This window comes from Paenibacillus sp. Y5S-9 (genome assembly GCF_036894235.1).
In the GTDB taxonomy this organism is placed as follows: Bacteria; Bacillota; Bacilli; order Paenibacillales; family Paenibacillaceae; genus Paenibacillus.
The window spans coordinates 5,997,831-6,055,501 of sequence record NZ_CP145887.1; the positions used below are offsets into that span (position 1 = coordinate 5,997,831).

Consider the following 57,671-nt stretch of genomic DNA (forward strand, 5'->3'; position numbering starts at 1 on the left):
AAACCGCGCACCAGTTCACGGATTTCCTGCTCCGTTAGCATATCCAGTGAAGCAATATCCCCTTCCGGCGCTGTTGCGATAGTTTCGAGTAGCTTGTCATAATGTCTGGCGAACCGCTCCGCGGTCTCCTGTTTATACAAAGCCGTAGCGTACTCTAAACGGCATTCGAGCTGACCATCCAGCTCCGAAATGTCCAGAAGCAGCTCGAACTTGGACGTTCGGTTTTCCAACGGATAAAACGATTGCTCCAGCCCCTCGATGACAATTTGCTCATTCTCCGTATTTTGCAGGGAGAAGAACGTATCAAAGAGCGGATTCCGGCCGGTCGCGCGCGGAATGTGAAGACTTTCCACCAAATCTTCGAACAAATAATTTTGGTGTTCAAAAGCCCCGAGTGTGATTTCCTTCATTTCTTCCAAATACTTAAGGTACGGCTTGGAACGCTCCGGCTGGCTGCGAATGGCAAGCGTGTTGATAAACATACCTACGATTGGCTGCACTTCTTCCTGCGTTCTTCCGGCAATCGGCGTTCCCACGATCAGATCTTCCTGACCCGAATATTTATGCATAAGGATGGAGTAAGCAGACAACAGCACCATGTACAGGGTCGTGCCCGTCCGTGCGGCCAGTTCTTTCAGCTTCTCCGTCCGTTCTTTCCCAATATCAAACTTCACGGTCCGGCCGTCAAAACTTTGCACCGCAGGCCGCGGGAAGTCCGTCGGAAGTTCCAATACAGGCAGCTCGCCCGACAGCTGTTCCAGCCAGTACTCCTTCTGCGGCTCGATCAACTGCCTGTAGGCTTCGGAATGCTGCCAAAAAGCATAATCTTTGTATTGAATACGCAACGGGGCCAGCTCCTCATTCCGATACAGGCGGCTGAACTCGTCGAAAAGCAGCGCTGTCGAGATGCCATCCGAGACGATATGGTGCATATCAAACAGCAGAATGTGGCGATCCTCGGCTACTTCGATCAGGCCGATGCGAAGAAGTGGCGGCTTGGTCAGATCAAACGGGTGATAGTATGCTTCCACCACATGGTCCACTTCTCCCTCGCTCGCCTGGAAATAGTCTACAGCAAACTCCACCTCGTCATAGATGCGCTGCACAAGCTCACCTTGAACCTGCTCGATCCCGGTACGCAGCGTCTCATGGCGCTGAATCAACGCCCGGAACGCGTACTCTACGCGCGTGCGGTCCAGCTTGCCTTCGAGAAGAAGCGCCGCCGACATATTGTAGCTACGCTCGGCCGCGTCAAGCTGGCGCAGGACGTACAGACGCTTTTGCTCGGATGAAACCGGATAATACTGGTCCTCTGCCGCCTTTGTAATCTCATACGTTTCTTGCTGCTTTAAACCGCTAATTCTTTGGGCAAGCTGTTCGATCGTGGTGTAGCGGAAAACGTCCCGCAGCGGAACCTCGACTTGCAGCTCTTTTCGAATCTTGGAAACAAGCGCGGAGGCCCGCAAGGAGTGACCACCCAGGTCAAAGAAATCGTCTTGGACTCCAACTCGCACAATACCCAGTACCTGCTGCCAAATAAAAGCAAGTCTTGTTTCCAGCGTTGTGCGAGGAGCCACATACTCACGGCCGGCTTCTATCTCTCCGGTCGGTTCAGGCAGCGCTTTACGGTCAATCTTGCCATTTGGTGTGAGCGGAAGCTGATCAAGAGACACCAGTCGGGCCGGGACCATATGGGCCGGCAGCTCTTGCTTCAATTGGGACAGCAGATCGCTCAGCTGCAAGGAAACATCCCCCGCCACGTAACCGCACAAATACTTTTGCCCCTGCTCATCCGTACGGTCAGTCACCACAGCCTGCTTGACCCCCGGGAAACTGAGCAGGGCCGTTTCAATTTCGCCGAGTTCGATCCGGAACCCGCGAATTTTCACCTGATAGTCGATTCGACCGATGAAGTCAACGTTGCCGTCTTCCAGCCAGCGGGCCAAATCTCCTGTCCGATATAGACGTTCGCCAGGCACAAACGGGCTGTCTGCAAACTTCTCGGTGGTTAGGTCCGGACGGTTCCAATACCCGCGCGCTACCCCGGCGCCGCCGATGACAAGCTCACCCGGAACCCCTACAGGAACCGGCATTAACCCTGCATCGACAATGTAAAACCGGGCATTCAGCCAGGCTTTGCCGATCGGCACATGACCCAACGATGGCAGCTTGTCCAGCGGCTCATCGTAAAAGCTGCTGTCAATGGCCGCTTCGGTTACGCCGTAACTGTTGATGATGCGGAATTGTCCGCCGAATCTTTCCTGCAGCAATCGGTAATCGGTGACACTGCAAGCATCCGAGCTGGTAATCAGCAACTGCATGGAGCTGACGTCCAGCCCTTCTTCATAAATATGCTGCATGAACGGCAGGATAAGCGCAGGTGTCGATTCAAATACCGTAATGTTTTGCTCCCGAATCCAGCCGTATAAGCGGTTCGGATCAATCCGGTCATCCTTTGGCACAATTACCATCGTGCCTCCGTTATACAGCGTCCGCGCGATGTCTCCAACGAACACGTCAAACGAGAAGCTCGCCAGTTGCAGCAACCGCACCGGGAACTGATCCAACCGGTACTCACGGCGGTACGCATCCGCCGTATTCATGAGACTACCATGCTCAATCATGACGCCTTTTGGGCGTCCCGTCGTACCCGAGGTGTAAATCACATAAGCCAAGTCTTGCGGGGCACTATCAGCAGATTCAAATTCCACGGCTGAGGTATCCCCGTTATACATCTGTTCATCGTCCATCGCATAGACAGCTTGAAGCTTCAGTCGGTCATCGGCCAACCAACCTCCGGCCCCCTCCAACAGATGACGCTGCGTAAGCAGCACCGATGCTTCGCTATCGCTGAGCATGTACTCAATCCGCTCCGCCGGATAATCGGGGTCCAGCGGTACATAAGCTCCGCCGGCTTTCCATACGGCGAGCACACCAACCAGCAGTTCCACCGAGCGCTCCGCCCAGATCCCCGTAATCGTCTCCCTTCCCACTCCCTGTTCACGAAGGAGCGCAGCCAGCCGCTCAGCGCGTTCGTTCAATTCGCCGTAAGTCAGCTTTTTGTCCATGTAAACAACTGCCGGATGATCCGGAATGTCTCGGGCAAACTTTTCGACATACCGATGAAACGCTATTCCCTCGCTCAGTGCTGCAACCGGCGGGTTAAACACGTCCAGAATACGGTGTCTCTCCTCATCGCTCAACAGAGAAATCTCGCGTACCCGCAGTTCGGGAGTCTCAAGAAACTGGTCCAGCACAGTTACATACTGCTCCATAATCCGATCAATCTCGGTCGTCTCGAACAGGCCGGTACGATAGGAAGCATGGAGAATGACATGGCCTTCATTCAGCATATGGTCGAAGCGCAGCAGTAGATCGTCCATCTCGTGTCTAGCAAAGTGAGCCTCCAGACGTACCTTGATTTCTTCGTACTCCACGATTTTCAAAGGCAGATATTCCAGAGACGTGCGGAACAGCTCCGAAAGATCGTTGCGGCCGTGTTGTTCACGTAAATCCTGGATCAATTGGTTATAAGGATATTTCTGATGTCGCAGATCCGCCGTATTTTCCTTGGAAACCGTTTGGATCAAGGAAAGCACGGACCAATCTGGATTCAGACTAATCCGCGTAGCCACGGTGCTGACGAACATACCGATCGTTTCTTTTTCCTTCTTGCTGGTACGATTGGCAAAAACCGTGCCGACCGGCACATCGGTGCTGTCGGTCAGCTTATACAATAAGACGTACATGGCGGACAAAAATAACGTATATAAACTGACCTGATATTGTTCGCTAAAAGCCAGAATGCGGTCATACCGGGAACCATCCAAAGTGATGGAACGTTTATTCGATTCGCTGCCAATCGAGAATGGCGGAACCGATTTAATGCCGCTCGTTTCAGGCAAAGTGTTGTACTTGGTCAGCCAGTATTCCTTGCCTTTTTGATAACGCTGCGATTGCTCATATTCATGTTCAGTTGAAATATAATCCAGATAGGAAGGGGCCTGGTAACTGCTGGAGATGCCTTTGCGCAGTTCCAGGTATTTTTCCATCACCGCATGCAGCAAAGCAGTGACGGACAAGCCATCAGCAATGATATGATTTACAGTCAAATTAAGCCATACTTGGCCGTTCGCAAAATGGATCATCGTAAATTGATAGAGGTGTTCGTCGAACACACTGGCCGGTTTTTCGGTTACTTCTTTCACCCAAGCATAGAATTGTTCGGTTGTGCCTATTTTGAGGTGGCTTATCCTGGCTTGGACATTCTCCAGCTCTTCGAACCACTGCGTTGGATTTTGCATATCCCCGCTAATGCGGATTCGGAAAGCGTCATAGGTTTTGACAATCTCTGCCGCCGCTTGCTCAAGCAGCTTGGTGTCGATCTCACCCGTAATCTGGTAGGTCGCGGAAAGCATCGTGATGGATGTGCCCGGATTCATAATTTCCATGAACCATATCCGGCGCTGGGCTTGCGTTAATCCATATTGCTTGTTCGTATTCTCTCTCACATCGACACACTCCCGTATTAGAGATTGTTTGTAGATAGGCTTTGTAACTATAAATTGAACTAAAGATGATTTACACGGAACACTCCGATGACAGAATAACCTTCCAATCGCTGTTATCCCCAGATTTTTTCGCATCCCTTTTTAAAAGGGAAAATCCGGTGATAAAGGCGAGCGCTACGCTTTTTCAGGTTTTTTCTGTCCTCTCCGTTTTTATGTAAATGAATAGTTCAATTTATACAGATAGCAACAGGAAGCCGCCCGTCGTAAAGCGGGTCTATCCGTACAGCCGAGCGTAATAACCTCCGAGCGCCAGCAGGTCCTGATGGCGGCCCCGTTCGACGACCGTTCCTTGATTCATGACCGTAATCAAATCTGCATGTTCCACCGTGCTGAGACGATGCGCAATCAGAATGGTGGTGCGCCCCTTCATCAATACGTTCAGAGCTTGCTGTACCCAATGCTGGGATTCGTTATCCAATGCAGAAGTTGCTTCGTCCAGCAGGAGAATCGGGGCGTTTTTAAGAATCGCCCGGGCGATCGCAATTCGCTGCCTTTGTCCGCCTGACAACGACGCTCCCCTCTCTCCCACCGGCGTTTTATACTGTTCAGGAAGTTCCTGAATGAAATGGTGAGCGTACGCCGCTTTGGCCGCTTCAACCACTTCTTCATCCGTTGCATCCGGGTTGCCATAACGGATGTTTTCCTCAATCGTGCCGGTAAACAAAAACGGCTCCTGCGGAACGTATGCAATCTGCCTGCGGATTTCGTCCAGCGTGTAATGGCCGAACGGTTTGCCCTGGAGCAGGATATCACCGCTATCCACAGGATAAAAGCCGAGCAGCAACTTGATCAGTGTACTTTTGCCGCTGCCGCTGGCTCCCACGATCGCAGCGACCTGACCAGGAAACACCTGCATGGACATGTTGACAAGTACCTTTTTATCCGCCTGATAGGAAAATTCCACATCGCGAAACTCCACCGCAGCCTCCGATACAAGCTCGCTACGGGAAGATCCCAGACGCTCCGGTTCCTCTTCTTCGCTTAGTACCTCTTGAATCCGGTGAGCGCCCGCGAGCGAATTTTGGGTCATCGACAGAACCGTCCCCAAGTTCAACAAGGCGTGCGTCAGATTCACTTGTAAAACTGCCAGAGCGGCGACGCTTCCCATCCCCATCAATCCGTAGGCATAAAGAAGACTGCCGATGACGATGATGCCGCAGAACGTGACGTAGCTGATAAAATGGTTCACCGCAGCCTGCATACCGTTCTTCTTCGCCGTTTGCCGAAGCGTTTGCGTCATTTGTTCGTTCAACGCCTCGTACTGGCCGTAAATCGTGCGGATGCGGAACAGCTTCACAATTTGAATGCCGCCCATAAAATCTTTGAATTTTTCAGTCATTTTACCGAGCGTTTGCAAGCCTTGTTCAGACAAAGCGCGGATATCCCGTGCAAATTTCAGGCTGACCAGAGAGGACAGCAGCAGAACGACGAAGGATACGCCGGCAAACCGCCAATCGATCACCACCATGGAGACAATGGAGCCGATGCAAAAGACAACTTGAAGCAACAAAACGAAGTAAACCTGCGAGAATGTAAACTCAACGGTCGTTACGTCGTTGTTCACCCGCGACAGCAAGTCACCATGGTGCGTCTGCTCCAGGAATCTCGGCCGCACCCGGCACAGCTTGTCATAAAGACGTTTGCGGATATTCAGCACAGTCAGCTCGACACTTCGCTGGTATAAGTAAATGAACCAGGGAGAAATTATATTTTCCAGAAACAGAGCCGCGCCCAAAATAATAAAAGCTTCCACCATCAGGGACGTATCTCGGGACACGGCGAAATCAACCAAGTTATGTACGACCAAGCTGAAGGCGATCAGAAACAATGTCTGGGTGAGCGCCGTTACAGCAAGGCCAATCGCGTACTGGGTTTTACGCTTGCGGTTCATAAACGTCAGCAAGTAGCCGAGTTCTTTCACTTGCGATAGCCTTCCGCCTTTTTTCATGTGTACGACACCTCCCTGCATTCGGCAGACTCGGTAAATTCCTGGTAGTACGACTGGGCGTACATTCCCTTCCTCTCGAGCAATTGTTCATGAGTGCCCTTTTCGATAATATTTCCTTGTTCCATAACCCAGATTTCATCGGCATTTTGTACCGTAGAAAGCCGGTGGGCAATAACCATGGTCGTTCTCTGCTTCATCAATACGCCCAGCGCTTCCTGAACCGCGCTTTCCGACTCCGGATCAAGAGCCGATGTAGGCTCGTCCAGCAGCAGTACGGGAGCATCCTTCAGAAAAGCCCGGGCCATTGCAATGCGCTGTCGTTGCCCACCGGACAAAAAGCCTCCGCGCTCTCCGACATACGTCTGGTAGCCACCCTCAAGCTGCATAATGAAAGAATGAGCCTGAGCGGCTTTGGCGGCTTCGATAATCTCGTCCATCGACGCTTCTTCCCGCCCGTAGCCGATATTTTCGGCGATCGTACCGCTAAACAAATATGAATCTTGGGTTACCACGGAAAAATGCGACCGAAGCTGCTCTGGATTAGCGCCGTGGATCAGGCTTCCGAACACGCGGATCTCGCCCTGATCCTCCGGAAGTGGATAAAAGCCGCATACCAGCTTAAACACCGTGCTCTTCCCTCCGCCGCTCGCTCCGACAAGTGCAATCGTCTTGCCTTCCGGCACCGAGAAACTAACATTCCGCAGAATCGGAGAACTCTCTTCATACCCGAAGGTTACGTTCTGAAAATGGATGGGAGCGGCGCTCGCTTTTGGAAGCAAACGGCCATTCTCCGTTTCGGTCGGCTGCTCGACGATTTCGGAGACCCTTCTCAGGGCACCGGTCATTTCGAACGTGCGCGTGATGAGCTCGGGAATATGCTCCAGCGGCTCCAGACACAGATTAAGCAAGTACAGGAAGGCGATTAGTTCTCCCGCGCCTAGCTGCCCGTTATAGATCAAATAGCTACCGTAACTGACGGCGAAAATGATCGGGCTGATCATCAGCGTAGAAAGCAGCGGGTTAACCCAGGCTTCCCGCTTTTTCACGGCCAGCTTTTTTTGAGCCGTCAGTTGCAGCAACACTTGGTAGGAGCGAGATAACATACCAGATAGTAGATAGCTTTTTACAATAGGCATCCCCCCAAGCGTATCCTGGAGGTTGATGTTCATTCGGCCCATGTTTGCCTGGGCTTCCTCCGTCAACTGTTCCAACTGCTTGCCGATCCATTGGGAAACCAGCAGTGCCACGGGAAATAACAACAGGCTGTACAGCATCAGCTCCCATTGGAGATACATCAAATAAGCGAAACAGCCGATAAACAATAGCGGATGATAGAACCACTGGGCGAGGTCCCGAATCATAAATTGCTGGATGAGCTGCAGATCGTTGTTGATCCGCGACAATACGTCGCCGGAGTGCTGCTTTTCCAAATAGGGGACCGGGAGTTTGCCGATATGACGCATGACATGGTTGCGGATATCCTGCACCGCAGAGGCACTGCTTCGCTCCACACCAAAGCTCATGAAAAACTTCGCCGGCACACCGATCAAGATGACCACAAAGACCGTGTATACGATCTGCAGAACGATTGGCCCCGCCCCATTCTCGGCCTGTGTGGTCAGCTGCTCGACCAAACGTCCCGTCCATATCTCAATAACCGCGGCGGCAATTGCGGACAGGATACCGACGATCATCCAGCCTTTGTGACGGCTTACATAGGACATCAGCCAGCGGAACGCTTTCCAGGTGGCATAAGCGGTTCGGCGCTTGGAAGGCGCCGCTGTGCCTTGTTCTTGAACAGACGTCTGCCGATCAGCTCCCATGCAGGACCCCGGCCTCCGCTTTGATCTGCCGCTTGATTTGCACTAAGATGTCACGGATGACAACGGCCGTTTCGTCCACACGCGCGAGTTCCAGTAATTCCTCGTGTGCGCCCTCCAGCCGGTAATCGGCGTAAGCTTGCGTCGTTGCCCTCTGCCAAGACGGCAACTGGTGCTCCAGGCGGAATGCTTCGCTGTCCTTCGCAATCAGTTCGTAAACCCGGGCAGTTATCGTGCCTGAATTAATAAGCTGCGCTTCGTACGTCAAGGTGGCTTTGATCTTCCGATGAACACGCTCCCGCACGAGCGGATTGCTCATTAATTCCTTCTCTTCTTCGTCGAAATCCGCAAGCATTTCTTCAAGCTCTTTCTCAGACGTTTCATAAGGTGTGAGTGTGTCCTTAATCCACGAGTCCACCATGAGCACGTCCGTTACGGAATACCCTCTTCTTTCCATCGTTTTGGCTACCTCGAACGTCAGGTTGCCTCCGAAGCAGTAACCGAGCAGCACGTAAGGTCCTTCCGGCTGGATGCGAACAATCTCATCCACATAACGGTTCAGCATGGCCTCGTAATCGATGACATCGTCAATAAAATCAATGCCGTAAAGCACGAACCGGCCGTCTAGCCTGCTTGCAAGCTCTCGGTAACCGATGCCGAAGCCGCTGCCTGGAGGGAAGCAGAACACGTTCAGATCCCCTGTTTTATTCAGCTTAATGAAGGAGTCTCCCCCTTTATCCAGACCCAGATCCTCCTCTCCAAAAGCCATAGCTTCAACGGTTACACTATGGAATTGGCGATTCAGAGGTATCTCAATGCCCGTTTCATCGTAAACGGCTTGAACGAGCCTCATCAGACTTAAGGAATTGCCGCCCAGCTCAAAAAAGTTATCCTTTACGCCAACCTGTGGAATGCCAAGTGTATCCTGCCAGACACGGGAGATCTTCATCTCTAGTAGTGTTCTAGGCGCAACATATTCCACTCCTCCAGCCGCAGCTTCCTCCGGTAGCGGCAGCGCTTTGCGGTCGATTTTTCCGTTCGCGGTCAGCGGCATCTGCGAAAGCTGCACAAGATGCGCAGGAATCATATACCCCGGAAGCTGCTGGGCGAGCTGCTCCTTGAGTTCATTCGCCGCCAGCTTTGTTTCCGCAACGTAATAAGCAACAAGTTGCTTATGGCCGTTTGCGTCGTCCCGGGCGAGTACCACCGCTTCTTCCACGCCCTGTGCGTTCAGAAGCTGCGTCTCGATTTCGTCCAGCTCGATCCGGTACCCGCGAACTTTGACCTGGTGGTCGATCCGGCCCAGGTATTCGATGTTGCCGTCCGGTAGCCAGGTCGCCAAGTCGCCTGAGCGATACAGTTTTTCCCCCTCCGCAAACGGGGAATCAACGAACTTCTCCGCTGTCAGATCCGGACGGTTCAGGTATCCTCTCGCGAGCCCTTCCCCGGCCACGTACATTTCGCCCGCTACGCCAATCGGCACAGGGCGGCGGTTTTCATCCAGGACGTATACCCTCAGCGTTGGGATCGGCTTGCCGATATTACTCTTCGCCGCCTCCATCTCGATCCATGTGATTTCCTTATACGTCACGTGAACCGTCGTTTCGGTAATACCGTACATATTGATCAGCTTTGTCTGCGGGTACTTCGTCTTGAAGCCCTTGAGCAAAAGCGGACTGAGCGCTTCGCCGCCGAAAATGACGTTGCGAATCCGCAGATCGTATGGATGATCCGCCAAGACCTTACGCAGCAGCTGGTAGAAGTACGTTGGCGTTTGGTTCAAAATCGTGACCTGTTCGCGGCCCAGCAGCGCCAGAAACTCGGTCGGATTTTTCGCCGTAAGCGGCGGTACAATGACCAGCTTTCCTCCATTCAGAAGCGCTCCGTACATCTCCCAGACGGAAAAATCGAAGCAGAACGAATGGAATAACGTCCACGTGTCGGACGGCCCAAAGTCGAACAGGTTCTTGTCGTTGAACAAAAGGCGCACGACGTTTTTATGCTCGATCAACGTGCCTTTGGGTTTGCCAGTCGTTCCCGATGTGTAGATGACATATGCCAGGTTGCCCGACCCGGAAATTGGCTCCAGATTGGAAGCGTCCAGCGCACCTTCCGAGTCCGCCCCGCTGTGGCCCCAAACGAAATCATTTATTTCAAGGCGCGTTCCTGCGAAGTCGATCTTCTCATGCAAATGCTTTTGAATCAGTAATAACGGTGCACCCGAATCCTCGATCATGAAACGGATGCGCTCCTCCGGGTAGTCGGGATCAACAGGCACATAGGCTCCGCCCGCTTTGAGAATCCCCAGTATGCCGACAACCATATCGAGTGAGCGTTCAGCCAGAATCGCTACCAGCTGGTCCGCTTCAACTCCCGTCTCCCTCAGCCTGCGCGCGAGACGGTTGGATCGCTCGTTCAGCTCGCGGTAGGTCAACTGCCGTTCGTACATGACAACGGCCACGTTGTCCGGGTAAAGCTCCGCCTGTTCTTCAAACAAACCGTGAATCGTTTTCCCCCGCTCGAACCCGGTATCGTTATCATTAAATCGATTCAGCAACGTCTCCCTCTCGTCCGGGGAAAGCACATCGGCTTGTCCAAGCTCCAGATCCGGCTGAAATACAAGCACGGACAGAAGCCGAACAAGGTGGTCGGCCGCCTGTTCCATAAATGCCTGCTCGTATCGATTCCCGTCAAAGCTTATTTCTAGCTCGATAGAATCATTTTGGCGGTTGAATCGAAAATCCGTATCGGCCGCCACCCGGTTACCCAACGGTTCAGGATGAATCGGGGCGAAGGATGCGACGGTGTTGACCACTGGAAGACCTTCCCCTGTATAGTCCAGATGGAGCGGCTCCACCATTTTCCGAAAAGGCAGATGCTGATGCTCCAGCGCCTCGCCGATGGAAGCTTTGATGCCCCCGAGCAGCGTTTTCAGCGTAGTCTGGCTGCTTACGGACGTTTTGATAACCAGGATGTCATGCGGAGGCTGAGTCACGTCCTGGTCCGCGCTATAAGAAGGCATGCCGACCAGTACTTGATCCTGCCCAGTATATTTGAACAGCAGGCTCTTTACTCCTGCCAAAACAATCATGTACAAAGCCAGATCCGAACCATTGGCGAGGCGAATAATTCTCTCCGAGAGCTCACTCGGCAGGGTACGGTGAAGCAAAGCCGGCTCTGCCGCAGCTTCGCCGCCCGCAGATAATTTGGAGGATTGACTATAGGGAAGGAAGCTCAGGCTGTCTTCGTCGTCAAACTTGCTGCTCCAGTACCGTTCTTCCTTTTCAAATAAAGATTTCATTCGTACCTCCCCTAAAAATGAAGTGACCGCATGCCCCGGCGCAGGTCCGATAAAACTTGCTTTCGGCCTGCGCGTTTACGGGCTTGATTTACGGACTTGCAAGTTGTTCGACGTCTTCCTGGGATGCGCACCACTTTCGCTTGACGGCGGAGCGCGCTTGTAATATTAAAACGCGAATTCGATCGTATCGACGGCACTCTTTGCGCCTGCCGCCGGTTTATGACATTCAATCCGGCTTAGCTCAAGTTGTGGATTTTCCGCAATTTGAGAAAGTACCCGCAGGTAATCTTCGGTTAAGGTGCGGATCATCGTTTCTTTGAACAGTTTGGTGGCGTAGAAAAAGCCCCCGCTCAGCGCCCCTTCGTTTTCATACATAAACAACGTCAGATCAAACTTCGCTTCTTCCAGTTGGTCAAGCTCGTAATTCTTCAGGCTGACCCCTTCCAGTTCGGCGTCTCGTTCTTCGATATTTTGCAAGTCGAAAACGGCATCAAACAGTGGAAAGCGGCCAGGCTCCCGCTTCACATTCAAACGCTCCACGAGCTCCTCGAATGGATAATCCTGATTCTCAAAAGCTCCCAAAGCCGTTTCCTTGACTTCATCAAGGTAGGACAAGAACGTTTTTTCGACTGACGGACGATTGCGGAGCGCCAGTGTATTAACAAACATGCCGATGACCGGCTCCAAATCGGCGTTAGTTCTTCCCGCCACCGGGGTGCCCACGATTAAGTCTTCCTGCCCGCTGTACTTGGACAGCATCACGGTATATGCCGCAAGCAACACCATGTACAGCGTGCTTCCACGCTCGGCCGCCAACTCACGCAGCCGCGCAGAGAGAGAAGCTTCGACATCGAACTCCAGATGCGCGCCTTCATAGTTGCGAACTGTAGAACGTTCGTAGTCCATCGGCAGATCCCCCGTCGGCAGCTCGCCTTCAAAGGTTTGCAGCCAGTACGCTTCCTGCCTTCCGATCCGCTCTCGGTGGGCCTCCGACTGCTGCCAAACGGCATAATCCTTATATTGAATGCGTAGTGGCGGCAGTTCTTCCCCGGCGTATAAACTCGAGAACTCATCCATCACAATCGCCATCGATACGCCGTCCGACACAATATGGTGCATATCGAAAAGGAGAATATACCGGTTCGGCTCCAGTTCGACGACTCCGGCGCGCAGCAGCGGCGGATTGCCGAGATCAAACGGACGAACGAAGTTGCGGACGATCTGCTCAACTTGAGCTGCATCCTCTGTATCCGCTTGATGATGCTCAATAGCAAAATCGACCTGCGGGTAAATCCGCTGAACCGCTTCGCCCTTCACCATTTCAAAACCGGTGCGCAGCGATTCATGCCGTGTTATCAGTTTCCGCAATGCGGCTTCCAACCGGTCTAAATCAAACCTGCCTTCCACCTGCACCAGTTCCGGCATGTTGTAAAGTTGATCCGCTCCATCCAGCGTGTGCTGAATAAACAGCCGTTTCTGCGCGGAGGACAGAGGGTAGTACTCTCTCTCTTCCGCTTGAGGAATGGCCTCATGCTCCCGCCGTTCCATCCGGGCAATCGCATCGGCCATCGCCGCAATCGTGGAGTGACGGAATACGTCGCGCAGCGGGAGGTTGACGTTTAGTTCCTTAAATACCTTGCCCGCTAGTGTCGTCGCTCGCAGGGAGTGGCCGCCGATGTCGAAGAAGTTGTCGTAAACGCCAATCTCCTTCACAAGTCCCAGCACCTCCTGCCAAATCACCGCCAGCTTCATTTCCAGCTCATTGCGCGGTGCGACATACTTCGTTCCACTTCCCGCTTCCCCTTCCGGCGCTGGCAGCGCCTTCCGGTCCATCTTTCCGTTCGGCGTCAGAGGCAAGCGCTCCAGCTCCACGAAGTACGACGGGATCATGTAACCCGGCAGATCCTGTGCCAGCGCACTGCGCAGATCGTTCACCAACAGCTCCGCACTGGTATCCGGTGTGTAATACGCACACAGCGCCTTCTGACCGTTCGTATCACTTCGAACCAGCACTACCGCTTCACGCACGCCTTCCACCCGCAGCAGCTGCGACTCGATCTCACCCGTCTCAATCCGGTAACCCCGGATTTTTGCCTGGTTATCGATCCGCCCGATGAAGTCCACGTTGCCGTCTTCCATCCACCGCGCCAAGTCTCCCGTGCGATACAACCGCTCACCCGTGGTGAAAGGGCTGTCTACAAACTTCTCTTCCGTCAGCTCTGGACGGTTCAAGTACCCGCGCGCCACGCCGACTCCGCCGATAACCAGTTCACCCAGCACGCCGACTGGCACCGGGTTCAGATGTGCATCCACGATGTAGAACTTCGCATTCAACCACGCTTTGCCAATCGGCACATGGCCTGTCTGCGGCAGCTTCGCCAACTCCTCGTCATAGAAACTGGAGTCAATTGACGCCTCCGTCACGCCGTAGGCGTTAATGATGCGGAACAACGAGCCGAAACGTTCCTGCAAGGTCCGGTAATCCGCCACGCTGCAACTATCCGAGCTTGTGATCAACAGCTCCATCCCGCTTATATCCAGCCCCTGTTCGTGCACATATTCCATAAACGGTACGATCAGTGCCGGCGTCGATTCAAAGATGGTGATCCGCTCCCGCTCCATCCAGTGGTGCAGACGAGACGGATCAATCCGGTCCTCCTTAGGCACAATCACCATCGTGCCTCCGTTATACAGCGTCCGCGCGATATCACCCACGAACACGTCAAACGAGAAGCTAGCGAGTTGCAACAGCCTTACCGGGAACTGATCCAATCGATATTCCCGTCGGTAACCCGCCGCCGTGTTCACCAGGCTGCGGTGCTCAATCATTACACCCTTCGGCTTGCCTGTCGTTCCCGACGTATAGATCACGTACGCCAAGTCCTCCGGACGGGCTTCATGGAAGCTAGCCAAGCCAGCAACCTTCAGATGACTCGGATCATCGCTGTTCACAGCACCCGTCAGCTCGCCGGAGACTCGATCGGAAGCACTGTTGGAGCCTTGTCCGAAGTCCATTGGTGCATTCGCTCGGTCTTCGCTGTATGACGTTTCGTCATCGAGATACAATACCGCCGCCAGTGCCAGTTCCTCTTCGCCGAGCCAGGCTTCGGCACGCTCTCTCAGCGGCGTTTGTGTCAGCAGTACCTTCGCTCCGCTGTCTTCGAGCATAAACCGCACCCGGTCTACTGGATATTCCGGGTCGAGCGGTACATAGGCCCCGCCCGCTTTCCATACGGCCAGTACAGCCACCAGCAAGTCCACCGAACGCTCGGCGAGAATGCCAACGATTGACTCCCGGCCGATGCCGCTTGTGCGCAGCGTAGCCGCCAAGCGGTTCGCTCGCTCGTTCAGCTCCACATACGTTAGGCGGTTATTCTCGTACACGACAGCTTCCGCTTCCGGTGTGCGTTCCGCCTGTTCCTCGAACAGCTGGTGGAACGCCGCCACAGGAGCCGGTTCTAGCTGCGCTAGATTAAACGCACCGAGAACTTGTTCTTTTTCCTCTGCCGTCAGCAAGTTCAGCTCGGCAATCTTCGCATCTGGACGGTTTACAATTGTCACGAGCAGCTGCTCATAATGTTTTGCCAGCCGTTCAATCGTCTCCCTTTTGTAAAGAGCCGTCGCATATTCGAAGCTGTAATCCAACCCACCGTTCTCCTCGCCCACATCCAAGCTGATATCAAACTTCGCAGTATCCAGTACGCTCGGGTAAGGAATCAGGCGAAGCCCTTCCAGCTCAAATTGCTCGTTCTCCGTATTTTGCATCGTAAACATCGTATCGAAGAGCGGATTACGGCTTAAATCACGGGTGACTTGCACCTTGTCCACCAATTGTTCAAACGGATAGTTCTGATGCTCAAAGGCATGCAGAGTTGTTTCTTTGACTTCGTTCAGATATGACAGGAATGTTTTTTCCGAAGACGGATAACTGCGAATCGCCAGCGTGTTTAGGAAAATCCCGATCAACGGCTGCACATCTCCATGATTCCTTCCGGCAATTGGCGTACCAACGATCACGTCTTCCTGACCTGAATATTTGTGCAAAAGCACGTTATACGCCGCAAGCAGCACCATAAACAGCGTCGTGCCCGTTTCCGAAGCCAACCGTTTCAGGCCGTCGGTTTTTGAAGCGTCGAAGAAAAACTCCATCGTTTGGCCCTCATAGCTCTGTACAGCCGGACGTGGATAGTCGGTCGGCATTTCCAGCACTGGAAGCTCGCCCTGGAACATGTCCAGCCAATACGCCCCCTGATGCTGAAGCCGTTCCTGCTGCTCCTGCGAATGCTGCCAAACGGTGTAGTCTTTGTACTGAATGCGCAGCGGCTCCAATTGCTCTCCACCATACAAGCGCACGAATTCTTCAACAAAGATTTCCATCGAAACGCCGTCAGAAATAATATGATGCATGTCGTACATCAGAATATGGCGTTCCGGAGCCAGCTCAACAAGGCCTACCCTCAACAGCGGTGGCTTAGCCAAGTCAAACGGACGGACGAAACCGTGAACCACCGCTTCGACCTCTTGCTCATCCGCTTGATAGAACTCCACCGCAAAATTCACATCCTGGTAAACCCGCTGTGATGCTTCGCCATCCACCATTTCAAACCCGGTGCGCAACATTTCATGCCGCTCCACGAGCTTACGGAACGTTTCTTCAAACCTTGCCCGGTCCAAAGCACCCTTCAGCAGCATCGCTTCCGGCATGTTGTAGCCAAGCTCCGCACCTTCCAGCTGGTTCAGGATAAAAAGACGTTTTTGAGCAAAAGATTGCGGGTACACCTCTCGGTCATCCGCCACCGGAATGGCAACGAATGTCTGCTCATCCAGCCGGTAAATGACGGCCGCCATGCTCTCGATCGTGGAATGGCGGAACACGTCGCGCAGCGGCAGATCCACGTTCAACTCTTTATGAATCTTGCTGACCAACGTTGTCGCGCGCAGGGAGTGGCCACCGATGTCGAAGAAGTTGTCGTGAACACCAATCTCCTTCGTAAGCCCCAGCACTTCCTGCCAAATCACCGCCAGCTTCATTTCCAGCTCATTGCGTGGTGCGACGTACTGCGTTCCGCTTCCCGCTTCTCCTTCCGGCGCTGGCAGCGCCTTCCGGTCTATTTTGCCGTTCGGTGTCAGCGGCAGACGCTCCAGTTCCACGAAGTACGACGGGATCATGTAACCCGGTAACTCCTGTGCCAGCGCATTGCGCAGATCGTTCACCAACAGCTCCGCACCGGTCTCCGGCGTGTAATATGCACACAGCGCCTTCTGTCCGTTCGCATCACTTCGAACCAGCACCACCGCTTCGCGCACACCTTCCACCCGCAGCAGCTGCGACTCGATCTCACCCGTCTCAATCCGGTAACCCCGGATTTTTGCCTGGTTATCGATCCGCCCGATGAAGTCCACGTTGCCGTCTTCCATCCATCGCGCCAAGTCTCCCGTGCGGTACAGCCGTTCGCCCGCGACAAACGGGCTGTCTACAAACTTCTCTTCCGTCAGCTCTGGACGGTTCAAGTACCCGCGCGCCACGCCGACTCCGCCGATAACCAGTTCACCCAGCACGCCGACTGGCACAGGGTTCAGATGTGCATCCACGATGTAGAACTTCGCATTCAACCACGCTTTGCCAATCGGCACATGGCCTGTCTGCGGCAGCTTCGCCAACTCCTCGTCATAGAAACTGGAGTCAATTGACGCCTCCGTCACGCCGTAGGCGTTAATGATGCGGAACAACGGGCCAAACCGTTCCTGCAAGGTCCGGTAATCTGCCACGCCGCAGCTGTCCGAGCTTGTGATCAACAGCTCCATACCGCTTAACTCCAACCCCTGCTCATGCACATACTCCATAAACGGCACGATCAACGCTGGTGTTGATTCAAAAATTGTCACTTGCTCCCGCTCTATCCAGTGGTGCAGGCGAGACGGATCAATCCGATCGTCCTTCGGTACAATGACCATCGTGCCACCGTTGTACAACGTCCGTGCGATATCACCCACGAACACGTCAAACGAGAAGCTGGCGAGCTGCAACAGCCTTACCGGGAACTGATCCAACCGGTATTCCCGCCGGTAGCCCGCCGCCGTGTTCACCAAGCTGCGGTGCTCAATCATCACACCCTTGGGCTTGCCCGTCGTTCCCGACGTGTAGATGACATACGCTAGGTCCTCAGGACGGGCTTCATGGAAGCTGTCCATGCCCACAACCTTCGAATGGCTCTCATCTCTACCGTTCACAGCCCCCGTTAGCTTGCCGGCGACTGGATCGGAAACCATGCTGGAGCTAAGCGTTGCATTCTCCCGGTCTTCGCTGTACGACGTTTCCTCGTCGAGATACAGCACCGTCGCCAGTGCCAGTTCCTCTTCGCTGAGCCAGGCTTCAGCACGCTCTCGCAGCGGTGTTTGCGTCAGTAGCACCTTCGCTCCGCTGTCTTCAAGCATGAACCGCACACGGTCCACTGGATAATCCGGGTCAAGCGGCACATATGCCCCGCCTGCTTTCCAGACGGCCATCACGGCCACCAGCAGGTCCACCGAACGCTCGGCGAGAATGCCAACAATCTCCTCCCGGCCAATGCCGCTTCCGCGCAGCGTAGCCGCCAAGCGATTCGCCCGCTCGTTCAGCTCCGCGTACGTTAGGCGGTTATTTTCATACACTACGGCCTCCGCTTCCGGCGTGCGTTCTGCCTGTTTCTCAAACAGCCGGTGGAACGCGGCCACAGGAGCCACTTCCGATTGCGCCGGGTGGAACTCGCCGAGAATTTTCTCTTTTTCATCTGCCGTCAACAAGTTCAGCTCAGCGATCTTTGCATTCGGACAGCTTACGATCGCCGCAAGCAAATGTCCAAAATGAATCGACAGCTGCCGGATCGTGCTTTCTTTATAAAGAGCCGTTGCGAATTCAAAGTTGCACTCCAGCCCGCCATTTTCTTCCGTAACATCCACACTCAGATCGAACTTGGCCATACCATATTCGCTAGGGTACGGGGACAATTTCAGCCCTTCCAGCTCAAATTCTGACTCCTCCAGGTTTTGCAGGGAGAACATCGTGTCAAACAGCGGGTTGCGGCTCAAATCCCGGCTAACCTGCACTTTATCGACGAGTTCTTCGAACGGATAATTCTGATGCTCATAAGCGCCTAAGGTCGTTTCTTTCACTTCTTCCAAATACGACAGGAAGGTCTTCTCCGAAGCTGGATAATTGCGGATCGCCAGCGTGTTGACGAACATTCCAATCAAAGGCTGCATGTCGCCGTGCGTTCTGCCCGCAATTGACGTGCCAACGATCAAATCATCCTGACCTGTGTATTTATGCAAAAGCACGGTATATGCGGCAAGCAACACCATATATAGCGTCGTTCCTCTTTGAGCGGCCAGCTGCTTCAAGCCTTCGTTCGTTGCCTCATCCACGAAGGACGTCAGCGTATGTCCCTCATAGCTCTGTACAGCAGGACGCGGATAGTCCGTTGGCATTTCCAGAACCGGCAGCTCGCCCCGGTAACGGTCCAGCCAGTAAGCTTCCTCGCGTTTCAATTGCACTTTTTGCTCGTCCGATTGCTGCCATACCGCATAGTCCTTGTACTGAATGTGCAAAGGCTCTAATGACTCACCCCCATACAGACGAACGAGTTCCTCAACAAACACGTCCATCGAAACCCCGTCGGAGATGATATGGTGCATGTCAAACATCAGTAAATAACGATCGGCTGCCAGCTCTACGAGCTCGGCACGCAGCAACGGTGGCTTCGCCAAGTCGAAAGGTCGGATAAAAGCCTGCACGACTGCAGACGCTTCTTCCTCGTTCGCATGACGGCACTCGACGGCAAAATTAACGCTCTCGTAAATACGCTGTACCGCTTCGCCTTGTACGATCTCAAATCCGGTTCGCAGCGTTTCATGACGTTTGATCAGTCCGCGGAAAGCTTTCTCCAGCAGGCTATGGTCAATCGATCCTTCGAGCAGCAGCACACCCGGCATGTTGTAGCTCTGATCGGCTCCTTCCAGCTGATTCAGGATAAACAGCCGTTTCTGAGCTGAGGAAAGTGGATAATACGCTCTTTCATCTGCCAGCGGAATTGACGAGAACAACTGCTCTTCAATCCGGGAGAGGGCGAGAGCCATCTCTTCGATCGTTGAGTAGCGGAATACGTCGCGCAGAGGCAACTCGACGTTCAACTCCTGATGCACCTTGCTCACCAGTGTCGTTGCCCGCAGGGAATGGCCGCCCAAGTCAAAGAAGTTGTCATGAACCCCGATGTGCTCCAATCCAAGCACGCTTTTCCATATTTCAGCCAAGCTGGCTTCCAACGGAGTCCGAGGCGGAGTACGTCCTTCGCCCGGCTGCAGGCTCTCCTCAGGTGCCGGGAGGGAGCGGCGGTCGACCTTGCCGTTCGTCGTCAGCGGGAGCCGCTCCAACTGGATCAGGTAAGCCGGGATCATATAGGCCGGCAGTTCCTGGGAAAGCACGCTCTTCAGCTCAGCCGCCGGAAGATCACGGTCCGCTTCATAATAGGCGCAAAGCTGCTTCTCGCCGGACGTGTTTTCCCGCGCGAATACCGTCGTTTTCCGAATTCCCTCCACTTTCTGAAGCTGAGCTTCGATCTCGCCCAGCTCAATACGGAAGCCGCGGACTTTCACCTGGTCATCCGTCCGCCCCACGTATTCAATCGTGCCGTCCGGTAGCCATTTCGCCAAATCCCCTGTCCGGTACATGCGCTCTCCCTGCACAAACGGATGGTCCACAAATTTCTCCGCCGTTAGCTCCGGCCGGTTATTGTAGCCCCGTACCAAGCCTTCTCCGCCGACGCAAAGCTCCCCGGCCACGCCGATCGGCAGAAGTTTATTCTGGCTGTCGACGATATACACCGTCGTATTGCTGATCGGCCGTCCGATGGGTACGGTAACCGCGGACTCATCGACAAAGTCGACTGGAAGATACGTGGTATAAACCGTGCTTTCCGATGGGCCGTACAGGTGGTTGAGCCTGCCCGGTCCGATATGAGCGAGTGCTTTACGCACATGGCCGACCGATACGCGCTCTCCTCCGAACAAAATCGCCCGGACATCCCGCAGGCAGTCGACGTTCACATCTACAAGGACGTTGAAGAAAGCCGTCGTAATCAGCATGACCGAGATTCGCTCACGCTGGATGAGATCCGCCAGCTGGCCGATTTCCAGCAAAGTCTCGTGGGGAACCAGCACCAGCCGTGCCCCGTTGGTCAAAGCGCCGAAAATATCAAAAATCGCTCCGTCGAACGAATAGCTCGAAAGCTGGAGGACATGGTCCCGCTCAGTGATGTCGATATAATTCGTATTGCGCACGATCCGCACGATATTGCGGTGTGAAACAAGGTTGCCTTTTGGCTTGCCCGTCGTGCCTGACGTATAGATGATGCAAGCCAGATCTGTCGCTTCGTTACCCGGATTTAGATTTGTGCGGTCCTCGTGATAGAAGGACTCGTCATCCAGTAAAATCACGGAGTCCGAACCCGCCAGGCGCTCGCGCAATCGGCTTTGCGTCAGCATGACCTGCGCACCCGAATCCTCGACCAAGAAACGGATACGCTCCTCGGGATATTCCGGGTCAATCGGTACGTAAGCCGAACCGGCTTTGTGTGCCGCCAGCATACCCACCACCATTTCGATGGAACGCTCAGCCATAATGGCGACCAAACGACCTTTGGATATCCCGTGGCTACGCAAGGTACGAGCAAGGCGGTTAACGCGTTCGTTCAGCTCGCGGTAGGTCAGCTCTTGCCCATTCAAGGAGATGGCAGCTGCATCCGGGATGCGCTCCGCCTGCTCTTCGAACAATTGAATGAGCGTTTTCCCGCGCGGAAATTCCGTGGTGGTGTCATTAAAACGTCCGAGAAGGTCAGCCTTTTCCGCCTCCGTCACAAGCTCCAGCTCGCCCACGGTAATTTCCGGGTTATCCGCCACCTGTTCCAGCAAATGAACGAGATGCCCCTTGAGCCGCTCAATACTATCTTTATCAAACACTTCGGCGTTAAAGTCGAACCGAATTTCAATCTCGTCTCCCGGCACCACGGTGACGTTGAAGTTATAGTTTGTCTGCTCCTCCATCTGAACATCAGCGATCGTCAGGTCGCCGTGCTGCTGGTCCCCCGCCTGCTCCATCTGCTCGTCCACCGGATAGTTCTCGAAAGCGATGATATGGTTGATCAGGTTCTGCTTTTGCACGCTGCGGGCCTGAATTTCATACAGCGGATAGTAATCATAACGCCCGGACTCCAGCGCCCGCTCTTGAAGCTTCGCCATCAGGTCGGCGAACACGGTGTCCGCTTCGCTCGTGACCCGAACTGGCACCGTATTGATGAACAGCCCGATCATGGACTCAATGCCCGGGATTTCCGCCGGTCTTCCGGCCACGACGCTGCCAAATACGGCATCGTTTGTTCCATTATATTTTTGCAGCATCACGCCCCAGATAGCTTGCAACAGTGTATTGACCGTAATCAGGCGCTGTTTCGCCACCCGGTCCATCCGCTCGCTCAAGTCCTTGCCCAGCTCGGCGGTGACGTGATCAGCCGTAAATCTGCCGTTGGGCGCCAGTTCCTTTTGTCCCGGGAGTACGGTTTGCCCTTCATAACCTGCCAGGAATCCCATCCAATAGGCTGATGCCGCCTGATCGTCCTGTTTCTCCAACCATTCGATATAGGCGCCATAATCCGATCCCTTATCTCCCGCTGACTGCTCGCCGGATGCCAAGGCCGAGTATGCCTCAAACAGCTCCTGCGTCAGCTGAGCCAGGCACCAGCCGTCCATCAAAATATGTTGGAAACTCCACAGTACATGATAGCTTTGCTCTTCGGTGCGCAGGATCGTGAACCGAACGAGCGCGTCATGTTCCATGTCGAAGCCGCGAAGCTTGTCCTCCTCGGCCTTTTTATCCAAGTAAGCTTGTTTCTCGTCCACCTGCAAATGAAGCAGCTCTTCATATTCAAAACCGACCGGCTTGTCGCGGTATATGATTTGCAACGGCTCGCCCGCCGGTCCTTTCACAAAATTCGCCCGCAGCACCAGATGACGTTTCGCAAGTTCCATCCAACTCCTCTCAAAAAGCTGGACGTCGAGCGCTCCCCGCATCGTAAACCGCGTCTGCTCAAAGTAAGCTGCCGTTTGCCGGTCAAGCGCGCTGTGGAACCACATGCCCTTCTGCATCGGCGTAAGCGAGTAAATATTTTCGATTTCCCCAAGATGGCCGGAGCGCTGGGCGATTTGCTCCAATTGGGCAATGGTCAAGCCTTTAAATTGCACGTCGCTCGGCGTCAATTCAGTGTTTTCTTTACCTGCACAGTGGGTAATGAGGTCTCGGAGACTTTGCTCAAGCCCCTGAGCGAAGGCTTCCATCGTTTCCTTGCGATACTGCTTCCGGCTGTAGCTGAGATCGAGCGATAAAGCGCCGTCCAGCACCATGCCGTTGATATCCAGCACAAAGCTGCGGGCCTGCCGGTCGCTAGCCGGGCTGCCGCTGGAATAAGAAGATATGCCGATCTCGTCTTGGTTGACATCATCGTCGAACTGACCGAGGTAGTTAAAGTTAATTTCCGGCTCTGCGCCACAAACCAAGCCATCCTCCGATTTCGAGAGATAGCGGCATACCCCGTACCCAAGCCCCTTGTTCGGAATGCGGCGCAAGTTTTCCTTGACCTGTTTAATCTGATATGCCAAATCTCGGTCGGTTTCCGGCTCCAGTACGACCGGAAACTTGGTCGTAAACCAGCCCACTGTACGCGTGATGTCGATATCCGTTCCGATTGATTCACGTCCGTGTCCTTCGAGATTGATCCGCACCCGTTCGTACCCCGTCCATTTGTGTAAGGCTATTCCGAGCGCCGTTACCAAAATATCATTCATTTCGGTGTTGTAGGCACGGTGAACCCGCTTCAGTAGCAGCTCCGTTTCTTCGGGAGTCAAACGGACAAACAGCGATTCGCTGTCATGCTGCGTCGTAACGTCCGCCTCCATATCCTTCGGCACGGCTAGAACCTCCATTTGTTCCACGGCCTGCCAATAGGCCCGTTCCTTCGCTATCTCCGGACTTTGCGCGTAAGCAGCCAGCTGCTCGGACCAAGTGCGGTACGCATCTGTTTTCGCCGGGAAACGAATTTCCTCGCTTTTTCCAGTCTGCTCGTAACCTAGAGCGAAATCCTCCATCAAAATGCGCCAAGACACGCCGTCTACCACAGCATGGTGAACCGCGAGCAGCAAATGATCTCCGTCCTCGCACTGGAACAGTCCCGCCTTCATGAGGGGCCCGTTCTCCAGATCGATGCCTGCTTGCATTTCCGTTGCCTTCGCTTCCACAACCTGGGTCGGATTCTCCGCATCTTTGAAGTCGAACACGTCCAGCGTGAACAGCCCACCATCCTGAATCGCTCGGGTTAACGCACTAAACCCTTGTTCCGTTTTGCAGAACACCATGCGCAAGGCGTCATGATGCTCGGCCAGCTTTTGCAGCACCTTATACACTATCTCTTCATTAAAGCGTTCCTTCCGGTAAAACATCACCGACTGGTTGAAATGATGTGGGTCCGCAAAGGAACTCTCGAAAAACCAATGCTGAATCGGTGTCAAAGCCGTTTCACCCGTTATTTCGCCTTGATCGATGGTACGTCTGATCGGTTTCACATGCAGGCTGAGCTGTGAAATCGTCGGATATTTGAATAAATCCCGGATTTCCAGCTTGTACCCGGCTTGATGAAGCCGCGAAGATACTTGAATGGACTTGATCGAGTCTCCGCCGAGCTCAAAGAAATGATCCGTTACCCCAACACGATCGGCGTTCAATACCGCCTGCCACACAGCAGCAAGCGTTCGCTCAGCTTCATTGCGAGGAGCTACGTACGCGCCGCCGGTCAGTGCGTTTCCTTCCGGGGCAGGTAAAGCTTTACGATCGATTTTGTCGTTCGGCGTAAGTGGCATCCGCGGAAGCTGAACAAAATGTGCCGGAATCATGTAATTCGGCAATTTTTGCGCCAGCGCGCTTCTCAGCTCGCCGAGCGTAAGAGGGAGACTCGCGACCAGGTAAGCGCACAGTTCTTGCCCGCTTTTGCCTTCCCGCGCGATCACAATCGTCTCCTGCACCGAGTTGATCTGCAGAAGCTGCTCTTCAATCTCACCGACCTCGATTCGGAATCCACGGATTTTCACCTGATGGTCGATCCGGCCCAAGTACTCCATATTACCGTCCGGCAGCCAGCGGGCGAGATCTCCTGTCCGGTAAAGGCGTTCTCCCGGCGCAAACGGATGTTCCACGAACTTCTCTGCCGTCAGCTCCGGTTGGTTCAGGTAACCTCTCGCAAGCCCCACGCCTGCCACGCACAGCTCGCCGTCCACTCCCGGAGGCACAAGTTGCAGGTGGGCATCCAAAATAAAAATCTGATGATTAGCCAGCGGGCGCCCAATCGGAATAACTCTGCGCTCCGGCTGCTGCTCATCCGCATCCCAAAGCGTCGTAACAATCGAAGCTTCGGTAGGACCGTAAGCATTGAAATAGTGAACCTTTGCTTTCCACTGCTGCACGAATTCGGCCGATACCGCCGAACCTCCGGTTACAAGCTTTGTTAAGCTGGGAAGACGGTCCGGGTTCAAATGAGCGCTGTATGTTGGAGGCAAAATCGCCGCCGTAATCGCATGCTCGTTCATATAACTCTCGAACAGACGAGTGTCGAGAATTGTTTCGGCCGTCGGGATGTACAAAGCCGCGCCAAAATAGAGTGCTTTGAACACTTCCCAGCAGGATGCGTCGAAGGACAAGCTGGCAAATTGAACGATCCGGTCATGCTCCGTGATGCCCAGCCTGTCTGCGAACATCAGCTTCAAACTGACCAAACCACGATGCTCCAGCATAACCCCTTTGGGTTTGCCCGTTGTACCTGACGTATAAATGACATAAGCAAGATCGTTTGGACCACTGGCCGCCTCCAGGTTGGAGCCATCGTCGCTATAGGCTTGTTTGTCATCTAGCGCCAATACGGTCCCTTCGAACGGGACTTGCTGTAACCGCTCTGTTTGAGTCAGCAGCAGCTGCGCGTTCGAGTTCTCCAGAATGTAACGAATACGTTCTTCCGGGTACTCCGGGTCGATTGGCACGTAGGCACCGCCAGCTTTCAGAACCGCCAGAATGCCAATGACCGTCTCCAGCGATCTCCTGACCATCAAGCCTACCAACTGATTGGGCAGAACACCGAACGATCGTAGCGTACGCGCCAGCCGGTTCGCCCGTTCGTTCAGCTCTGCATATGAAAGCTGCTGCCCCTCAAAAACAACCGCCGTCGCCTCGGGCACACGCTTCGCTTGCTCCTCCACAAGCTGATGAATCGTCCGATCACGAGGATAGTCCTTCTCGGTATCGTTAAAGCTTTGCAGTAATTGATATTTTTCGTCCTCCGACAGCATGTCCGCTCGCACGATGTCCAGCTCCAGCTCATGAAGCCCCACGGACAGCAAGCGATTCAGATGGCCGACGACCCGATTCATGAACTCTGAGTCATATAAATGCTCGTTATATGACAGCGCTAGCTGTATCGTTCCGCCGGTTAAACTGAATTCAAAGGAACAGTCCGTGACCACGTTTTGCCCAATTTCGTCCAGATGCAGCTCCTTAAGGGATACTAGCGTATGGACGAAGGGTATCCCTTCTGCATATTGCAGATCCAGCTTCTCCGTCATTTTCAAGAACGGAATATGTTGATGCTGAATGGCTTCCGGCAAGGAAGTCCTCAGTTCGCTCAGAAGCGTTTTAAAAGTTGCCCCCACCGAAAGCGAGTTTTTCAAAATGACCGTATGATTAACGGATCGACGCGTCTCCCCCTTTTTCGGCACAACCGGCATGCCGACCAGAATGTCTGAAGCGCCTGTATATTTATGCAAGAGTGCCTGAACACCGGCGAGCAAAATCATAAAAGCGGCCAGCGGAGTACCCTTGCTCATTTGAAGGACGCGCTGCGCCGCTTCCTCCGAAAGCGAACCGCCAACGGTTTTCACATTGGGCACCAGGGAGTTTGGAGCTTTGCTGTAAGGCAACCGCGTCAAGGTATAATCGTTACTACCGAATTTTTCGTTCCAAAACAACGTTTCTTTTTCAAAAGCCATCTGGATCGTTCCCCTCTCTTCATCGGTAAAAGCAATCCGGCGGAGCATATGCCGCAGCAACACTCCAGCCTCGCTCATCTCCTTTTCAAACATCTGACAACAATATTAATGGCTTGCGCCAAGTCACCGCTTTGATTGCCCGGTTGATCGCATGCGGCAATCCTCTGCCTAGCAGCTGTCCCCCTCGGCTCCCATGCGTAAAGGACAACAACAAGCATCGTTCTACGCAAGAGATGCTCGGACTTCTCTGCTTCAATATGCTTGCTGCAGACGAGCCACCCGAAGACGGGATTTGGTTTAACATAGGGTTTGGAATTGGATTTGGGGATAAACGACAAGGAATGTTCCTCCTGTCGATGTAAGGCTTGCCGCAGGGTTCCGGCCGTCCAGCAGGAAGTCGACCGTAATTCCTGATTTGGCACCCGAGCTGCCTTTGACGAAGCCTATGTTTAAGGGGTATTGATACACTCTATGTACGATTTGCTTATTCCCCCACAGCCCTGGTGTGGATAAGTAAAGATTCGGCTGCGGGGTAGTGAGCTTTTCCTGACGATTAAATTTAACGAGGGTACTGCATGAGACTCAAGGAACGCTCCGTATGGCACGAACGGGACTGTCCTTGGCGGAGAAGTCCATGTTGATTGACGTTACCGCAGGTAGCATGAGGAGAAAGTCTTCCACTGAGGTGAAAGCGCTACCTTAACATCAAGTCCGCACGCCCTCCGGAAGGCACTTTCGTGCCTCTTGCCGGGGGCGGCCATCGGCTTGGCCAAGCTTAGGTCGTAACTAGCAAATCCTTGGTCTCCTGAGAGATCACCTGCTGCATACTGGACTTGATAATGTCGCAGCCGGCAGCCAGATGCTCCATCGAGACGGTCAGCGGAGGCATGATCTTCAGCACACAGTCTCCTCTGCCAGCTCTTTCAATGATGAGCCCGTTGTCGAAGCTGATATCCGTCACCCGCTTCGCCCCGGCTTCATCCATGAACCCCGAGACGTCAATGCCCCAGATCAGGCCGAGTCCGCGGATGGCGATGGACGGATGCAGAGGCTTGATTTCTTGATCAAGGAACGAGCGCACATACTCTTCCTTCTGTTTCACCTGAGCTTCCAGTTCGGTTCTGTCCCGGAACTCGAGAGCAGCCTTCGCGGCCACAAAAGCCAGCTGGTTGCCGCGGAAGGTGCCGTTGTGCTCGCCCGGAGTCCAGATATCCAGTTCGGGCTTCAGCAGCAGCAGGGACATTGGCAGGCCGTACCCGCTGATCGACTTCGACAGGGTAATGAGATCCGGCTCGATCCCCGCACGTTCGAAGGAGAAGAATTCGCCTGTCCGGCCGCATCCTACTTGAATCTCGTCTGTAATGAGCAGAATATCGTGTCTGCGGCAAAGCTGCTGCAGCTCGCGTAGCCACTGCGCGTCGACAACGTGAATTCCGCCTTCGGCTTGTACCGTTTCAAGCAGAATCGCGGCCGGCTTGTCGATTCCGGAGTGCGAATCAGTCAGGATATTCTCGATATAACCGAGCGTATCCATTTCTGCGAAAGCCCCGCTCGGGTGCGGCATGAACGTAACTCCGTCCAGAGGAAGCCCCGCCCCTTCTCTCATGGACTTGGAGCTTGTCGCCGACAGACTGCCGAGCGACATGCCGTGGAATCCACCCATGAATGCGAATATTCCACTTCTCTTCTTCGCCTTGCGTGCGAGCTTCAGGGCCGCTTCCACCGCATTCGTCCCTGTTGGACCGCAGAATTGAAGCTTGTAATTCAGCTTCTTCGGCTCCAGGATTCGCTCCGAGAAGCTCTGGATGAATTCACGCTTGGCCATTGTATACATATCCAGACCGTGCATAATCCGGTCGGAGGTCAAGTAATCGAGAACCCGGTCTTTAATATAATCGTTGTTATGGCCGTAATTGAGTGCCCCGGCACCTGCAAAGAAGTCAATATATGCTCTTCCGTCCTCAGAATATAAAAGGTCTCCCTTGGCCCGGTCGAATACCACCGGAAAGCTTCTGCAGTAAGATCTTACGTTGGATTCCAGCTTTTCAAAAATGCTCACTCACTTCATCCTCCATCGGAATTGGGATAAGGTTGGCTCCATCTTTCTGAACCTTCCTTTCTGAACCTTCTGACGTCATGGAGCAACATATTCTAGGCTGTCATTTTTCACAATTGTTGGTCCCCGCATGCCGGCTTGTTGGTTAGCCAGTATACTGGTCTCTCGCACACAGCTTGGATGGGTATAAAAAACCCTACAATTCCATTTATTAGAATAATAGGGAATAAGACCTAGGTTGAATTATATCAAAATTTACAAGAATGTATAGTAAAATTTTTGTTAAATATAGTCAATATATTGTTAAATTTGGTTTATAAAACATAATGTGTTAACATTCTTCGCTAAAAAGAGTGAATGGAGAAGAAACGTGGGAATGGTTTGGCAACAATCGAGGTGTTGACATTCAGCCATGAAATAGGATAAATTGGTATATATTCCCTGTAAATATTCTTTGCCGGTGTTCCGATTCCTTTCACTTTGTAATAACTTAACATGATTACCTGACCAATTTCTGAAAGCCTGGCTGGAAACTGGCCGCAGCGTCCGCACGGATGGCAGCCGGCATAGTTTTGTATCACGCCTTCTTCTCTGCACCTCTGTTAGAGTAAAGAGCATATATTTTCTGCTCCTCTTCATCAAACTGTACGTATGTATTTTTCCCTCATTTGCTTTCCGATGTCCTTCATTATTTACATGCAGATTACAATCGCGTTCTGAGTCCGAATTGAACGGACAATGATTTCATTTCGTGTAATAAGCTCGTCCATACGAGCACGTTGACGCTTCTTGGCATACCATTTTGTGAGTAGCTGAAGGATGTACCAGTCACGTTCAGTCATCTTCCTTTATTGTTCAAATGATCTTTTTTGCCCGATCCGCATCCTTCTTGGGGATATATTGACACTTTCGAGATGCTAATTTTAATGACTTTCTTTAAGAAGTTGATTACATTCGTGCACGAAGAGTATTTCAAATGTGAGAATTACAAAAAGATACTCTTCCTAAGGTACTCTATAATATGGGTGAGTTTTCGTTCAATGAATGACCGCAATTTGCAATGCACAAACACAAATAAGGTGGTTCTAATATTTTGAACCACCCATCTGAAACATCAAAAAAGTCCTGATGACTTAGAGTCATCAGGACCATTATTTTGTTCATACTTTATTAGTTTACTAAATCTATTGATTAACCCATTATCCATGTCATTGGACAACAGTTAGTGTAATTCCATACTTTTGTTAATGGTTCTACACTTATTTATCACTAGACAATAAACTAATTTGTACAGAATACCTTATTCAACCGTTACACTTTTCGCCAGGTTACGTGGTTTATCTACATCGTGACCCAGTGCCAGGGAAGCATAGTATGCCAGCAATTGCAGCGCAACTACAGACAAAGCAGGGCTAAGCAGTGGCAGTGTCTTAGGAATCGCAAACGCTTGGTCTACGGATTTCAACAATGGTGCTACGTGCTCTTCATACGTAATTGCCAATACATCTGCGCCACGTGCTTTTACTTCCTTAATGTTGCTCACTGTTTTCTCAAGTACGTTCTCCTGCGTTGCCAGGGCAATAACAGGGATACCGTCTTCGATCAATGCAAGCGTACCGTGTTTCAACTCACCCGCAGCATACGCCTCTGAGTGAATATAAGAGATCTCTTTCAGCTTCAAAGATCCTTCTTGAGCTACTGCATAGTCAAGACCACGGCCGATGAAGAAGAGATGTTCATGTTTGGAGATTTGCTCTGCATATCCTTTGATTGCATCGGCTTGCTCCAACATGGATTCCACTTGCTCAGGCAATGCTTGCATCGCTGCCAGCGTGTGTGCAATCTCTTCAGCAGATTGTGTACCACGAACTTGTGCAAGGTACAGACCAAGCAAGTTAAACGCGATCAACTGTGAAGTATACGCTTTGGTAGAAGCTACTGCAATTTCAGGACCTGCCAAAGTTGCGATAACATCATCTGCATCACGTGCAATGGAGCTACCCACTACGTTAGTGATTGCCAGTACATGTGCACCATTGGATTGTGCTTCACGCAATGCAGCAAGCGTATCGGCAGTTTCACCGGATTGGCTCACTACGATTACAAGTGTATCTTTGTGCACGATTGGGGAACGGTAACGGTACTCGGAAGCCACATCTGTTTCAACCGGAATACGTACCAATTGCTCAATCACTGTACGTCCAACCAGACCTGCATGGTACGCTGTACCACATGCAATGATTTGAACGTTACGGATATTTTTAATTTGTTCTTCAGTCATCTTCAACTCAGGAAGTTGAACTTTTTTACCTTCATTATCGATGCGACCCAGCATTGTATCACGATATGCTTTTGGTTGCTCATGAATTTCTTTCAGCATGAAGTGCTCAAATCCGCCTTTTTCTGCGGTTACAGCATCCCAATCGACACGAATCATTTCCCGAGAAATAAAGTTGCCTTCAATCGTCATCAATTCGACAGCATCATGTGTCAATACAGCCATTTCACCATCATTCAGAATGTACACGTTACGTGTATGTTCCAGAATTGCCGGGATGTCGGAACCAATGAAGTTCTCGCCTTCACCAATACCAATAATCAATGGGCTTGCTTGACGCACAGCTACGAGTTTCTCAGGCTCATGCTCTGTCAATACACCCAATGCAAATGCGCCACGCAACAACGTGATCACTTTTTGTACTGTTTTGACGATATCACCATTGTATTCACGTGCGATCAGGTGAGAGATAACCTCAGTATCTGTCTCGGAAGTGAACGTGTGACCTTGAGCCATCAATTCGTCCTTCAGATCCAGGTAGTTCTCAATAATACCGTTATGCACAACAGAGAACTTCTGGCTTCCATCCGTGTGTGGATGAGAGTTCTCATCCGATGGTTTACCATGAGTTGCCCAACGTGTGTGTCCGATTCCGGCATTACCTACCAGTGGTGCACCATCCAGCTTGGCTTCAAGGTTCGCAAGACGACCAAGAGCTTTCGTGATTTGCAAACCTTCGGGTGTGAATACCGCAATACCTGCAGAATCATAACCACGATACTCAAGTTTCTTCAACCCTTCAACCAATACCGATTGAGTGTTCTTATTACCAATATATCCAACAATACCGCACATAATTTATTTCCTCCGTTTGTATATGAATACTGTGTCACGAAGAGAAACAGGCAGAGGCGGCACATCGGAAAAATGAGTGATTGCCTAGCGTTTCATGAATACTTGGTACTTATTCAATTATCAATGATCAGAGCGACCTCGTGTCGCCCCGCAGTCATCATAAGCTGTTATGAATGCAATCATGAATGTACATCATTTTCCCGTCCGCGTACTGTTTACGCTCTTCACGCACATTCATTTGAATTTTAGTTTAACTCTTGCACCTGCACCGGCGCGTTGTGTGGACAGTCACCCATCCATTTTCCGCAATCCGGTTTACGGCTCTGGTGCTTCACCGGGAGGTCCCCGCCGAACAATCCGAACACCTCCACCTCGTCAGCTTGATTGCCGTTGATCTTAATCAGTCGTTCTTCAACCTAGAAGAAATCCTGATCAACATCATCCCGCGCAACTCCAAGCTCTGGCGCTTGTGTAACTGTAACCTTACGTTCCTCACTTTCTGTGTCTGAATGACGACTCCACTCATTATATGCACGTCAGGTCCATTTTGCAATGGAGCAAAGTACCTGTGACAATTTCAGCATATTTACCCACAATCCCGACCGGATAAACGGACCTATGGTCTCATCATGCCGGGACGCAGGAATATTCATCTTTAAGAGGAAATTCAAAAAGTCCGCTTTTGATTACGAATCATGCCTATTGGCATAATCAGCATCGAATATGAAATTCAGCCGAAATGTCCGTTGCTCACGTAGTTTCCCTACGCTCCGCTACTCCATTTCTATCTTCATTCCATCTTCTCGGTACTGAAAACCAGACTTTTTGAACACGCACTATATGTCCTAAATCCTGTTATATCATACCCTTTATACACAACAATTCCCTTAAGAAAACCGTATGCACAAGGGATTTCTTCCAGTCTTATACCAGTTCTTTTTGCACTACATCTGCGATTTGAGACACAAATTGTTCAAGTTCGTCTTTATCTGGTCCTTCCGCCATAACACGGATCAGGGATTCAGTACCTGAAGCACGAACGAGTACACGTCCATTATCGCCGAGTTGTTGTTCTACTGTAGTAATGGCTTGCTCGATTGCAGCATTACCCTCGTATTTGCTCTTATCTTCAACACGCACATTCACCAGTACTTGTGGGTACTGGGTCATCAACGCTTTGAGCTCACTCAGTTTTTTACCGGAAGCCTTGAGTGTGTCCACGAGTTGAATCGCAGTCAACATACCGTCTCCGGTTGTATTGTAATCCAGGAAAATAACATGGCCAGATTGCTCTCCACCCAAGTTATAACCGCCGCGACGCATTTCCTCCATCACATAACGGTCACCCACTGCCGTTTTAGCTGTTTTCAGTGCAAGTTTCTCCGTTGCTTTATAGAATCCGATGTTACTCATAACGGTCGATACAACAGTACTGTCCTTCAACTTGCCTGCACGATTCATCGCATCACCGCAGATACACAAAATGAAGTCTCCATCCACCTCAGCGCCTGTCTCATCAATAGCAATCAGACGATCCGCATCCCCGTCAAAAGCAAGACCCAGATCTGCTTTATGTTTGAGCACTTCTTGTTTCAGGTTCTCTGGATGAGTTGATCCACATTGCTCATTGATATTCAGGCCGTTAGGCTCAGCGCCAATGGCAATGACTTCTGCACCAAGTTCACTGAACAATTTCGGTGCCAGCTCATAAGCTGCTCCGTTTGCACAGTCCAAAACAATTTTAAGACCAGAGAACGACTCATTTACTGTTGTTTTCAAGAAATCGAGGTAACGATAACGGGATTCTTCATCCGTCGTCACGGTACCCAGACCGCCACCAACTGGCCGTGGCAATTGATCTGTCTCCGCATCCATCAGCTCTTCAATCCGGTTCTCTGTTTCATCAGACAGCTTGAAGCCATCTCCACCAAAGAACTTAATTCCGTTATCCTCAACCGGATTGTGGGAAGCCGAGATCATCACGCCCGCGTCAGCTTTCAACAAACGTGAGATATACGCCACTCCCGGAGTGGATACAACGCCCAGACGAATCACATCAGCGCCAATGGACAACAGACCTGCAACCAGTGCGGATTCCAACATCAATCCCGAGATACGAGTATCCATGCCGATAACCACTTTTGGTCTTTCCACACCACCTGCAAGCACGTAACCACCACAACGTCCAATGCTGTAAGCCAGCTCTGCCGTTAACTCTTTATTGGCAACCCCTCTTACACCGTCTGTACCAAAATATTTCCCCATGATTTAACTCCTTCTATTCGCATCATATACGAGCACTATTATTATTTTTTGAGAATTTTAAAATTAGGACGTTTACGGATTAGCGCCACTTTTACTGCCAGTACCGCTGTTATTATTATTTAAATTACCTCGACTGCTTGTGCTCCCCTGTTGGCCCTGATCCTGAGTATCCGTATTCGATTCCGTTTCTTCTTCATCAGGAACAGGCTCTGTTTCCCCATTTTCAACCTCGGCTGGTGTTGGGTCAGGTGCTACCGTTCCCTCGTCCGTCGGTTCTTCGCCAGGAGTGGTCGTGGTATCTTCAGCCTTTTCGCTAATTTTGACCGTCGCACTCAATGCAGTGGATGATTCATCCAGTTTGGCATAACGGGGCAGGTCGGCTTCAAGCTTGATCTCATGCGTTCCGACCGCAAGTCCAGCAAGATCCCCGGTTAACGTGAGATCATCACTACTCAGACCCTCAAGCATACTTGCTGAGCCTGTAAGTGTGAGGTTCAGACCGCCGCTTCGAGGCGTAACCAGCGTCCCTTCCAGTCCATTTCCCGCACCGGTAAGTGTGATGGGGACGTTCGGAAAGACTTTGGTTGTCTCCTCTGCCTCGTCAAATGGTGATATGGTTACCTTGATCTGAATCGAACTAGGCTCGATTTTCTCAAAACCGGAAGGCGGCGTCAAGTCCACGTTAACTGTCGATGTACCCGACTGATCAAACTGTGTAAGATCAAGGGTTACTTGGTCGTAGGACTGTATACCTGCAAGCGCATCCTCTGATCCATAAACCGAGACTTCTTTCACGTTTGGCTCTACCGTGGAGAGTACCAGGCCTTCCGGAAGCTGTCCCGAATATTTGATTCTTAAGGGTACAGATGTATAGGGCTGATTGACCGGAACTCGGACTTCAACCGTTTGAGGCGTTATAATCGCATTTTCAAGGACCTTGCCCTCAGCATCGTATGCTTGAAGTTTCACTTTTTTCTGTATGACATCTTCCTTGGCATCTTTCACGCTCACACTGCCCTGAACCTTCGCTACAGCCTCGAGTTGCCCTTCGGGCAGAGTTACCTTAACCGGCGTCGAAGGTTCAATTACGGGCGTTCCAGCGCTGTATCCGGCGGATGGTTCCCCTTCGGGTACAATATTCACATTGAAGGATTTGGTGCCCAATTTTTCTACATTCACCGTAACCATGGAAGGTTCCATGCTGACCACTTCTACCCCGGAAGGCAAATCAGGTACGAGTGGCAGTGTATTGGACCCATCTTTCACCTGACTCAGATCGACCAGTACCTTGTAATCGTCATTCGTAAAAATCGATGTTAGCATCGAGCGCTGTCCTTTGATCTCCAGCCGGACCTCATCCGTACTTAATGAAGTAAGCACATAGCTGTTGCTGTCTAATCCATAAGGTTGAACAGGCACCGTACGTTCCACAACCTTGTTGGTTGTCCCTGTTGTAATTGTAGGGGTGGTTGGTACTTCATCCAGATGAATCATGAACCAGAGCAGCAGGCTCACTGCAAGCGCAAGTATTTTGGCAAAGTTATTATTGTTAAACCATTTATCCATTGTTACGTCCTCCCTTCCGTTTCCAGAAGGTTGTCCAGCCATTCTTTTTCAGATTGGATGTAGGGCGCAACTCCTCATACAGTTTGGCAATCAGCGATTCTTCCTTAATATCACGAACGACCTGTCCATTCATTGCAAGTGACACTTGTCCTGTCTCCTCGGAGACAACCAAACAGATCGCATCTGCAACTTCGGTAATCCCGATTGCTGCACGGTGACGCGTTCCCAATTCCTTACTGATAAACGGATTCTCTGATAATGGCAAATAACAGGCTGCCGCCGATATCTGTTTCCCTTGTATAATGACGGCTCCATCATGGAGCGGTGTATTTGGAATAAAGATGTTAATCATCAGCTCCGAGCTGACCAGAGAGTGCATCTTAATGCCCGATTCCGTGTAATCGTTCAGACCCGTTTCACGTTCAAATACGACCAATGCGCCAATTTTACGCCGTGACAAATAATTAACAGACTTAATAATCTCACCAATTAACACCGTTAATTCTTCATCACTCGCTGCCGCTGAACGTCCAAATAGCTTACCGCGTCCCAATTGCTCCAGACCACGACGTAGTTCCGGCTGAAAGATAATGAACACCGCAACGACACCAAACGTAAACATCTGGTTCATTAACCATTTGAGCGTATACAGGTTTAGCCACGTACTTAATGCCCAGATCAGCACAAGGAACAGAATCCCTTTCAGGAGCTGAACCGCACGTGTCCCCCGCACAAGCAAAATCAGTTTGTACATAATATAGGTAACGATCAATATATCGATAACGTCCTTAATGGACTCTGTCCACGTTAAGTCAGCAAAATAATTCATAAGCCAGCCCCCGCTATCCCCATTGATGAGTAAACCCTGATCTCATATTAACCCATTAGGATTTTATATAATCCTTTGTCTCCGCATTTCTGCATCATTCGATTTGTGCAAAATGCGTATCTATATGTAGTAGTATGTTCTCTTTAGTATCTAGGTTATAACGTTAACGTTCAGGTTGCAAGTTACGGCAGTCTCAAACTGCACATAAACATCACATTTACCATTAATTACAAAGTTTCGTATAAAAAAAGAGTACCCCATGCAATCTGGAGGTACCCTGCTTGGTATATACCATTGAAGATTTTACCCTGTTCTAGCGATAAGCCACTTCATTTACCATATTGGTTATTTTGTACCAGAACCAGTCCAGCGCCTGATCAATACTTTTCACCTGACCTGAAATATGCGCCGTTGAAGCCTGAAACAGTTGTCCGTCGATAACCGTCAGATTGCCGTTCACATCACCATATACTTGTGCGGTTCCATTTTCTATCGTAAGATCGCCAGCAATAGACTTACCTTCAGGAACAATAACCGTGTTACCCTGAATCACGATCTGGTCCAGATTATTTCCCTTAACAACCATTTCGTTATTCTGATTCCAGAAATTCAAGGCGCTAAAGAGCATCACGACCAAAAAGAAGGCTGCCGCCGTCAGCGCGGGATGTCCTTTGACCCATTTGAGCCATGCTTGCTGTCTCTTGGGCTGGGGCAGAGCATTCATAATTCGATTGGTCAGCTCATCAGAGGCAGACGGTGAATAGTGTTTCATGGCAAAGAGTAGCATTTCCGTCTGTTCCAACTCTTTAAAGCGCATGCGACAATCCGGACAGATCACAAGGTGACTTTTCAGTTCAACCTTCTGGGCCGGGGACAACGACTCATCCAAACATTCATGCATTAAAGAGACGGCCGAGTTGCAATCCATATGAGAGCCAATCCTTTCTTAAATCACTTAGTCCATGTGCCATTAAAAAGCACGCATAAGACTTGCATACATTACATACGCATCCGTTTCGGATATGTTTCAAATAATTTCGCCCATAATTTAAAGGCTCTTAACATTTATAACTTATACTCCAATTTTTTACGTAGAAAATCACGGCCCCGATGAACGCGTGTCTTGATCGTTGTTACGGGCATACCTGTCACATCACTGATTTCCTGTAGCGACAAGTCCTGTAAATATCTCAGAATCATAACGGACTTATACTTGGCTGGCAAACTGTCAATGGCCTCACGAATGAGTGTCTGCGTTTCTGACAGGAGTGCTTCACTCTCCGGTGTACGATCATCACTTGGGAGCATCGCATAACCATCAGATCCTTCCTGATCATTCAGTTCAGCATCCAAAGAGTATGAAGGTTTCTTTCTGCGCAGTCGGTCAATACACAGATTCGTCGCAATCCGGTAGATCCAGGTTGAGAACTTCTGGTTCGGATCGTACTTCTCCATATTACGAAACACACGCAAAAACGTCTCCTGCACAACGTCTTCAGCTTCATGACGATTGTTCAGCATCCGGTATGCCAAATGAAATAGCTTGTCCTTATATAGTTCAACGATTTCTGCGAAGGCTCTCTGGTCGCCCTTGAGCACCAGTTTCACAAGCCTGTTCTCCAAATTGTCCACCCTTATTCCCCCAGACATGCTGATGGGTCTTCCGTCTTCTGATACCCGTCCACACTTGTAATTCACCAATCAAATCGTAAATCAACTTTGGTCAAAAATCAAGACTGTATGACAAATATCCGCCAAAAACAGTAAAAACGGGAACTCCCGCAGGAGTCCCGTTTCATCTCTCACTCCGTAGAGCAGAGAATGGAGCTTTTATTCAACAAAGTAATGGGTACTTTGTTACATATAATTATCCAATGCAGCAGTTCAATCATCAACCTGTGTTACGCAGTCCTGCAGCGATGCCATTGATTGTCAGCAACACTTCTCTGAGCAGTTCCGTATCATCCTCACCACGTTCACGCATATCTCTGAGCTCGCTCAGAAGTTGAACTTGCATGTAGGACAACGGATCTACATAAGGGTTACGAAGGCGAATGGACTCTTGAATAACCGGTACATCATCCAGAATTTCAGCTTCTCCGGTAATTTTCAGAATCAGCTCTTTTGTGAGCTTGAATTCGGCTTCGATCTGACCGTATATGCGATCACGGGCTTCCTTGTTCGAAGTCATGGCTGAATATTCTTTGGCAATCACCAGATCTGCCTTGGCTACGGCCATCTGTACCGTATCAATTAATGTACGGAAGAATGGGAAGCTTGCATACATTTCTTTCAGGACAACCAGATTTTCCTCTTTATCCTGATAGTAACTTTGCAATCCTGTTCCTGCCGCATACCATGCCGGAAGCAGATAACGACTTTGAGTCCAAGCGAATACCCAAGGGATCGCTCTCAGATCTTCAAACTTATCGCTATTTTTACGCTTGGATGGACGGGAACCAATATTCAGCTCACCAACCTCCGGAAGCGGCGTTGATTCTTTGAAGAAGGTAAAGAAGTCTGGATCACGGAAAATCAAATCCTGATATTTCGTCAGAGATACTTCCGAAATCTCTTTGATGATGCTGTCCCAATGACGTTCGGATGCTGACTCTTGCGGCTCAAGCCCATTAAGTGCTGCTGTGATTAGAGCCGAAGTTGCCTGCTCCAGACTGCGGTATGCAATCCCCTGAAGGGAATAACGGGAAGAAATAACCTCTCCCTGCTCCGTAATCTTGATGCCTCCACCAATCGTATGTGGTGGTTGAGCAAGAATACTGCGGTTGAGTGGCATGCCGCCACGTCCAAGAGCCCCGCCACGTCCATGGAAGAACTTCAGCTTAACGCCGTGTTCATTACCTACAGCCGTGATGGCATTCATTGCTACGCGCAGTTCCCAGTTGGCTGTAACCACTCCGCCATCCTTGTTACTATCTGAATAACCAAGCATGATTTCATGCAGTTCATTCCGCCCTTTTACGCTTGCGCGGTATACAGGAAGGTTGAACAGCTTCTCCATAATGTCCGAAGCCGCATGTAGATCATCAATCGTTTCAAACAGCGGTACCGCTTGAAGTGTAGATACAACGTCACCGTTGTGACCTTTGGTGAATAAGCCCACTTCCTTGGCAAATACCATAACTTCCAGCAAATCACTTGCGCCCTGCGTCATACTGATCAGGTAACTAGTGATACACCCGTTCCCAAATTCATTCTGGGCACGCTTAATGGTACGGAAGACATCCAGACACTCTTTGGTTCCCTCCGTGTATTGGTGATAAGGAGAAGTAAGCGGACGTGGATCATCCAGCAAACGAGCAAGCAGATCAATTTTACCGTCTTCAGTCAGACGCGCATAATCCTCTACAATGTTCATTTTGGCTAAAATTTCCGACATCGCATTTTCATGTTCCTTACTGTGCTGACGCACATCCAAAGCTGCGGTATGGAAACCAAACAATTCGACTTGACGAATCATTTTGCGAATGGTCGTATCTGCTACGTAATCTGCAAAATGATGGCGCAGACTTCGATCAATAATCATAAGTTCATCAATCAAATCCTGTGCGCTATGATAACGGTCAGGCTGACCTAATTTGTTCTCATCCAGTACATTGTTCAGCTTGGCAATCATATAGGCCAATTTGATGCGGTATGGCTCTTTTTCATTCCGCCAGATATCCACTTTTTTCAATGTAACAGATTTACGGTCCTGCTCAATCGACTGCACCAGCTCATCCGATACATGAATGATGTTTGTGCTGAAGCTGAGATGGCCCATAAGTTCAATCATAATCCGTTGGTATTCACGCAAAGCAAGCTTGCGTTGCATCAACAGCGTCTGCCATGTTACATCTGAAGTTACCGAAGGATTTCCATCCCGGTCTCCACCGATCCAGGAACCGAACCGCAAATACGTCGGCACATGCCAGTCATGGTCAGGATAAAATTTGTTCAGGCAGCGTTCCAGCTCCTGATATACATCCGGAAGTACGTGGAACAACGTTTCATGAAAGTAATACATCCCGTTCCGCACTTCATCGAGTACAGTCGGTTTGCGGTCGCGAAGTTCATCTGTCTGCCAGAGTGTAATAACCTCATTCAGCAGTTTCTCCCGCAACTGTTCACGTTCACGCAACGTCAGCGTAGGATTATCAAGTGACATGACGTCTTCGGATATCCGCTTGTGGATGTCCAGTATAACCCGGCGCATGGCTTCGGTTGGGTGAGCTGTCATAACGAGTTCCAACGATAAATCGTCGAGAATCTCTTCCACCTCTGTATGAGACAGTCCACGTTCCTTAAGATCCTGTACTGCTTTCTCAATCGATCCTGGCTGCACAGCGTCCCCTGCAGAACGTTCATAATCCCGTTTACGCCGGATCCGATGGTTTTGTTCAGCAATATTAACTAATTGAAAATAAATAGCGAAAGCCCGAATAACCTGATGACGATTGTCCGAGTCTAATTCCTGGATCATCGTTTTGAACTCTGCATAGAGTTCTGGCAGAAATTCTGCACGCAACGATTTGCTCGTTTCCCGAATCTTCTCAACGATATCTAGAAGCTCCGTGCCGCCTTGATGGACAAGAACTTCTCCGAGTATATTGCCCAGGAACCGCACGTCTCGCCGAAGCAGGTTGTTGGATTGGCTTTTGCTGGCGGTTACCATAGTTTCAGTCATGCTTATCCTCCCATCTGATCGTTCCATTCGTACACGTAAATTTGACACCTTCATAACATCATACAATAAAATGGTACGAAAATCTTTATTTTTCTACTAGAAAAAATGGGGATTATCCCCGATTTACAGCACAAAAACACGCTTTTTTATTCATTTTCTTGTTCTGCTTCAATTAATGGTCATATACTGTCGCATGATACCTTTTTCACGTACTTTAGATAAATCAAAAGTCTCATACCTATTCTTAAAAACTCATAAATATACAGTTATTTTAGATATGATCCCATGTACCTGATCTTAAGGTTTAACCGCATAATTCCATTGTTTGAGAACAGATGATATACAAAGAAACATGACCGGCAAAGCAAGCTTTTGTATACTTTACCACAGTGACGCAATAAATTAAAGATGTAATTATAATTTTCTTCCCACTACAGTCTGCTTATTAGGGGAGCTTCTTATGTACTTTGTTAATTCTCTGTAGTCAAAGGGATATCTTAACAGACCATTTTTACATATTGTCCGTGTCTTCTTGGGCAGATTAATTTATAGCTCTAACCAAAAAGGAGGAATTCAAATGATGAAGAAAGGTACAACAATTATTGCTTCCGTGCTTCTGGTGGCCGCGATGGCTGGCCCTGCTGCTGCAGATGGTCATATGTCCAAAGGAATGGATACAACCGGCTCACGTGTCCGGTCTTATCAGGACACCAACTACATGGATCGCACAAACACCAATCTGAATATGGATGGAAACTACCGCAACAATGGTGACTATCGTACCAATAGTGTTCGTGCAAACGCCACAACAACCGACCGTGACAACGGAATGGATTGGGGCTGGCTCGGTTTGCTGGGACTGCTTGGATTAGCTGGCATGCGTAGAAGAGTGACGGATCACAACGAACGTTAAATTGTATTCACGTCACGTTTATAATAGCTGCTACGTCTTATAAGCAGCTCATCCACAGAGATACACAGAAGAGCCAAGACCCCTACACTATTGAGATAGGAAGGTCTTGGCTCTTTTTTTATATTAACCTGTACTTGTACCTTACATAAAATATTATATAAAATAACTGCTAATTCTTACGTTAATATAAATAAAAAAGCCTCTGCATCTGCAAAGGCTCTTTCATTATGTCCTGTAAGCGGGTGATGGGAATCGAACCCACGCTATTAGCTTGGAAGGCTAAAGTTCTACCATTGAACTACACCCGCATAACAACAATCGGGATGACACGATTTGAACATGCGACCCCCTGGTCCCAAACCAGGTGCTCTACCAAGCTGAGCTACATCCCGATACTAAAAAAATAATGGCGCGCCCTGAGAGATTCGAACTCCCGGCCTTTTGATTCGTAGTCAAACGCTCTATCCAGCTGAGCTAAGGGCGCAAAATATTGGAGCGGAAGACGGGAATCGAACCCGCGACCCTCGCCTTGGCAAGGCGATGCTCTACCGCTGAGCCACTTCCGCAAATAAAGGATGCGCGTGGAGGGACTTGAACCCCCACGTCAAAGACGCTAGATCCTAAGTCTAGTGCGTCTGCCAATTCCGCCACACGCGCATATGATGGTGAGTCATGAAGGGCTCGAACCTTCGACACCCTGATTAAAAGTCAGGTGCTCTACCAACTGAGCTAATGACTCATACTAAAATGGCTGGGGATATAGGATTTGAACCTATGCATGACGGAGTCAAAGTCCGTTGCCTTACCGCTTGGCTAATCCCCAAAAAAATAATATGGTGGAGGCTGAGGGGATCGAACCCCCGACCCTCTGCTTGTAAGGCAGATGCTCTCCCAGCTGAGCTAAGCCTCCAACTATATGACCCGTAGGGGATTCGAACCCCTGTTACCTCCGTGAAAGGGAGGTGTCTTAACCCCTTGACCAACGGGCCCCATTTCCAAAGCTCTCAACCGGGATCGAACCGGTGACCTCATCCTTACCATGGATGCACTCTACCTACTGAGCTATGAGAGCAAATGGCTCCCCGAACAGGGCTCGAACCTGTGACAACTCGATTAACAGTCGAGTGCTCTACCAACTGAGCTATCAGGGAATAATATGCATTTGCAGGGCAAATGCAATTCATCGTACAACGTCCACATGCAGAGCCTGTTTTCTATGTATGATGAAAGAGTTCGCTTGCGGCGTCCTACTCTCCCAGGACCCTGCGGTCCAAGTACCATCGGCGCTAGAGGGCTTAACGGTCGTGTTCGGGATGGGTACGTGTGGAACCCCTCCGCCATCGCCACCAAACGCATAGCTTAGCTTACATTTCAGAGATCGTTCTCTGAAAACTAGATTCGAAACGAAACACGCGAATTACAACTTGCATATTTGGATAAGCCCTCGACCGATTAGTACTGGTCAGCTCCATGCATTGCTGCACTTCCACCCCCAGCCTATCTACCTCGTCGTCTTCAAGGGGTCTTACATACTGGGAAATCTCATCTTGAGGGGGGCTTCACGCTTAGATGCTTTCAGCGTTTATCCCGTCCGTACATAGCTACCCAGCGGTGCTCCTGGCGGAACAACTGGTACACCAGCGGTACGTCCATCCCGGTCCTCTCGTACTAAGGACAGCTCCTCTCAAATTTCCTACGCCCACGACAGATAGGGACCGAACTGTCTCACGACGTTCTGAACCCAGCTCGCGTACCGCTTTAATGGGCGAACAGCCCAACCCTTGGGACCTACTTCAGCCCCAGGATGCGATGAGCCGACATCGAGGTGCCAAACCTCCCCGTCGATGTGGACTCTTGGGGGAGATAAGCCTGTTATCCCCAGGGTAGCTTTTATCCGTTGAGCGATGGCCCTTCCATGCGGTACCACCGGATCACTAAGCCCGACTTTCGTCCCTGCTCGACTTGTAGGTCTCGCAGTCAAGCTCCCTTATGCCTTTGCACTCTTCGAATGATTTCCAACCATTCTGAGGGAACCTTTGGGCGCCTCCGTTACTCTTTAGGAGGCGACCGCCCCAGTCAAACTGCCCACCTGACACTGTCCCCGCACCGGATTACGGTACCAGGTTAGAACCTAGATACGATCAGGGTGGTATCCCAACGTTGCCTCCACGCAAGCTGGCGCTCACGTTTCAAAGGCTCCCACCTATCCTGTACAGATCGTACCCAAATTCAATATCAAGCTGCAGTAAAGCTCCATGGGGTCTTTCCGTCTTGTCGCGGGTAACCTGCATCTTCACAGGTATTAAAATTTCACCGGATCTCTCGTTGAGACAGCGCCCAAGTCGTTACGCCATTCGTGCGGGTCAGAATTTACCTGACAAGGAATTTCGCTACCTTAGGACCGTTATAGTTACGGCCGCCGTTTACTGGGGCTTCGGTTCACAGCTTCGGATTGCTCCTAACCACTCCCCTTAACCTTCCAGCACCGGGCAGGCGTCAGCCCGTATACTTCGCCTTACGGCTTCGCACAGACCTGTGTTTTTGCTAAACAGTCGCTTGGGCCTTTTCACTGCGGCCCCCTCGTGCTATTCACACTACCGGGGCACCCCTTCTCCCGAAGTTACGGGGTCATTTTGCCGAGTTCCTTAACGAGAGTTCTTCCGCGCGCCTTAGAATACTCTTCTCGCCTACCTGTGTCGGTTTGCGGTACGGGCACCATCACCTGGCTAGAGGCTTTTCTTGGCAGTGTGAGATCATGACCTTCGCTACTACAATTTTCGCTCCCCATCACAGCTTAGCCTTACAATGTGCGGATTTGCCTACACATCAGCCTTACTGCTTAGACGGACATCCATCAGTCCGCGTCACTACCCTACTGCGTCCCCCCATTGCTCATAACGGCTTACGGTGGTACAGGAATTTCGACCTGTTGTCCTTCGACTACGCCTTTCGGCCTCGCCTTAGGTCCCGACTTACCCTGAGCGGACGAGCCTTCCTCAGGAACCCTTAGGCTTTCGGCGGATCAGATTCTCACTGATCTTTTCGTTACTCATACCGGCATTCTCACTTGTATAATGTCCAGCGCTCCTTACGGTACACCTTCAACCCTTATACAACGCTCCCCTACCCCTGATGCAAAGCATCAAGCCATAGCTTCGGTGGTGTGTTTAGCCCCGTTACATTTTCGGCGCAGAGTCACTCGACCAGTGAGCTATTACGCACTCTTTCAATGGTGGCTGCTTCTAAGCCAACATCCTGGTTGTCTGTGCAACTCCACATCCTTTCCCACTTAACACACACTTGGGGACCTTAGCTGATGGTCTGGGCTGTTTCCCTTTTGACAATGGATCTTAGCACTCACTGTCTGACTCCCGGAAGTAAGTCTATGGCATTCGGAGTTTGACTGAGCTTGGTAACCCTTGCGGGCCCCGCACCCAATCAGTGCTCTACCTCCACGACTCTGTTTTCCGAGGCTAGCCCTAAAGCTATTTCGGGGAGAACCAGCTATCTCCGAGTTCGATTGGAATTTCTCCGCTACCCCCACCTCATCCCCGCATTTTTCAACATGCGTGGGTTCGGGCCTCCAGTGCGTGTTACCGCACCTTCACCCTGGACAGGGGTAGATCACCCGGTTTCGGGTCTACGTCCACGTACTATGTCGCCCTATTCAGACTCGCTTTCGCTGCGGCTCCGGCTCTTCACCTTAACCTTGCACGGGAACGTAACTCGCCGGTTCATTCTACAAAAGGCACGCCATCACCCCTAAAACGGGCTCTGACTTTTTGTAAGCACACGGTTTCAGGTTCTATTTCACTCCCCTTCCGGGGTGCTTTTCACCTTTCCCTCACGGTACTGCTTCACTATCGGTCGCTAGGAAGTATTTAGCCTTGGCAGATGGTCCTGCCGGATTCATACGGGGTTTCACGTGCCCCGCACTACTCGGGATCCGTCTCGGAGGGAACAGACTTTCAACTACAGGGCTTTTACCTTCTTTGGCGGGCCTTTCCAGACCTCTTCGCTTAACCGGTTCCTTTGTAACTCCATGTGAGACGTCCCACAACCCCAAAGAGCAAGCTCTCTGGTTTGGGCTTCTCCGCGTTCGCTCGCCGCTACTGACGGAATCACTATTGTTTTCTCTTCCTCAGGGTACTTAGATGTTTCAGTTCCCCTGGTATGCCTCTACACAACCTATGTATTCAGTTGTGAGTAACTGGAAATTACCCCAGCTGGGTTTCCCCATTCGGACACCCCCGGATCAAAGCTTGCTTACAGCTCCCCGAGGCAGTTTCGTTGTTCGCCACGTCCTTCATCGGCTCCTAGCGCCTAGGCATCCTCCGTGTGCTCTTAGTAGCTTAACCATATCGCTCGTGTTCGAGCTGTCACTCCGCTTGGTTTGCTTGCGCAAATCCAAAAGTCGTTCCATTTCGATCACTCGCTCATGCAATCTACCTTATAAAAACACTTCACTTGTTTACACAAGATCAGCTTAAAGGAATGTTCTAATTCGCGTTTGTTTCGTTTCGATATCTAGTTTTCAAAGAACAAACTTGTAAATCATTTTTGGTGGAGCCAAGCGGGATCGAACCGCTGACCTCCTGCTTGCAAGGCAGGCGCTCTCCCAGCTGAGCTATGGCCCCATATAAAGTTTAAAGGTATAGATGGTGGGCCCTGGTGGACTCGAACCACCGGCCTCACCCTTATCAGAGGTGCGCTCTAACCAACTGAGCTAAGGGCCCACATTACATATACTATTTGAACCCAAAATGGGTTACGCTTGGCGGCGTTCTACTCTCCCAGGACCCTGCGGTCCAAGTACCATTGACGCTGAAGGGCTTAACGGTCGTGTTCGGGATGGGAACGTGTGGAACCCCTTCGCTATCGCCACCAAACGTTTGAGAGTTTGAGCTCTCAAAACTGAGCAACGAGTGAGTTTCTTATGCTCTTCATTTCATCCACACCGAAGTATCGGACCGAAATGAATCGCTGTCGCAGGTTCTGAGAACCTGCTTATTTGAATGTTTCCGTTGCAGGAAACGATTCTCCATAGAAAGGAGGTGATCCAGCCGCACCTTCCGATACGGCTACCTTGTTACGACTTCACCCCAATCATCTATCCCACCTTCGGCGGCTGGCTCCTTGCGGTTACCCCACCGACTTCGGGTGTTATAAACTCTCGTGGTGTGACGGGCGGTGTGTACAAGACCCGGGAACGTATTCACCGCGGCATGCTGATCCGCGATTACTAGCAATTCCGACTTCATGCAGGCGAGTTGCAGCCTGCAATCCGAACTGAGACCGGCTTTGTTGGGATTGGCTCCATCTCGCGATTTCGCAGCCCGTTGTACCGGCCATTGTAGTACGTGTGTAGCCCAGGTCATAAGGGGCATGATGATTTGACGTCATCCCCACCTTCCTCCGGTTTGTCACCGGCAGTCTATCTAGAGTGCCCACCCGAAGTGCTGGCAACTAAATATAAGGGTTGCGCTCGTTGCGGGACTTAACCCAACATCTCACGACACGAGCTGACGACAACCATGCACCACCTGTCTTGAATGTTCCGAAGAAAAGGTACATCTCTGCACCGGTCATTCAGATGTCAAGACCTGGTAAGGTTCTTCGCGTTGCTTCGAATTAAACCACATACTCCACTGCTTGTGCGGGTCCCCGTCAATTCCTTTGAGTTTCAGTCTTGCGACCGTACTCCCCAGGCGGAGTGCTTAATGTGTTAACTTCGGCACCAAGGGTATCGAAACCCCTAACACCTAGCACTCATCGTTTACGGCGTGGACTACCAGGGTATCTAATCCTGTTTGCTCCCCACGCTTTCGCGCCTCAGCGTCAGTTACAGCCCAGAGAGTCGCCTTCGCCACTGGTGTTCCTCCACATATCTACGCATTTCACCGCTACACGTGGAATTCCACTCTCCTCTTCTGCACTCAAGTCACCCAGTTTCCAGTGCGATCCGGGGTTGAGCCCCGGGATTAAACACCAGACTTAAATGACCGCCTGCGCGCGCTTTACGCCCAATAATTCCGGACAACGCTTGCCCCCTACGTATTACCGCGGCTGCTGGCACGTAGTTAGCCGGGGCTTTCTTCTCAGGTACCGTCACCTTGAGAGCAGTTACTCTCCCAAGCGTTCTTCCCTGGCAACAGAGCTTTACGATCCGAAAACCTTCATCACTCACGCGGCATTGCTCCGTCAGGCTTTCGCCCATTGCGGAAGATTCCCTACTGCTGCCTCCCGTAGGAGTCTGGGCCGTGTCTCAGTCCCAGTGTGGCCGATCACCCTCTCAGGTCGGCTACGCATCGTCGCCTTGGTGAGCCGTTACCCCACCAACTAGCTAATGCGCCGCAGGCCCATCCCCAAGTGACAGATTGCTCCGTCTTTCCAGTTTCCTTCAGGCGAAGAAAACAACTATTCGGTATTAGCTACCGTTTCCGGTAGTTGTCCCAAACTTGAGGGCAGGTTGCCTACGTGTTACTCACCCGTCCGCCGCTAACCATCAGAGAAGCAAGCTTCTCTTCAAGTCCGCTCGACTTGCATGTATTAGGCATGCCGCCAGCGTTCGTCCTGAGCCAGGATCAAACTCTCCAATAAAGTATTGAAAAGAGCGATAAGCTCATTTTGAATCTGACGAGATCAAAAATCTCATTTGTGCTCCAGTCGATTCAAGCCAAGGCTTGTCTCAACTTTCGCGTTCATTCTGCAAGCAGAATGTTTACTCACTCGTTGTTCAGTTTTCAAAGATCAAACATTCAATTTAGTGCTGTTTTTCATGTTGCCGTCGTTTCAGCGGCGACTTTTATAATATATCATGTTGAAGTTCTCTTTGCAAGCATTATTTTTTCGATTATTTTCAATCGCTTTATTTTAATGCTTGTTTTAGTGAATCGCTCCTAAAAAAGGAACGAAAATTAATTTACCATATGAAATTAGAAAGGTCAACCCTTTTTCGACAAAATGTATGAACCCCCTTTAACAATCTCACATTCTCATGGTTCAGAGGTACAGCACCCGCTAACAAGAGCCGCACCTCACTTCCATTACTGTAAAGCGAATATATGACCAGCTTCAGCATTACGGCTTCGACTTTTTCAGCTTCCCACCTCTTGCATACTTGGACAACTCTTTTGGTGGGGCAAAGCGTGCATACATGCGGAACACAGTCTTATATCGGCTCGCGATAGCATATTTGATCTCTTGGTCAAGACGATTATCACTTAGATCGAAAAGCATCTCATCTAATTCTTTACGCAGCACATAGTCTAGCTCCTTGCATTCCTTCTCGTTAAACAACATACCCAGCATTAGAGTTCTCCTTTTTGTGCATAGCCTCTTTATCACACTTACACAAGTTTCATGCAACACCCCGTGCATTCGCTTTTGTGGGTGATGCTGGAACCCGTTTTATTGTTATGGTCAACTTTCTGAAAATTTATGAATGCCAACCATCACAAAATTTTATCCTCTCACCAGAGTATACGTAAGTGTGCTTTCGATGATTGCTGCAACAAGAAGCAAGATGACAACCCAGAAGGATGCCGTTAACGTCCTATACATGAATGTTCTCCACCGGCTACCCATCGTATTTCGCTTGTCACTTCCAAGTTGTGCAAGGCTTTTGATAACCAGACCACCAAACTTCAGTCCGAAGGCGCAAGCAATAATAATGACCGGAATCTCAATAATGCCATGCGGGAGTAAACCTTTAACCACAATATCATAGAAGCTTGCTCCATAATTCATCGTGGTGTGCACCACAAATCCAAGGACCATCCCATTGATCAGCAGGAAGATGACAGGCAGAATTCCGAAGAATATACCGGCATAGATGACAAGTACACTTTTGATGGCATTATTGAAAAAGATAAACAGAAAGAAGTTCCATTGCACATTTCCCCCCTGCTCCAGCCGTTCACTGACTTCACGTAATCCTCCGATTTGGTTCAATAACAGTTCTTCCAGTGGCCCTGTACTCACCCATCCTGCCCCTATACCAACAGCAAACAAAACTACGGACCAAATTAATGCACTGCGGATGGAACCAAGATCTTTAAGAAATGTACTGAATTTTAACATAATAACCTCCTGTAGAATCTAAAATGATGGACAAACAAGGATCAGTGACGAATAACTGGGCAGTACGAGCATACATTGGAGAGTAAACAAGCATTCTTATGGGAGAGGGGCGCTTATTGAAATGAACTCGTTCTATGTATTTAGCGGCAAAAAGATTAAACGGTACCTGATTGTCCTCGTTGCTGCCATCTTTGCAATCGGTATTATCTATCTGGAGAGAGGCAATGTCTCCGTATTCTCGGAGGAAGCACCATCAGCCGTCTACAGCGTTCCAACCGAGAAGAAGGTAATCGCACTTACCTTTGACATTAGCTGGGGGGATAAACGGACAGAGCCGATTTTGAAAGTTCTTCAGGAGAATAAAGTGCAGAAGGCAACCTTTTTCCTTTCCTCCCCCTGGAGCAAGACACACCCCGAAATTGTTACTGCCATCAAAGAGGCAGGATATGAAATTGGCAGCCATGGTCACAGACATGAGAACTACAGCAGCCTGACTGAGGAAGAAATTCGCAAAGAAATTTCGACAGCTCATAGCATTTTAACCGATTTAACGGGAAAAGAACCGAAATTACTACGTCTGCCCAACGGGGACTTTGACAAGCGAGTGCTTCAGGTAGCCAATAGTCTGAATTATCAGGTTGTGCAGTGGGATACCGACTCCTTGGATTGGAAAAACCCTGGTGTACAGACCATTGTTGATCGCGTGGTTAGTAAAGCACATCCGGGTGACATCGTGTTACTGCATGCAAGCGATTCCTCCAAACAAACGCATGAAGCACTCCCTGTCATTATCGACAAATTGAAAAATCAGGGTTATGAATTCGTTACTGTCTCGGAATTACTGAACCATTCCAGTGTCGAGGGCAAAGAAGTTCGTGACCAAGCCAGTAGTCAATAAGTGGTTGATTGCTAGAGCTACAGCTCGAATACGAGTGTAAAAGTTGAAAAGAGCTAACCAGGTTAGCTCTTTTTGGTATGTTTTTTATGCAAATTGAATTCTATGCTCGGCTTTCTTTCAACTGTTCTGCCTTTCCACTTACACTCCGGTTCGTAGATACATCCACCAGCCTGTGCAATATCAGCATTTGGTATGCATTACATAGGAGCAAGGGAACCACAATAAATATGGTTGCAGCATTTACATCAATACGTAATACGCCGATCGTCTCCACTATGGTGACGGCAATCATGAAGAAGAGTGTAGGTACAAGCGCGGAGAGATGAGTGAGCTTTACTTTAACGTAAGCGGTAACAATTGCAGCTGCCAAAATAATGAGACCTAGCACAATATCCGATATGCGCTCCCGGTCTCCCCCAACAAACAGACGTAAAAACATCACGTCAAACAGGGCTAACACCGTTAATACTACTTGCACGATCTGCCAACCGCGCTTAGGAAATACACCTTTACCCATATAATTCAATATCAGATATGCAAAGAAACCCATTTGTGAATAAACGCTGATCATAACCCCTGATCCAAACAGAATCAGAAGATACAGAAGAAAATCATTCAATCCATTTGTTTTCTCCCCGTTCACCAGCATCATAATCAAACCTGTACCCAATGCTCCCGCGGCCCCAATAAGCAAGGCTGTCCAAAACAGGAAAAACCATTTACGTAAATTCAAATGTTTTCCACCCCCGAGTGTTTATTTTACCAATCTTCTCAGCAAAAAACCATCATCGCTCAACATATTTCCCCCTTTCCCATCACATACTACATCCAGTATCTAATCAAGGAGGGATTGTACACATGAAACGGCCTTTGTGGCAGCTATGCTGTGTCGTACTGGGGCTATCCGTCATGCTTGCCGGCTGCGGTTCAGATCAGAGTTCTTCGCCTCCTCAGGGCAGTTATAAAGAGATGAAAACAATGGTTGTAGATATTTTGAAAAGTGATGAAGGCAAGAAAGCGGTGGAGGAAGCTCTTACAGGTCAAAGCTCATCCAGCGGTAGCAGCGGTTCTGAAGAAGGCGGCGGTTCGGGTGGTGCTTCGGGATCCATTGGTATGAAGATGTTAATGCCTGTGCAATCTTCGGAACAAATACGTATTGCAGTAAAAGATACCATCACAGCTCCCGAATATAAAAAGGAATTCGAAAAGATCATGACCGATCCGCAGTTTGCGGGTGAATTTGCCAAAGTGATCAACGCACAAAGTAAACAACTTCATATGCAATTGATTAAAGATCCCACATATCAAAAGTCTGTTGAAGACATCATGAAGTCACCTGAGGTATCCAAGATGTTCATGGATATGACGAAGACTCCAGATTATCGTAAACAGACGATGACTGTCATGCAGGAAGTGATGCAAAACCCGTTGTTCCGTATGGAAGTACTCACTTTGCTCAAGAAGGTAGTGCAGGAGGAATTGCAACCCAAAGTAGAAAGTGGCGGACAACAAGGGCAAGAGCAAGGCGGACAGCAAGACGGTCAAGGCCAAGGTGGTAGTGATGGCGGAGATGGTGGTAGCAGTGGAGATTCGGGCGGCGGATCATAAACAGTAGGTGTTAATACGCACCACAGATACTGAAAAGCCTGCATCCAAATGGACGCAGGCTTTATTTGTATTTATAACACTCATACCATTAGAATTTGGATTCAATGGACCGGGCAACTTCATCGTAGATAGCCCCTATACGGGAATCTGCTTTGTAAACAGAAGGTGAGAAATCAGGCTCGGAAGGATGATTATCCGGCGTGCCTAATGGAATCTGGGCAAGCAGGCTCGTATGCAGACTTTCCGCAAGTCTTCCCCCGCCACCACGACCAAAGACATAATCCTTCTCTCCGCAACTGCCACACTCATAGTAAGCCATATTCTCAACCACACCAAGTAACTCATGATCGGTCTGAATGGCCATCGCACCCGCACGTGCTGCGACAAAAGCTGCCGTTGCATGCGGCGTGGTAACGATGATTTCCTTGCTCTGTGGCAACATCTGATGCACATCCAAAGCAACATCTCCCGTACCTGGTGGCAAATCCAGTAATACATAATCTAATTCGCCCCACTGGACATCCGTAAAGAATTGACGCAGCATCCGACCTAGCATGGGTCCACGCCAGATTACCGGGTTATTCTCCCGAATAAAGAAGCCCATCGACATGACTTTGACGCCAAAACGTTCAACCGGTTGAATAACGCCATCTTCAACGACCGGATATTCTTCAATCCCCATCATGTCGGGTACACTGAAGCCATAGATATCCGCATCAATTAAGCCCACTTTCTTGCCTTGACGTGCCAAAGCTGCAGCGAGATTAACGGTTACCGTTGATTTACCAACGCCACCTTTACCACTGGCCACGGCAATAAAACGAACACCTGATTCAGGACTTAACAACTCATGTCCATCCAGACCCGCTGCATGACCTTTTACGAGCACTTCGTCCCGATCTGGCTCATTATCGGGTTGTCCCATATTCAGGCTCTCACGATCATGCTCAGAAGCTGCACGCACACGAATATGTACATCCTTCAGTCCGTGCTGGGACAACAAATTACGCGCTGCATCACTCAAGGCTGTTGTATCCTCAGGTCGATTTTCCAGTGTCACTATGGTCAGAGCCACATGATTTTCTTTCACCATAATATCTCGAACCCATTCCAGTTCGGTCAGACTTACTCCCAATTGCGGTTCTTGTAATGGCTGTAATAGTTCAAGTATCTGTTCTTTTGATAACATCAGACAGCACCTCAGCTTTATCTATTGGCATGTAATTAGGTATGCTGATCCAATTATATCATTACCTTTCTTGTTCTGACTAACTTTTAGGCCGTTCTCCTGAGGAATATCTGAGAATTCCATTATAGATCGAAGCAGCTACCTTGCGTTGATAAGCTTCGTCGGCAAGCATACGTGCCTCTTCCGGATGAGAAAGGAAACCCACTTCTACCAGCGCTGAAGGGATCTTCAGAGCCTGTAACAGATAAACCGTATTCACCGTTTTGGCGATTCGATCTGTATTCTCCAGATTACGAACCATCTCTTGTTGAAGCAAATTGGCCAAACCTTCGTTATCCGGATGGTTAGTTGTATAGAAAACCTGGGCTCCACTCCATCGGTTGGACGGGACGCTGTTCATGTGAATGCTAATAAAGAGATCTGCTTGCTTATCCTCTATCCGCCGTACTCTTTGTTTCAGATCTTCCGTCTTGCGTTTGGAGTACCCCTTGGTGTCCGATTCCGCCAGATCCGTATCTATTTCTCGTGTCATAACCACTAAAGCCCCTGCCTGTTGCAAATAATCTCTCACATACAGGGCGATAGACAGGTTGATATCTTTTTCAATAACCCCCTGTTTACTCACCGCTCCCCCATCTGGACCTCCGTGTCCTGCATCAATGGCAATGACTTTACCCGCCATCGGCAAGCTCCAATAACTTGACGTCTTGGCGGAAGGCAGCTCATAGGACATTACCGCCACTAACATGGCCAGCAGACAGAGGCTCAGCATGACCCTTTTAAGTGTTTTTAACCTAATCCAAACTACAAAGTGTTTCCCCATATTTTTACGCATAAAAAAAACCACCTCGTCCCTATAAATGACTCTAATCATCTATATGGGACAAGATGGACAAATATACCGCTAGGACCGGACTTGCTCCGCCATTCCCTCAATCAGCACCTCAGCTACCTCAGGACGTGTAAATTCAGGTGGAGGGCACTGACCGCCACGGAGCAACCCGCGTACTTTGGTGCCGGAAAGCGCCATATGATGTTCTTTATCATGTGGACAAGTTTTGCTGGATGCCATGTTTCCACATTTGGTACAGAAGAAACTATGTTGGAAGAACAACGGAGTGATCCCCAGTTCCTCTACTGTAAAGTTAGTAAAGATCTCCTGTGCTTCATATGTTCCATAATAATCACCCACACCCTCATGGTCACGACCAACAATAAAGTGGGTACACCCGTAATTTTTGTGAACCATCGCATGGAAATAGCTTCACGTGGACCGGCATACCGCATGGCTGCAGGGAACACACCAAGAAACGCACCATCAGCAGGGTAATAGTTCTCCAGTAATACCAGATAACTCTTCATCCGAACATCTGCCGGAACACCGTCCGACTTCGTCTCTCCAACAAGCGGATTCAGGAAGAGTGCGTCTACAATCTCCATAGCGCTCTTCTGGATGTACTCATGAGCCTGGTGAACCGGATTACGTGTCTGAAAACCGACTACCGTCTTCCAACCCTTCTCCTTAAAAATCTTCCGGGTATCTACAGGATCATAATAGAACTCTTCAAATTTCGGAGGTTTTGGACGGTTCAGAACTTGGATTGGACCTCCTACGTATGTTGCAGGGCGCTCCAACAGTTTTTTTAACACCAGGGTGCACGGGATCATCTGTTTTGAGTACACGCCGGGCTTCTTCACCCTGATCCACCTGGTATACTTTGGACTTCAAGCAATCCATAAGTGACTGCCTCTTGATCACCAACAAGTTTCACACGTTCACCAATCTGAAGGGATGCGGCTTGTTTATCGTCAACAGCAAGTGTGATTGGTATACTCCAGGATTTCCCATCGGCGAGACGCATGCGAGACACCACCGAAAGGTAATCTTCCTCATTCAAGAAACCTTCAAGTGGTGAGAACGCACCCACACCAATCAGATCCAAATCTGATATCGTCCAGGTATTATAAGCAAAGAGGATAAATTTTTTACTGCCTTGCAACAATTGCTCCCGTTCTTTTCCTTGTACGATACGCTGATCCAGCGTACCTCCATGTGGCAGAATCGATGTCATCTTGTCAGTTCCTTGTGTATCTATTATTTATGAAGGCCACATTCCGTTTTATCATTACCAGACCAGCGTCCAGCACGAGGGTCCTCGCCAGGCATAACCTGACGTGTGCAATGCTCACAGCCAATACTCGGGTAGTTCTGATCATGTAGAGGATTATATACAACGTTATTGTCACGAATATATTGCCATACATCCTCCGTCGTCCAATGTGCAATCGGATTAAACTTCATCAGGCCAAATTTTGAATCATACTCAACCTTCTTGGAGTTTGCACGAGTTGGTGCTTGATCTCTACGAATACCTGTAATCCATGCATCATACTGAGAAAGAATTCGTGTTAACGGTTCGACTTTGCGAATGTTACAGCACGCATTCGGATCAGACTTCCACAACTCTTCACCGTGTTGAGCTGCCTGCTCTTCCGGAGTAATCTTAGGTGACACGCGTACAAATTCAAGGTTGTAGTTCTCTTGCATCTTATCACGTGTTTCATATGTTTCTTTGAAGTGGAAATCAGTATCCAGATAAAAAATATCTGTGGATGGGCTGATCTTCTGCAACATATCTACAAGTACAACATCTTCCGCACCAAAGCTACATGCAAAAGTGATATTAGGAAATGTTTCAATAGCATAACGAATAATATCCTCTGGACTAGCATGTTCCAGTTCCTCTGCCTTCGTCCGTGCCAATTCTTCTTTCTCCAACAAGTTCATCTGTGAATTTCCCCCATTCTGCATTTCAATACATCTTTAAGCCGACTAATCTAATATGAATTATGTTTAGTATAAATCTTTCAATGCGGATGTCAATGCCTGCCATATGGTAAAATAAATCAGTTTTTGCCCATTTTTGATTGTCGCTCTAACACAATATTTTAGTTCGATTTATCCATTTCTCAGTTCATGATACAAAAACAATGATGTTGGTCCAAGTCATTGGTCAGATGATAATACATCTCTTCAGCTTGGAAAGTTTTGCTGCTACTAGGTTTGGACAGTTCTTGCAGGCAAAAGCAGCATTCAAAAATCACTGGTCGATTGAAAATAAGAAAAAGAAGATAAAGTTTCAAAGGGAGCTGAGTGACAACATATATCAATTGATATGTAAGGGACTTTAATCGTTTCCATAAGAAATACTGATGAGACTTGCAGTAAAGAATTAAGTGCAAAACCAGTAAACCAAACGCTTTAAGAAATCCAGCGTAAGCGCCAATTGATGATTTTATAAGAAGGTGTTGATCGTGTGGTGACCGATGGGTAAGCGCAAAATGAATGATCTAAAACGATTAGAGAGGTTCAATAAGATGTAGATGTATTAACGTACATATTATAGGGTTGTATTGAGGGACATTAAAAGAAGATTGAAAAGGCAATGAAGGAAAAATGCACAAGCATGTGGAGAGACATCAGAGTTATGAGAGCTATTGCAAAACATATATAGTATAAGGTTGAATGGTCATGAATATATAAAAAAGCCTTTGACCGAGGCCAAAGGCTTTTAATATTAACGTTTGGAGAACTGAGGTGCGCGACGAGCCGCTTTAAGACCGTATTTTTTACGCTCTTTCATACGTGGGTCACGAGTCAGGAATCCTGCTTTTTTCAGGGATGCACGGTATTCCG

General features: G+C 50.0%; 23 protein-coding genes, 13 tRNA genes, 4 rRNA genes and 1 pseudogene (2 of these 41 cut by a window edge). 3 read left to right on the top strand and 38 right to left on the bottom strand.

What is annotated here, in order from left to right; translation table 11 throughout:
- From V6669_RS26460 to ppc, 13 genes are all read right to left on the bottom strand, one after another.
- A protein-coding gene (locus tag V6669_RS26460; RefSeq protein WP_338588629.1) for a non-ribosomal peptide synthase/polyketide synthase crosses the window boundary here: on the bottom strand, positions 1-4,511 show its beginning. 14,488 nt of this gene lie to the left of the window's left edge; 4,511 of the gene's 18,999 nt are visible here — the first part of the coding sequence; it begins with the start codon at positions 4,509-4,511; its stop codon lies off the left edge, out of view.
- Between the two features lie 274 nt (positions 4,512-4,785).
- Positions 4,786-6,519, bottom strand: coding sequence for an ABC transporter ATP-binding protein (locus V6669_RS26465; protein WP_338588630.1), 1,734 nt, complete (start codon positions 6,517-6,519; stop codon positions 4,786-4,788).
- Positions 6,516-8,342 carry an ABC transporter ATP-binding protein gene (locus tag V6669_RS26470; protein ID WP_338588631.1) on the bottom strand — a complete coding sequence of 609 codons (1,827 nt, stop codon included), beginning with the start codon at positions 8,340-8,342 and terminating at the stop codon, positions 6,516-6,518. Before V6669_RS26470 ends, V6669_RS26465 begins: the two co-directional genes overlap by 4 nt.
- On the bottom strand, positions 8,332-11,640 hold the full coding sequence (locus V6669_RS26475; RefSeq protein ID WP_338588632.1) for an amino acid adenylation domain-containing protein: 3,309 nt from the start codon (positions 11,638-11,640) through the stop codon (positions 8,332-8,334). Before V6669_RS26475 ends, V6669_RS26470 begins: the two co-directional genes overlap by 11 nt.
- A 165-nt stretch (positions 11,641-11,805) precedes the next feature.
- A complete protein-coding gene (locus V6669_RS26480) occupies positions 11,806-26,844 on the bottom strand; it encodes an amino acid adenylation domain-containing protein (RefSeq protein WP_338588633.1) in 15,039 nt (5,012 codons plus the stop codon).
- A 682-nt stretch (positions 26,845-27,526) separates the two neighbouring features.
- Entirely contained in the window at positions 27,527-28,810 is a 1,284-nt protein-coding gene (ectB, locus tag V6669_RS26485; RefSeq protein WP_338588634.1) for a diaminobutyrate--2-oxoglutarate transaminase, read from the bottom strand.
- Between the two features lie 1,297 nt (positions 28,811-30,107).
- On the bottom strand, positions 30,108-31,940 hold the full coding sequence (glmS, locus tag V6669_RS26490) for a glutamine--fructose-6-phosphate transaminase (isomerizing) (protein ID WP_338588635.1): 1,833 nt from the start codon (positions 31,938-31,940) through the stop codon (positions 30,108-30,110).
- Positions 31,941-32,864: 924 nt separating this feature from the next.
- Entirely contained in the window at positions 32,865-34,205 is a 1,341-nt protein-coding gene (gene glmM / locus V6669_RS26495) for a phosphoglucosamine mutase (protein WP_338588636.1), read from the bottom strand.
- Between the two features lie 72 nt (positions 34,206-34,277).
- Positions 34,278-35,771, bottom strand: coding sequence for a CdaR family protein (locus tag V6669_RS26500; protein ID WP_338588637.1), 1,494 nt, complete (start codon positions 35,769-35,771; stop codon positions 34,278-34,280).
- Positions 35,764-36,600 carry a diadenylate cyclase CdaA gene (gene cdaA / locus V6669_RS26505; RefSeq protein WP_017692119.1) on the bottom strand — a complete coding sequence of 279 codons (837 nt, stop codon included), beginning with the start codon at positions 36,598-36,600 and terminating at the stop codon, positions 35,764-35,766. Before cdaA ends, V6669_RS26500 begins: the two co-directional genes overlap by 8 nt.
- A 313-nt stretch (positions 36,601-36,913) precedes the next feature.
- On the bottom strand, positions 36,914-37,528 hold the full coding sequence (locus tag V6669_RS26510; RefSeq protein ID WP_036614042.1) for a zf-HC2 domain-containing protein: 615 nt from the start codon (positions 37,526-37,528) through the stop codon (positions 36,914-36,916).
- A 137-nt stretch (positions 37,529-37,665) separates the two neighbouring features.
- A complete protein-coding gene (gene sigW, locus V6669_RS26515; RefSeq protein WP_017692117.1) occupies positions 37,666-38,232 on the bottom strand; it encodes an RNA polymerase sigma factor SigW in 567 nt (188 codons plus the stop codon).
- 259 nt (positions 38,233-38,491) lie between these two features.
- The gene (ppc, locus tag V6669_RS26520; protein ID WP_338588638.1) at positions 38,492-41,284 is read right to left on the bottom strand and encodes a phosphoenolpyruvate carboxylase; all 2,793 of its coding nucleotides are present in this window, start codon (positions 41,282-41,284) and stop codon (positions 38,492-38,494) included.
- A 577-nt stretch (positions 41,285-41,861) separates the two neighbouring features.
- Between ppc and V6669_RS26525 the strand changes: the two genes are divergently transcribed.
- Positions 41,862-42,197: a WGxxGxxG family protein gene (locus tag V6669_RS26525; protein WP_338588639.1), complete on the top strand. Its 336-nt coding sequence runs from the start codon at positions 41,862-41,864 to the stop codon at positions 42,195-42,197.
- A 237-nt stretch (positions 42,198-42,434) separates the two neighbouring features.
- Here the strand turns inward: V6669_RS26525 and V6669_RS26530 are convergent.
- From V6669_RS26530 to V6669_RS26620, 19 genes are all read right to left on the bottom strand, one after another.
- A tRNA-Gly gene (locus V6669_RS26530) sits at positions 42,435-42,505 on the bottom strand.
- A gap of 10 nt (positions 42,506-42,515) precedes the next feature.
- Positions 42,516-42,589 (bottom strand) — tRNA-Pro (locus tag V6669_RS26535).
- Between the two features lie 15 nt (positions 42,590-42,604).
- Positions 42,605-42,681 (bottom strand) — tRNA-Arg (locus tag V6669_RS26540).
- Positions 42,682-42,688: 7 nt separating this feature from the next.
- Positions 42,689-42,763 (bottom strand) — tRNA-Gly (locus V6669_RS26545).
- Positions 42,764-42,773: 10 nt separating this feature from the next.
- A tRNA-Leu gene (locus V6669_RS26550) sits at positions 42,774-42,854 on the bottom strand.
- A 6-nt stretch (positions 42,855-42,860) separates the two neighbouring features.
- Positions 42,861-42,936, bottom strand: a tRNA-Lys gene (locus V6669_RS26555).
- A 9-nt stretch (positions 42,937-42,945) separates the two neighbouring features.
- A tRNA-Gln gene (locus V6669_RS26560) sits at positions 42,946-43,020 on the bottom strand.
- 11 nt (positions 43,021-43,031) lie between these two features.
- Positions 43,032-43,107 (bottom strand) — tRNA-Val (locus tag V6669_RS26565).
- Positions 43,108-43,114: 7 nt separating this feature from the next.
- Positions 43,115-43,186: transfer RNA gene (locus V6669_RS26570), tRNA-Glu, on the bottom strand.
- A 10-nt stretch (positions 43,187-43,196) separates the two neighbouring features.
- A tRNA-Thr gene (locus tag V6669_RS26575) sits at positions 43,197-43,269 on the bottom strand.
- Between the two features lie 3 nt (positions 43,270-43,272).
- Positions 43,273-43,348, bottom strand: a tRNA-Asn gene (locus tag V6669_RS26580).
- 83 nt (positions 43,349-43,431) lie between these two features.
- Positions 43,432-43,548, bottom strand: a 5S ribosomal RNA gene (gene rrf / locus V6669_RS26585).
- An 81-nt stretch (positions 43,549-43,629) separates the two neighbouring features.
- Positions 43,630-46,555 (bottom strand): 23S ribosomal RNA (locus V6669_RS26590).
- Between the two features lie 203 nt (positions 46,556-46,758).
- A tRNA-Ala gene (locus tag V6669_RS26595) sits at positions 46,759-46,834 on the bottom strand.
- 22 nt (positions 46,835-46,856) lie between these two features.
- A tRNA-Ile gene (locus V6669_RS26600) sits at positions 46,857-46,933 on the bottom strand.
- Positions 46,934-46,969: 36 nt separating this feature from the next.
- Positions 46,970-47,086, bottom strand: a 5S ribosomal RNA gene (rrf, locus tag V6669_RS26605).
- Positions 47,087-47,244: 158 nt separating this feature from the next.
- Positions 47,245-48,797: ribosomal RNA gene (locus V6669_RS26610) — 16S ribosomal RNA — on the bottom strand.
- The 16S, 23S and 5S rRNA genes sit together here with 13 tRNA genes alongside, the layout of an rRNA operon.
- Before the next feature lie 480 nt (positions 48,798-49,277).
- Positions 49,278-49,508, bottom strand: a complete 231-nt coding sequence (locus tag V6669_RS26615; RefSeq protein WP_017692114.1) for a hypothetical protein — start codon at positions 49,506-49,508, stop codon at positions 49,278-49,280.
- Between the two features lie 153 nt (positions 49,509-49,661).
- Positions 49,662-50,279 (bottom strand): stage II sporulation protein M, encoded by a 618-nt coding sequence (locus tag V6669_RS26620; RefSeq protein WP_338588640.1) that lies wholly within the window; start codon positions 50,277-50,279, stop codon positions 49,662-49,664.
- Positions 50,280-50,400: 121 nt separating this feature from the next.
- On the opposite strand from V6669_RS26620, the gene pdaB reads away from it, so the two are divergent.
- Entirely contained in the window at positions 50,401-51,177 is a 777-nt protein-coding gene (pdaB, locus tag V6669_RS26625; RefSeq protein ID WP_338588641.1) for a polysaccharide deacetylase family sporulation protein PdaB, read from the top strand.
- A 100-nt stretch (positions 51,178-51,277) separates the two neighbouring features.
- Here the strand turns inward: pdaB and V6669_RS26630 are convergent, their stop codons facing one another.
- Positions 51,278-51,910, bottom strand: a complete 633-nt coding sequence (locus V6669_RS26630; RefSeq protein ID WP_338588642.1) for a KinB-signaling pathway activation protein — start codon at positions 51,908-51,910, stop codon at positions 51,278-51,280.
- Between the two features lie 125 nt (positions 51,911-52,035).
- Between V6669_RS26630 and gerD the strand changes: the two genes are divergently transcribed.
- Entirely contained in the window at positions 52,036-52,785 is a 750-nt protein-coding gene (gene gerD / locus V6669_RS26635; RefSeq protein WP_338588643.1) for a spore germination lipoprotein GerD, read from the top strand.
- A gap of 88 nt (positions 52,786-52,873) precedes the next feature.
- On the opposite strand, the gene V6669_RS26640 is transcribed toward gerD, so the two are convergent.
- From V6669_RS26640 to rpsI, 5 genes and pseudogenes are all read right to left on the bottom strand, one after another.
- Positions 52,874-53,974, bottom strand: coding sequence for an Mrp/NBP35 family ATP-binding protein (locus V6669_RS26640; protein WP_338588644.1), 1,101 nt, complete (start codon positions 53,972-53,974; stop codon positions 52,874-52,876).
- A 79-nt stretch (positions 53,975-54,053) separates the two neighbouring features.
- Positions 54,054-54,809 carry an N-acetylmuramoyl-L-alanine amidase CwlD gene (gene cwlD, locus V6669_RS26645; protein ID WP_338588645.1) on the bottom strand — a complete coding sequence of 252 codons (756 nt, stop codon included), beginning with the start codon at positions 54,807-54,809 and terminating at the stop codon, positions 54,054-54,056.
- A 69-nt stretch (positions 54,810-54,878) separates the two neighbouring features.
- A pseudogene (gene sat / locus V6669_RS26650) lies at positions 54,879-56,046 on the bottom strand (sulfate adenylyltransferase).
- Positions 56,047-56,069: 23 nt separating this feature from the next.
- Positions 56,070-56,762, bottom strand: a complete 693-nt coding sequence (locus V6669_RS26655; RefSeq protein WP_091039173.1) for a phosphoadenylyl-sulfate reductase — start codon at positions 56,760-56,762, stop codon at positions 56,070-56,072.
- Positions 56,763-57,552: 790 nt separating this feature from the next.
- Positions 57,553-57,671: the final stretch of a 30S ribosomal protein S9 gene (gene rpsI, locus V6669_RS26660; RefSeq protein ID WP_017692105.1), read on the bottom strand. It continues 274 nt past the right edge of the window; the window shows 119 of its 393 coding nt (coding positions 275-393); the start codon falls outside the window, past its right edge; the stop codon is at positions 57,553-57,555.

Excerpts from the sequence above, each read along its gene's own strand:
- glmS (WP_338588635.1), bottom strand. The coding sequence starts at position 31,940 with ATGTGCGGTATTGTTGGATATATTGGTAATAAGAACACTCAATCGGTA.
- V6669_RS26640 (WP_338588644.1), bottom strand. The coding sequence starts at position 53,974 with ATGTTATCAAAAGAACAGATACTTGAACTATTACAGCCATTACAAGAA.
- V6669_RS26510 (WP_036614042.1), bottom strand. The coding sequence starts at position 37,528 with ATGGATTGCAACTCGGCCGTCTCTTTAATGCATGAATGTTTGGATGAG.
- V6669_RS26655 (WP_091039173.1), bottom strand. The coding sequence starts at position 56,762 with ATGAACTTGTTGGAGAAAGAAGAATTGGCACGGACGAAGGCAGAGGAA.
- pdaB (WP_338588641.1), top strand. The coding sequence starts at position 50,401 with ATGAACTCGTTCTATGTATTTAGCGGCAAAAAGATTAAACGGTACCTG.
- ppc (WP_338588638.1), bottom strand. The coding sequence starts at position 41,284 with ATGACTGAAACTATGGTAACCGCCAGCAAAAGCCAATCCAACAACCTG.
- V6669_RS26480 (WP_338588633.1), bottom strand. The coding sequence starts at position 26,844 with ATGTTTGAAAAGGAGATGAGCGAGGCTGGAGTGTTGCTGCGGCATATG.
- glmM (WP_338588636.1), bottom strand. The coding sequence starts at position 34,205 with ATGGGGAAATATTTTGGTACAGACGGTGTAAGAGGGGTTGCCAATAAA.
- cdaA (WP_017692119.1), bottom strand. The coding sequence starts at position 36,600 with ATGAATTATTTTGCTGACTTAACGTGGACAGAGTCCATTAAGGACGTT.
- V6669_RS26475 (WP_338588632.1), bottom strand. The coding sequence starts at position 11,640 with ATGAAATCTTTATTTGAAAAGGAAGAACGGTACTGGAGCAGCAAGTTT.
- V6669_RS26465 (WP_338588630.1), bottom strand. The coding sequence starts at position 6,519 with ATGAAAAAAGGCGGAAGGCTATCGCAAGTGAAAGAACTCGGCTACTTG.
- gerD (WP_338588643.1), top strand. The coding sequence starts at position 52,036 with ATGAAACGGCCTTTGTGGCAGCTATGCTGTGTCGTACTGGGGCTATCC.
- V6669_RS26470 (WP_338588631.1), bottom strand. The coding sequence starts at position 8,342 with ATGGGAGCTGATCGGCAGACGTCTGTTCAAGAACAAGGCACAGCGGCG.
- V6669_RS26620 (WP_338588640.1), bottom strand. The coding sequence starts at position 50,279 with ATGTTAAAATTCAGTACATTTCTTAAAGATCTTGGTTCCATCCGCAGT.
- cwlD (WP_338588645.1), bottom strand. The coding sequence starts at position 54,809 with ATGCGTAAAAATATGGGGAAACACTTTGTAGTTTGGATTAGGTTAAAA.
- V6669_RS26500 (WP_338588637.1), bottom strand. The coding sequence starts at position 35,771 with ATGGATAAATGGTTTAACAATAATAACTTTGCCAAAATACTTGCGCTT.
- V6669_RS26525 (WP_338588639.1), top strand. The coding sequence starts at position 41,862 with ATGATGAAGAAAGGTACAACAATTATTGCTTCCGTGCTTCTGGTGGCC.
- V6669_RS26615 (WP_017692114.1), bottom strand. The coding sequence starts at position 49,508 with ATGCTGGGTATGTTGTTTAACGAGAAGGAATGCAAGGAGCTAGACTAT.